General features: G+C 48.8%; 42 protein-coding genes, 1 rRNA gene and 1 pseudogene (1 of these 44 only partly in view). 32 read left to right on the forward strand and 12 right to left on the reverse strand.

From position 1 onward, the window contains the following. Positions 1–1,201, reverse strand: partial view of an ABC transporter ATP-binding protein gene (locus C7R56_RS08765; protein WP_107996361.1) — the 5' portion only. It extends 557 nt beyond the left edge of the window; 1,201 of the gene's 1,758 nt are visible here — the first part of the coding sequence; the start codon lies at positions 1,199–1,201; its stop codon lies off the left edge, out of view. Positions 1,202–1,324: 123 nt separating this feature from the next. Between C7R56_RS08765 and C7R56_RS08770 the strand changes: the two genes are divergently transcribed. After that, positions 1,325–2,167: an AraC family transcriptional regulator gene (locus C7R56_RS08770; RefSeq protein ID WP_107996363.1), complete on the forward strand. Its 843-nt coding sequence runs from the start codon at positions 1,325–1,327 to the stop codon at positions 2,165–2,167. A 96-nt stretch (positions 2,168–2,263) separates the two neighbouring features. Here the strand turns inward: C7R56_RS08770 and C7R56_RS08775 are convergent, their stop codons facing one another. Genes C7R56_RS08775 through C7R56_RS08785 form a run of 3 tightly spaced genes read right to left on the reverse strand, consistent with a single transcriptional unit; the run spans position 2,264 to position 6,259 of the window. Next, positions 2,264–3,838 carry a response regulator transcription factor gene (locus C7R56_RS08775; protein WP_107996365.1) on the reverse strand — a complete coding sequence of 525 codons (1,575 nt, stop codon included), beginning with the start codon at positions 3,836–3,838 and terminating at the stop codon, positions 2,264–2,266. Between the two features lie 15 nt (positions 3,839–3,853). Then, positions 3,854–5,278: a sensor histidine kinase gene (locus C7R56_RS08780; RefSeq protein ID WP_107996367.1), complete on the reverse strand. Its 1,425-nt coding sequence runs from the start codon at positions 5,276–5,278 to the stop codon at positions 3,854–3,856. A 12-nt stretch (positions 5,279–5,290) separates the two neighbouring features. Continuing rightward, complete coding sequence (locus C7R56_RS08785; RefSeq protein ID WP_107996369.1) at positions 5,291–6,259, reverse strand: ABC transporter substrate-binding protein; 969 nt, start codon at positions 6,257–6,259, stop codon at positions 5,291–5,293. A gap of 229 nt (positions 6,260–6,488) precedes the next feature. Between C7R56_RS08785 and chvE the strand changes: the two genes are divergently transcribed. The 5 genes from chvE to C7R56_RS08810 all read left to right on the forward strand — a co-directional run bounded on the left by chvE (position 6,489) and on the right by C7R56_RS08810 (position 11,786). Then, positions 6,489–7,577, forward strand: a complete 1,089-nt coding sequence (gene chvE, locus C7R56_RS08790; protein ID WP_107996371.1) for a multiple monosaccharide ABC transporter substrate-binding protein — start codon at positions 6,489–6,491, stop codon at positions 7,575–7,577. Positions 7,578–7,642: 65 nt separating this feature from the next. Further along, positions 7,643–9,175, forward strand: coding sequence for a multiple monosaccharide ABC transporter ATP-binding protein (gene mmsA, locus C7R56_RS08795; protein ID WP_107996373.1), 1,533 nt, complete (start codon positions 7,643–7,645; stop codon positions 9,173–9,175). Beyond that, positions 9,176–10,375, forward strand: a complete 1,200-nt coding sequence (gene mmsB, locus C7R56_RS08800; RefSeq protein WP_107996375.1) for a multiple monosaccharide ABC transporter permease — start codon at positions 9,176–9,178, stop codon at positions 10,373–10,375. 13 nt (positions 10,376–10,388) lie between these two features. Next, positions 10,389–10,712, forward strand: a complete 324-nt coding sequence (locus tag C7R56_RS08805) for a PTS sugar transporter subunit IIB (protein ID WP_107996377.1) — start codon at positions 10,389–10,391, stop codon at positions 10,710–10,712. A 351-nt stretch (positions 10,713–11,063) separates the two neighbouring features. Then, a complete protein-coding gene (locus C7R56_RS08810) occupies positions 11,064–11,786 on the forward strand; it encodes a RibD family protein (protein ID WP_107996380.1) in 723 nt (240 codons plus the stop codon). A gap of 104 nt (positions 11,787–11,890) precedes the next feature. Here the strand turns inward: C7R56_RS08810 and C7R56_RS08815 are convergent, their stop codons facing one another. Then, complete coding sequence (locus C7R56_RS08815) at positions 11,891–12,259, reverse strand: VOC family protein (RefSeq protein ID WP_159072213.1); 369 nt, start codon at positions 12,257–12,259, stop codon at positions 11,891–11,893. Between the two features lie 178 nt (positions 12,260–12,437). On the opposite strand from C7R56_RS08815, the gene C7R56_RS08820 reads away from it, so the two are divergent. Beyond that, on the forward strand, positions 12,438–13,124 hold the full coding sequence (locus tag C7R56_RS08820) for a CBS domain-containing protein (protein ID WP_159072214.1): 687 nt from the start codon (positions 12,438–12,440) through the stop codon (positions 13,122–13,124). Positions 13,125–13,385: 261 nt separating this feature from the next. Here C7R56_RS08820 and C7R56_RS08825 read toward each other — a convergent pair whose 3' ends face one another. Further along, entirely contained in the window at positions 13,386–14,825 is a 1,440-nt protein-coding gene (locus tag C7R56_RS08825) for a SulP family inorganic anion transporter (protein WP_107996385.1), read from the reverse strand. A gap of 230 nt (positions 14,826–15,055) precedes the next feature. Here C7R56_RS08825 and C7R56_RS08830 point away from each other — a divergent pair, with 230 nt between their 5' ends. Next, entirely contained in the window at positions 15,056–15,349 is a 294-nt protein-coding gene (locus C7R56_RS08830; RefSeq protein WP_107996387.1) for a helix-turn-helix domain-containing protein, read from the forward strand. Positions 15,350–15,413: 64 nt separating this feature from the next. Here C7R56_RS08830 and C7R56_RS08835 read toward each other — a convergent pair whose 3' ends face one another. Further along, the gene (locus tag C7R56_RS08835) at positions 15,414–16,217 is read right to left on the reverse strand and encodes a Cof-type HAD-IIB family hydrolase (protein WP_107996390.1); all 804 of its coding nucleotides are present in this window, start codon (positions 16,215–16,217) and stop codon (positions 15,414–15,416) included. A gap of 201 nt (positions 16,218–16,418) precedes the next feature. On the opposite strand from C7R56_RS08835, the gene C7R56_RS08840 reads away from it, so the two are divergent. Together C7R56_RS08840 and C7R56_RS08845 are read left to right on the forward strand one after the other, a co-directional pair. Continuing rightward, entirely contained in the window at positions 16,419–16,661 is a 243-nt protein-coding gene (locus C7R56_RS08840; protein ID WP_107996392.1) for a hypothetical protein, read from the forward strand. A gap of 78 nt (positions 16,662–16,739) precedes the next feature. After that, a complete protein-coding gene (locus C7R56_RS08845; protein ID WP_159072215.1) occupies positions 16,740–16,997 on the forward strand; it encodes a hypothetical protein in 258 nt (85 codons plus the stop codon). On the opposite strand, the gene corA is transcribed toward C7R56_RS08845, so the two are convergent. Further along, on the reverse strand, positions 16,998–17,951 hold the full coding sequence (gene corA / locus C7R56_RS08850) for a magnesium/cobalt transporter CorA (RefSeq protein WP_107996396.1): 954 nt from the start codon (positions 17,949–17,951) through the stop codon (positions 16,998–17,000). A gap of 145 nt (positions 17,952–18,096) precedes the next feature. On the opposite strand from corA, the gene C7R56_RS08855 reads away from it, so the two are divergent. Continuing rightward, positions 18,097–18,900 carry an HAD-IIB family hydrolase gene (locus C7R56_RS08855; RefSeq protein WP_107996398.1) on the forward strand — a complete coding sequence of 268 codons (804 nt, stop codon included), beginning with the start codon at positions 18,097–18,099 and terminating at the stop codon, positions 18,898–18,900. Between the two features lie 132 nt (positions 18,901–19,032). Beyond that, positions 19,033–19,416 (forward strand): MerR family transcriptional regulator, encoded by a 384-nt coding sequence (locus C7R56_RS08860; RefSeq protein ID WP_199903016.1) that lies wholly within the window; start codon positions 19,033–19,035, stop codon positions 19,414–19,416. Between the two features lie 58 nt (positions 19,417–19,474). Here the strand turns inward: C7R56_RS08860 and C7R56_RS08865 are convergent, their stop codons facing one another. Continuing rightward, on the reverse strand, positions 19,475–19,930 hold the full coding sequence (locus C7R56_RS08865; RefSeq protein ID WP_107996401.1) for an OsmC family protein: 456 nt from the start codon (positions 19,928–19,930) through the stop codon (positions 19,475–19,477). A 291-nt stretch (positions 19,931–20,221) separates the two neighbouring features. On the opposite strand from C7R56_RS08865, the gene C7R56_RS08870 reads away from it, so the two are divergent. After that, on the forward strand, positions 20,222–20,569 hold the full coding sequence (locus C7R56_RS08870; RefSeq protein ID WP_107996404.1) for a hypothetical protein: 348 nt from the start codon (positions 20,222–20,224) through the stop codon (positions 20,567–20,569). A 91-nt stretch (positions 20,570–20,660) separates the two neighbouring features. Here the strand turns inward: C7R56_RS08870 and C7R56_RS08875 are convergent, their stop codons facing one another. Continuing rightward, the gene (locus C7R56_RS08875) at positions 20,661–21,590 is read right to left on the reverse strand and encodes a LysR family transcriptional regulator (protein WP_107996406.1); all 930 of its coding nucleotides are present in this window, start codon (positions 21,588–21,590) and stop codon (positions 20,661–20,663) included. A gap of 357 nt (positions 21,591–21,947) precedes the next feature. On the opposite strand from C7R56_RS08875, the gene C7R56_RS08880 reads away from it, so the two are divergent. From C7R56_RS08880 to C7R56_RS08890, 3 genes are all read left to right on the forward strand, one after another. Then, entirely contained in the window at positions 21,948–22,946 is a 999-nt protein-coding gene (locus tag C7R56_RS08880; RefSeq protein ID WP_107996408.1) for a nitronate monooxygenase, read from the forward strand. An 83-nt stretch (positions 22,947–23,029) separates the two neighbouring features. Continuing rightward, the gene (locus C7R56_RS08885) at positions 23,030–24,598 is read left to right on the forward strand and encodes an acyl CoA:acetate/3-ketoacid CoA transferase (RefSeq protein ID WP_107996410.1); all 1,569 of its coding nucleotides are present in this window, start codon (positions 23,030–23,032) and stop codon (positions 24,596–24,598) included. Positions 24,599–24,611: 13 nt separating this feature from the next. Beyond that, positions 24,612–25,844, forward strand: coding sequence for an L-lactate MFS transporter (locus tag C7R56_RS08890; RefSeq protein WP_107996468.1), 1,233 nt, complete (start codon positions 24,612–24,614; stop codon positions 25,842–25,844). Between the two features lie 56 nt (positions 25,845–25,900). Here the strand turns inward: C7R56_RS08890 and C7R56_RS08895 are convergent, their stop codons facing one another. After that, positions 25,901–26,455, reverse strand: coding sequence for a plasmid pRiA4b ORF-3 family protein (locus C7R56_RS08895; protein ID WP_107996412.1), 555 nt, complete (start codon positions 26,453–26,455; stop codon positions 25,901–25,903). Positions 26,456–26,655: 200 nt separating this feature from the next. Here C7R56_RS08895 and C7R56_RS08900 point away from each other — a divergent pair, with 200 nt between their 5' ends. The 7 genes from C7R56_RS08900 (at position 26,656) to C7R56_RS08930 (ending at position 36,412) form a co-directional block, all read left to right on the forward strand. Further along, positions 26,656–28,617: a PTS fructose transporter subunit IIABC gene (locus C7R56_RS08900; RefSeq protein ID WP_107996414.1), complete on the forward strand. Its 1,962-nt coding sequence runs from the start codon at positions 26,656–26,658 to the stop codon at positions 28,615–28,617. A 111-nt stretch (positions 28,618–28,728) separates the two neighbouring features. Beyond that, on the forward strand, positions 28,729–30,690 hold the full coding sequence (locus C7R56_RS08905) for a BglG family transcription antiterminator (protein ID WP_159072216.1): 1,962 nt from the start codon (positions 28,729–28,731) through the stop codon (positions 30,688–30,690). 20 nt (positions 30,691–30,710) lie between these two features. Continuing rightward, a complete protein-coding gene (gene manA, locus C7R56_RS08910) occupies positions 30,711–31,670 on the forward strand; it encodes a mannose-6-phosphate isomerase, class I (RefSeq protein WP_107996418.1) in 960 nt (319 codons plus the stop codon). A gap of 135 nt (positions 31,671–31,805) precedes the next feature. After that, the gene (locus C7R56_RS08915) at positions 31,806–32,144 is read left to right on the forward strand and encodes a thioredoxin family protein (protein ID WP_234402618.1); all 339 of its coding nucleotides are present in this window, start codon (positions 31,806–31,808) and stop codon (positions 32,142–32,144) included. A 116-nt stretch (positions 32,145–32,260) separates the two neighbouring features. Next, entirely contained in the window at positions 32,261–34,009 is a 1,749-nt protein-coding gene (locus tag C7R56_RS08920) for a sensor histidine kinase (protein ID WP_107996420.1), read from the forward strand. 2 nt (positions 34,010–34,011) lie between these two features. Next, complete coding sequence (locus C7R56_RS08925) at positions 34,012–34,749, forward strand: LytTR family transcriptional regulator DNA-binding domain-containing protein (RefSeq protein WP_107996472.1); 738 nt, start codon at positions 34,012–34,014, stop codon at positions 34,747–34,749. Between the two features lie 157 nt (positions 34,750–34,906). Continuing rightward, positions 34,907–36,412 (forward strand): carbon starvation CstA family protein, encoded by a 1,506-nt coding sequence (locus C7R56_RS08930; protein WP_107996422.1) that lies wholly within the window; start codon positions 34,907–34,909, stop codon positions 36,410–36,412. A 67-nt stretch (positions 36,413–36,479) separates the two neighbouring features. Here C7R56_RS08930 and C7R56_RS08935 read toward each other — a convergent pair whose 3' ends face one another. Then, entirely contained in the window at positions 36,480–36,737 is a 258-nt protein-coding gene (locus C7R56_RS08935; RefSeq protein ID WP_107996424.1) for a hypothetical protein, read from the reverse strand. 209 nt (positions 36,738–36,946) lie between these two features. On the opposite strand from C7R56_RS08935, the gene C7R56_RS08940 reads away from it, so the two are divergent. The 9 genes and pseudogenes from C7R56_RS08940 to C7R56_RS08985 all read left to right on the forward strand — a co-directional run. Continuing rightward, on the forward strand, positions 36,947–37,318 hold the full coding sequence (locus C7R56_RS08940; RefSeq protein ID WP_107996426.1) for a CidA/LrgA family protein: 372 nt from the start codon (positions 36,947–36,949) through the stop codon (positions 37,316–37,318). Further along, on the forward strand, positions 37,311–38,009 hold the full coding sequence (locus C7R56_RS08945; RefSeq protein WP_107996428.1) for an LrgB family protein: 699 nt from the start codon (positions 37,311–37,313) through the stop codon (positions 38,007–38,009). Before C7R56_RS08940 ends, C7R56_RS08945 begins: the two co-directional genes overlap by 8 nt. A gap of 210 nt (positions 38,010–38,219) precedes the next feature. After that, positions 38,220–38,975 carry a nucleoside phosphorylase gene (locus C7R56_RS08950; protein WP_107996430.1) on the forward strand — a complete coding sequence of 252 codons (756 nt, stop codon included), beginning with the start codon at positions 38,220–38,222 and terminating at the stop codon, positions 38,973–38,975. Position 38,976: 1 nt separating this feature from the next. After that, positions 38,977–39,585 carry an ECF transporter S component gene (locus tag C7R56_RS08955; RefSeq protein ID WP_107996432.1) on the forward strand — a complete coding sequence of 203 codons (609 nt, stop codon included), beginning with the start codon at positions 38,977–38,979 and terminating at the stop codon, positions 39,583–39,585. A 12-nt stretch (positions 39,586–39,597) separates the two neighbouring features. Next, the gene (locus tag C7R56_RS08960) at positions 39,598–40,365 is read left to right on the forward strand and encodes an energy-coupling factor transporter transmembrane component T family protein (protein ID WP_107996434.1); all 768 of its coding nucleotides are present in this window, start codon (positions 39,598–39,600) and stop codon (positions 40,363–40,365) included. After that, a complete protein-coding gene (locus C7R56_RS08965) occupies positions 40,362–41,213 on the forward strand; it encodes an energy-coupling factor ABC transporter ATP-binding protein (RefSeq protein ID WP_107996436.1) in 852 nt (283 codons plus the stop codon). Before C7R56_RS08960 ends, C7R56_RS08965 begins: the two co-directional genes overlap by 4 nt. A 28-nt stretch (positions 41,214–41,241) precedes the next feature. Continuing rightward, positions 41,242–42,006, forward strand: a pseudogene (locus tag C7R56_RS08970) (energy-coupling factor ABC transporter ATP-binding protein); the annotation flags it as partial. A gap of 116 nt (positions 42,007–42,122) precedes the next feature. Continuing rightward, a complete protein-coding gene (locus tag C7R56_RS08975) occupies positions 42,123–43,283 on the forward strand; it encodes a glycerate kinase family protein (protein WP_107996440.1) in 1,161 nt (386 codons plus the stop codon). Between the two features lie 571 nt (positions 43,284–43,854). Then, a 16S ribosomal RNA gene (locus tag C7R56_RS08985) occupies positions 43,855–44,851 on the forward strand; the annotation flags it as partial.

A 44,851-nucleotide genomic window follows, 5' to 3' on the forward strand; every position in this document is an offset into this window, starting at 1 on the left:
TGGCGTTTTTGCCGTCGATAAGGACGGTTCCCGAAGTCGGATCGTAGAATCTTCCGACTAAATTGACGAGTGTCGTCTTGCCTGAGCCGGTTTCGCCCAAAATTCCCAACGTCTGTCCGGGACCGACTGTAAAGGAGACATGCGACAGGATATCCGTTTCAGGATCATCGGAGAAGGCAAAAGAGACATCGTCGAACATGACGTTTCCCTTGATGTGCTGTTGCTCCTCGGCATCCATAATCGGAATCCGGGCCTCTGTGTCCAGCATGTCGCGGATTTTGACGCAAGCAGCGGAGAAACGCTGCACATCATTGATGAGCCAACCGCTCATGCGCATTGGCATATTCAGCATCCAGAGGAAACCATTGAAGGCGACCAGATCTCCCATGGACATTTCCCCGCGGATGACATACAAGCCGCCGAGCACCAAGGCGATTGCATTTAATGTTCCCGCGAAGCCGTCGAGCCAAGGAAGATACGTGCGGGATACGGCTGCGGAATCCAGGTTGCGGCGCTTGAAATCCTCATTGTGCTTCGTGAATTTTTCGATTTCATGCTCTTCCCTTGCGAATGCTTTGACTATGCGGTTGCCGCCGATGTTTTCTTCCACCATCGAATTCAGCCGGGAGAAGCTTTCCCTGATTTGAAAAAACAGCGGGAACGCTTCCCGGGACATCTTTTGCGTCAGGATGAAGATGATCGGCGTGACCGCCACCAACGACAGCATCAGCGGAAAGTGGATCGTGCCCATGACTGCAATGGCCATCACGAACCAGAGGATGCTTTCCAAGATATTGTAGGTGACCCAGGAGACAAAGTGGCGGATGGCATCGGTATCCCCGGTCATCCGAGCCATGATGTCCCCGACACGGGTATGGTTGAAGAAGTCGAAATCCAGCTCCTGCAGTTTCCGGTACATGTCTTGGCGCAGTACGAAGAGCGTATTTTGGCCAATCCGCTCAAACAGCATCTGGTAGCTGTAGCGGATTGTCGTCCGGAAGAGCGTGATGCCGATCATGATCGCCAAAATAGGCACCAACAAGTCATCCTGTCCACCATCGATGACTTTGTCGACCAATTCCCCAGCTAAGAGCGGGTTGACGATGATCAGGAGGGCATTCAGGAAAATAAATAATAAAGCCAGTAAGCCTTTGGATTTGTATGCTTGGGCATAGCGCCAAATCCATTGATAATGATTCATATAACAGTCCTCCTCAAAAAAAGTGTATGTTAACAGGTTACTGCTTTTTGGAGGAATGAGAATGGATTTTCTTCGTCAGATTCCTGTACAATATAAGGGTAATTAACAGAAAGGACTTTTGCGATGGCCTATACACACGTACAAACATTCAATCCTGAAATTCTGTACGCTTTCGATCCCTTGAACGAAGCCGGAAACTATTCCAAAACGCACAGCCACAACTTCCTGGAAATCAGCATCATCCTGGAAGGGGAAGCCGATTACCTGGTGGACGGAGAACGGCAGGACTTGGGAACCGGCACCGTCATGCTCTTCAATCCGGGCGTCAAACATGCGGAAAGTCAAAAAGAGGGCACATTTTCTCATCAGCTGCATATCGGCCTTACGAACCTTTCGCTTAACGGTCTTCCGCGCAATCATTTCCCGAACAAGCGCGCTTTGCTGGATTTGGGCTGTTATGCGGATGCCTTCATGGCTAAAGCATGGCAAGTGACGAAAGAGTTCAACGAACAGCGGAGTGAATATCAGTTGATGGGGAAAGGGCTGATATTGGAGATGCTGGGGTTGTTGCTGCGGAGTTTGGAGGACGACGGGTCCGACAATACACTTCCCACGGCGCTTTCTCAAACGGCTATGCGCCAACAGCATCTGGTGAACCATGCCGTTTATTATTTGGAAAACCACCATTCCGAAGAAATCACGCTGGAACAACTGGCGCAGCAACTCTTCGTCAGTCCGGCTCATCTTTCAAAGATCTTCAAGGAAGCGACCGGATTGAGCCCAATCCATTACCTGATCCACGTGCGCCTGAAGCATGCGAGGGAACTGCTGAAGCAGGAAGAGTGGACCATCAAAGAAGTCGCACAGGCTGTCGGCTATCAGGATGCGTACCACTTCAGCAAACTGTTCAAAAAATACTACGGAACCGCGCCTTCGCAAGTCGCCAAGGAACAGCGACCGGTGTAGGAAGTTTCGCTGTAAAGAAAAGGAGCCGCCCCGAATTTAATGGGTGGCTCCTTTTCTCGCGCTCTTTTAAATGCGTTGTGATTCGCAGGGGATTCATCACGCTCTACTGTTTGCGCGGCGGAATTCTTTTGGTGTCTGTCCTTCCCGTTTTTTGAAGAGGTAGCTGAAATAATTGGGATCGTTGTAGCCGATGTCCATCGCGATGGTGGACAGCTTGTCATCCGTCCCGATCAACAACTCTTTCGCGTGCTGCAGGCGGCATTCGGTCAAGAAGTCGATGAAAGTCTGCCCCAAAGATTGCGAAAAGATGGTGCTGAAATGCGACGGACTCAAGTTTACGGCATCGGCCACGACATTCAGGGAGATATCCGGATCGGTGAAGTTCTCCTTGATGAATCCCAAGGCTTTTTGGATGACGCTCTGATACTTCACCATCGAAGGGTTAATGTGGGCCGCCATCAGAAACGCCAACAGCTTTTCAATGATTTGGGTGTATTCCGCTGCATCGGCCGCCACCGCCGCCAGTTGATCCAGGTCGTTCATCTTTTCAAGCAAAGGTTGCTCCGAACCGGGCTTCTTTTTTTGGACAAGATGGCCCAGCTCGGTCAGCACGAAAAAGCGGAAGAGGCGGTTGCGTTCTTCGGTATCACCGGGCGTTCCCTGAAGCTCCAGTACCAGTTCCTCCAGTTCATCGGCTTCGGTCTGGGCAATTTTTTGGGCCAAATCGAGTTTGAAAGGATTCGTCGGGGAAACTTCGCCGTCCTTGATGTCATCCTCGTAGCTGATGATCCGTTCAGTCCGGAGCACGCCGTAAGTCTGGAGCATGTTCTGCGTGTAGCGATAGGCTTGCGGAATTTCGCTCAGCCGTTCGATTATCGGTCCGATTGAAACAATCAAATCATCAGCTTCTTCGTCCTTCAGTTCATGGACTAATGTCTGGGCCAGCTGGTAACTCTTTTCCAACAACCTGTCCGTATCGCTGTCCATCAACAGAAACTTGATGAAGCGCGACGAGATGCTGGAGAAAATGATGCTCTCATCCGCTCCGAAAAGGAAATGCAGATAATTGCTGAAACGGAAATAATCGTCGAAATTTTTGTCGTAATGATTGGTGGCCAACACGACGCAGGTCTTTTTTCCGACTACCGAACGCTTCAAGGCGGCGGATTCCTGCAGCACTTCCGGAACCGATAAGTCACCGCGGAAGATGCCGTTCAGGAAATGATTTTTTTTCAGCTCGAAGATGAAATTATCCGCATGCGTATCCCGTTCCGTGACGGGTTCTTTTTGTTTGTCCAATACCGAGATGACAGCCTCCAGCGTTTGGACCAGTTCGGTGTCTTTGATCGGCTTCAGAAGATAGGCGTCCGCCTGCACTTGGATGGCGGTGCGCGCATATTCGAAATCATCGAAGCCGCTGATGAAGATGATGCGGATCCAGGGGAAGATCTTCCGTACTTCCTTTGCCAGACTGAGGCCATCCATGAAGGGCATCCGGATATCGGTCAGCAGGATATCCGGCTTGACATCCATGATCGAGGCCAATGCCATTTCCCCGTCTGAGGCTTCCCCCGAAAAAATCAGCGGGTGTGTTTCGGCGAGGGACAGCAGTTGGTTCCGCAGGCTGTCCCGGATCAGGTGTTCATCCTCGACTATAAAGACTTTATACATGCTTGATCGCTCCTTTTAGGTAATCTTCGGTACTGTCACTGTGACGGTCGTGCCTTTTCTGTAGGTGCTATCGATAGCGAGGGAAGCGGTGTTGCCGTAATACAACAGCAGTCGCTTCCGGACGTTGTAAAGGCCATACCCGCCTTCACCGGAGTCATCAACGGTGGCTTGAGCAAGGCGTTCCTGGATTTCATGGAGCCGCTCCGTCTCCATGCCGATGCCGTTGTCGGTCACGAAGAATTGGATCGTGTCATTCGTATAGGTCGCCGCAACGGTCACTTTTCCGGCGCGGCGGACATGCTTGGTTCCATGGTAGACCGCATTTTCCACCAACGGCTGCAGGATCATCTTCAGCACTTCCGTCTGGAGGATGGCATCCGGGATGTCGATGGCGAATGTCAACATGGCCCCGTAGCGGATTTGCAGAATCGTCAGGTAATCTTCGACGTGGCGGATTTCTTTCTCGATTGTGATCCAGTCCTGACCTTTGCTTAAGGAAATGCGCAGGAAATCGGAGAGGGCGTAGGTCATCGTCTTCACCTGCTCGCTGTTGCCTTGCTCGGCCAAGGACAGGATGGCATCCAGCGTATTGTAGATGAAGTGGGGCGTGATCTGCGCCTGCAGGACACGCAGCTCGCTTTGGGCCAGATCGAATTGCTTCACGGCGTTTTCTTCGATCAGCACATGCAGATTCCGCGCCATGTCATTCATGCTTTCTGTTACGACGCGCAGCTCCGCGACTTCCGGCTCTTCTGCACGGTAATCGAGATGGCCTTGCGACAGCTCCTCGGAAAGGACGATCAGGTCGTTCAACGGCTCTTGGATCTGCTGCGTCAAAAAGCGGTTGTTTTTCCGGGCATAGTAGACGATTATCAGGACGATGACGAGCTCAAAGAGGATCAGATAATAAAGCGACACAAGCATATCATCGCTGGTTTTACCCGCAAGTTCGATTTCGACGCGCACAAAGTCCTGCAGGATAGCATAAAGCAGCACTGTGACGGCATCGACTTGGACCATGATGGCTTCATTTTCAGCGAACGGCCGTTCATTGGCGATATTGCTTTCCATCTCGGAAATGTAATTATCCAACGTATCCAAGGTCCGCAAAGCGACATCCAGTGTGGCGGCTTCCTTTGCGGTGGTGGTGTTGGCCTGAATTTCTTCGATGGCCAGGCGCACCTTTCCCAGCTCGTTGCCGGACTCGTAATCGGTGACCTGGATGAGGCCGAAGACCAAGTCCCATAGTTCCTCCAAAACATTTTCCTGAACGGTGGTGGAAACGGTATTCGCCTCTTCGACGTTTGCGAGTGCATTGCGGTAAATCAAAATATTGCGTGTGTAAAAGATGCTGATCACTAGCAAAGGAATCAGGGTGATGCTGAAGAGCAGTCGATTGGTCTGCTGAAAAATATCTTTGATGCTGGCTATTTTTTCCATCATATGGCCTCCCTAATAGTCCCTTGGCGGAATACTGTCGAGATTCCCTTTATCGGAGAAGACCGTTTCGGGCATATAGATTTCATCGGGGATGGTATTGCCGTTCAAATAACGCTTGATGGTGTTGCGGACATACCAGCCTGCATTCGGATTGCATTCGACGACGCAATTGACCCTGCCGGCGCGCAGGTTTTCGATCATCTCGGCTTGGCCGTCAATCGTGACGATGAGGATGTCCTGACCGGGGACGATGCCGTTTTCTTCCATGATTTCCAGCATGCCGAGTGTCATCTCGTCGTTATGGCTGTAGAGGACATCGATGTCTTCCCAACCGTTCTCCTCGATGTATTGCCGGAAGACATCCTTCGCCTTGGAACGGATAAAGTCCCCTTCCAAGGAGGCTGCGATGGATATCCGCGAATCGCGGCTGATCACTTCCATGAACCCTTCACTGCGGAAATTGGTTGGCGAAGTATTCGCAAGCCCTTTCATTTCCAAAATCTTCACGGAGGACTGGGAGCTGTTTTGGAAATGATTGGTGATGTAGAGTCCCGCTCGGTTTCCTTCAGCCTTGAAGCTGGAACCGATGTGCGTCAGAAACAGATTCTCTTCCGCTGTGCGGATATGGCGGTCGACAACGATAACGGGTATGCCCGCATCTTTTGCTTCCAACAGAACAGCATCCCAACCATCTTCCACGATCGGCGTGAAGACAATCATATCCACTTTATAGGCAATGAAGGTCCGTATGTCCTGGATTTGGCGGTCTTGGTTCATGAAGCCGTTCCGGTACAGCACTTCGTAGCCTTCTTTATCCAATTCTTCTCTTATAGATTCTGTGTGGCGCTTGCGCCAATTGCTCTCCGTTCCGGATTGCGAGAATCCGATGACGATGTTCCCTGGATCTTCTTCCGCATCAGGGCTGTTCGCGCAGCCGCCGACAATAAAGAGCAGGAGGAGCAAATGCAATAGATACTTCATGGCGGGAACTTCCTTCCTATATATAACCAAAATGAAACGCTACCATCGAATAGTTTAGCACAGTTTATGGGGCCTTCGAAAAAAAACAAAGAAAATCGGAAAAAATCTATATGGAAACGGATACAAATCAGTAAAAATATCAAGAAAGTGGAAAAAATAGTGAATGTAAGCGGTATCTGATAACGGTACAATACGTATATCAAATAAAACAGCAGTGGAGGAATCAGGGATGAAATTAAATTGGAAGAAAAGTTTTCTTACAGCAGCAACGTTATTATCCGCAGTAGCGCTAGGTGCTTGCGGCGACGGGGAAGCATCTACAGGGGATGCCGGTTATGTAGGAATCGCGATGCCGACTAAGTCAGCCGAGAGGTGGATTGCGGACGGCAACAACATGGTTACCGAGTTGGAGAAGCTGGGCTATAAAACGGACCTTCAATACGGTGAGGACAAAGTAGAAAACCAAGTAGCCCAAATCGAAAACATGATCACAAAAGGCGTGGATGTTTTGGTAATCGCTTCCATTGACGGTTCCGCCTTGACGGATGTGCTTGGAAAAGCAGCGGACGAAGGTATCGAAGTCATCGCTTACGACCGTTTGTTGATGAATTCCGAACACGTGGATTATTATGCAACTTTCGATAATTTCGGAGTGGGTGTGCTTCAGGCTTCCTATGTTGAAGATGCATTGAACTTGAGCGAAGGCGAAGGCCCGTACAATGTCGAATTGTTCGGCGGCTCTCCGGATGACAACAACGCCTTGATCAATTACAACGGCGTGATGTCCGTGTTCCAACAATACGTCGACAGCGGCCAATTGGTCATCCCTTCCGAACAAACGAAATTCAACCAGATCGCAACCCTGCGTTGGGATGGATCGACTGCACAAGCGCGGATGGATAACTTATTGAGCGCCAACTACACCGACAAAACATTGGATGCGGTCTTGTCTCCTTACGATCCGATCAGCTTGGGAATCATTTCTTCCTTGAAAGGTGTAGGTTATGGTTCAGACGACAAACCACTGCCGGTCATCACAGGTCAAGATGCAACCCAAGCAGGCGTTAAATCGATCATTGCCGGCGAACAGACACAAACGGTCTTCAAAGATACGCGTATCTTGGCTCAAAACACAATCGAAATGATTGAAGCAATCTTCAACGAGGAAGAAGTGCCTGTAAACGATACAGAAACGTATGACAACGGCGTGAAAATCGTACCGACTTATCTGGCTAATCCGGTCTCAGTCGATAAAGAAAATTACCAAGCGGAATTGATCGATACAGACTACTATTCTGAAAAAGATTTAGGCTTATAAAAAGGTGAATAATCGAGACTTCCTTTGCGACGCCAAGGAGGTCTCTTCCATAGAGGAGGGGTATCATGGCGGATTATATATTGGAGATGCGGAATATCGTCAAAGAATTTTCTGGCATCCGGGCTTTGAGTGATGTAAATCTGAAAATTGAGCGTGGCGAAATCCATGCCCTATGCGGCGAAAATGGCGCAGGGAAATCAACGCTGATGAATGTGTTGAGCGGGTTGTATCCTTACGGGAGCTACGAAGGGGATATCGTCTACAACGGCGAGCCCTGCAAATTCAAAAATCTCAAGGACAGCGAAAATGAAGGCATCGTCATCATCCACCAGGAGTTGGCGCTCAGCCCGTATCTGTCCGTAAGTGAAAATATTTTCCTCGGTAATGAACAGGCGAAGTATGGCATCATCGACTGGGATTTGACGGAAAAGAAGACAACCAATCTGCTGAAGACAGTCGGATTGAGAGTGAATCCCAATACGCTCGTTTCCCAGATTGGGGTTGGGCAGCAGCAATTGGTCGAAATCGCGAAAGCCTTCTCGAAATCAGTACGCCTATTGATTTTGGATGAGCCGACAGCCGCACTGAATGAGGAAGAGAGTGCCAATTTATTGGAGCTGATCAAGGAATTCAGAAGGCAAGGGATCACATCCATCATCATTTCCCATAAGTTGAATGAGATCGTCAACGTGGCCGACCGTATCACCATCCTGCGTGACGGCAAAACGATCGAAACGCTGGAAAAAGAGGCCATCAACGAGGAACGCATCATCCGCGGTATGGTCGGAAGGGACTTGACGAACCGTTATCCCGAACGCCATCCGAACTTGGGCGACGTTTACTTTGAAGTGAAGGATTGGACGGTCCATCATCCGATTGATGCGCACCGCGTCATGAACGACAAAATTAATTTCAAGATCCGCAAGGGCGAAATCGTCGGGATTGCCGGATTGATGGGGGCAGGCCGGACCGAATTTGCGATGAGCGTCTTCGGGCGTTCCTATGGCAGCAACATTTCCGGCAAAGTTTTTAAAGAAGGACAGGAAATTTCGGTCAAGGATGTGCCGGCAGCCATCGAAAATGGGCTTGCTTATGTATCCGAGGACCGGAAAGCACTGGGATTGAATCTCTTGATGGACATCCGCGAGAACACGACAATCGCAAGCTTAGGGAAAATCAGCAAAAAAGGCGTCCTGGATAAAGAAAAAGAAGTCCAGATAGCCGAGGCATACCGCAAAAAAATGCGAACGAAGACGAGCTCCATTTACCAAAAAGTCAGCAGCCTCAGCGGGGGGAACCAGCAGAAGGTCGTCCTTGCCAAATGGCTGATGACGGAGCCTGATGTCCTGTTCCTGGATGAACCGACACGCGGAATCGACGTCGGTGCCAAATACGAAATCTACACCATCATCGAGGAGATGGCGGCTGCAGGCAAATGCGTCTGCATCATCTCGTCCGAATTGCCTGAAATCTTGGGAATGTGCGATCGCATCTACACGATGAATGACGGTAAATTCACAGGTGAGGTTTTACGCGAACATGCAAACCAAGAATCGCTGATGAATCTAATGACTAGGGAAGAAGAAGGTGTGCTATAGATGGAAACGACAAACGGTATTAAAAAAGAAAAGCAAACAATGAATCTAAAAACAAAGGCGCTTGATATTTTCAGTAAATACAGTATGGTCATTATTCTGATCGGCCTGCTGATTGCTTTTCAGCTCATGACGGACGGCATCTTCTGGCGGCCGTTGAACATCACGAACATCGTGCTTCAGAACAGTCATATTCTGGTGTTGGCAGCGGGCATGTTGTTAGTAGTTTTATTGGGACATGTCGATCTCTCTGTCGGTTCTGTGATGGCTTTCGTAGGCGCCATCTCCGGCATCTTGATGGTGAATTGGAACATTAGCCCTTGGTTGGCGGTGCCACTCTGCATCGCGATCGGAGCGATCATCGGCGCTTGGCAAGGTTACTGGGTAGCGTACTTTGGCATCCCGGCTTTCATCGTCACGTTGGCGGGACTGTTAATGTTCCGTGGCCTGACACAGGTCGTGCTGGGCGGGCAATCATTGGCGCCTTTCCCGGAAATATTCCAAAAAATCTCTACAGGCTACCTGCCTGATCTGACGGACAGCAGTATCCATCTATTGACGATGATCCTGGGCGTCCTCATCGCCGCAGCGCTCGTTTTCGGCCAATGGCGCACACGTGAAAAACGCAAAAATAATCTGTTCGAAGTGGAATCGATGAACGCTTTCACGCTGAAAGCAGTCATGACAGCAGTGGTAATGATCGGAGTGACTTACATCTTCGCATCTTACCAAGGCTATCCTGTCATTTTAGTCATCTTGGGAGTCATCGTAGCAGCCTATGCGTTCTTGACGAACAAAACCGTTGCGGGACGCCAAATCTACGCAACCGGCGGAAACCGTAAAGCGGCAGAATTGTCTGGTATCAAAACGAAAAAAATCACTTTCTGGGTATTCGTGAACATGGGTGCGATGGCTGCTTTGGCTGGCCTTATCTTGGCTGCGCGTCTGAATGCGGCCACACCGCAAGCGGGTAATTCCATGGAATTGGATGCGATGGCAGCCGTATACTTCGGCGGAGCCTCCACTTCAGGCGGGATCGGAACCATCGTGGGCACAATCGTCGGCGGTTTGGTTATGGGTGTCTTGAATAACGGGATGTCCATTCTCGGTGTCGGTGTCGACTGGCAGCAAGCGATCAAAGGTCTGATTTTGTTGCTGGCCGTCGTCCTGGATATCTACAACAAGAAAAAGAAAGCAGCATAAGGGGTTGAAGCAGATGACCGAACAAAAGACAGCCTTATTGATTTGTACGGCAGGCATCACGACCGGCTTGCTGGTGAAGAATGTGCAGAACGCGGCGGATGAAAGGGGACTGGACATCCATGTCTACTCCGCACCGGCGATCATCGCGGAACAAGCGATCCAAAGCCAATCGATCGATGCCCTGATGATCGGCCCGCAATCCAAATACGAAATCGCGCGACTGAAGGATTTTCTGACCTATAAAGCAGTACCTTACAAGCTGATTTCGAAGGAAAATTACGAGATCCTGGACGGGGAAGCTGTATTGGATGAAATCATCGCGTTGATCGGGGAATAAGCATAAATAAGTATGGCAGCCGTCTCATTTGAGGCGGCTTTTTCATTTGGAAACTTTTGTATGGCGGAAAAATATTTGTGAACGGCTTTTCGACTCTCAGCTCCGGCGAGCGGAGGCTTGGCCGGAGTTCGGCTTGCGTTTTTAGTTGTTCTCCGATGAGGATATCCTCGCCGGAGAAGGTGCCGAAAGTTACCGTTGTCCTCCGGCGAGGGGAGCCTCCCCGGAGCTGAGGATACATTTTGGAGGGGCTACCGATTCTAGCGGTATCTGATTGCTTTCTTCTTGACTTGACCTTACTTCAAGGGGGTATGATGGAATCAGCAATGAAGATTCGGAACGGAGGAAAATAAAATGAACAGACCTTACAGAGTGATTTGTCATATGGCGATGTCGATAGACGGGCGTGCGGCGGGGCATTATTTGGGTGCGCCAGAGTTCGGGCCGTACGGGAATGCCTATGAGGGGACGCTACAAACTTACGGTTCGGACAATTGGATCTGCGGGCGAATCACGTTCGAGCAGCACATCACATTCGGGAATAAAGTGGACCTGTCCGCATACCCGGATGAAGCTATCCCGAGGGAAGACTATATTCATCCGGATGCATTCAGCTCTTACGCAATCGCGGTCGATCCGGAAGGGAAACTCGGCTGGCAAACGAATGTAATCGGTGACGAGTACCCGGAAAGAAAAGGCGATCACATCGTCACAATCTTGAGCGAGGTGGTCTCTGATCGGTATCTGGCCCATCTCAGGAAAGTGGGGGTTTCCTACATTTTTGCGGGGGAGATTAAACCGTTGTCGATGACGGTTGCCTTGGATAAGCTTCATAAACATTTTGGCATTCAGACCTTCATGCTGGTCGGTGGCGGCTTCGTGAATGGGTCGTTCGCGAGTGAAGGATTAGTCGATGAAATCAGCCTTATCATCGCCCCGCTTGTCGAAGGCGTTTCCAATTCTGTTTCACTGTTCGAGTTCGGGAGCAGTCCGGATCAGCGAATCCGGAAGTTTAGATTGGATACATTCGAACGGATCGATCCGGATGGCATCCGGCTGATTTATCTTTCGGAGTGAAACGAGGGTCCTGAATAACGAAATAACCACCGGATTCAAGGCATTTTGCCCTCGGATCCGGTGGTTCTTTATGTTGATGATGCGGTACGGAGTGCGTGGTCCGTTTATTCAGCCGCTTCCCGAACGGCGTAGTAGTTGCCGTCCCTGTCGGGGAAGTTGAAGGTCCTGGCGCCGCCCATTTCGATGATTTCGCCGACTGTCTCGTCGTTTTCCTTGAAACGCGCGTACAGCCCTTCGAAATCAGAGATGTCGAATAACAAGGAAGGCTTGTTGGATGCCACTTCCGGTGAATTCTTTTTGATGAAATCAATGTCGAACAGCTGCAGATTGCACGTAGGATTCACGGCAAGCACAATACTGATGGAATCACCAAAGTCAAAGCGGTCGACTTCTTTGAAAGCGAGATATTGTTTCCAAAAATCGGCATTCGCCTCTACATCCTCTACATAAAGCATGATATTCGCTGTTGTCATATCATTTCCTCCGTTCTTTTCGGTCATATGCTCATTATACGCCGGGAATTATTCGGAGGCCAACGTGAGGAACTTTTGCAGCAGGCTTTTTTGGATGAAAGGCTTTGGATTCGTATTTCCCGCTGCGAATTGTTAGAATATAAGCATAACGAGAGCAGTTTGAGAGAGGTGAAGGCAATTGAAGAGCAATAACGAAGCGTTTATGGGTTATTTCAATGATATCGAGAGTTTCTTCAACAAGGAATACAAGCCCGACCGCGGGAAATCCTACTACAGCTTTTACGAGTTGGTGGATAACGCCGCGCGCTACGACAGCTATGTGAAAAGGGTACGGGATGACTTCCAGATATTAGGGGATCTGCGTAACTTCTTGAGCCATGGAAACCAGAGCGATCTGGTGCTCGTCAACGAGGCGGCGCTGAATATGATTAAAGCAATCCACAACCAACTGTTGAAACCGAAAACCACTTTTGATATCAAGTCGAATGATGTGAAATTTTTCAAGGAAACGACCCCGCTTCCTGCAGTCCTTGAAACTATCCGAAACACCGATCTGACCCAATTTCCAATCAAGGATGGAAACGGAAAAGTGATTGGGTTGTTGACGGAGAATGGTATCACGCACTGGCTTTCCCAACATGCGCATGAAGCCAGCATTTCGATCGGCGGAACGCTTGCGCGAGATATACTTGTGTTGGACGAGAACAAAAATAATTTTGCCTTCATCAAGAAGGATGCTACTATCTATGAAGCCGAAGCACAGTTCGATAACCAAAAGATTGATGCGCTGTTGGTGACGGACAGCGGCAAAAATACAGAGAATTTGCTCGGCATCATCACGCGTTTCGACTTGGTGGAAGTGTAGACAAGCTTTCGTTCAGCAACAATAAAGACAGGCTGCCTCATTGGGGCAGCCTGTCTTTATTGTATTGAATCCTGTTGCTGACTGTGGAGCAGGATGCCGAAATGCGTGCGCAGCTCCTGTGAAGGCTCCCTTCACAGGAGGACATCGGTAACAATCGCCCTCACTTCCGATCAAGCCTGGCTCATCGGAGAACGCAACCAGAATGATAACCGACCTCCGTCGAGGACTGCGTTCGCCGGAGGAGGCAGCCCTTGATTTTTCTTATTTTTTGTTGTGGATGGAAATCCGTTTGAAAAGGGCTGAGCTTTGCGGATTCGCACCGGTAAGCGTCGTTTTCACGCCCCGTTTTTTGTTGCGGGTAATAAGTTTGTCGATCGCTTCGACAGCAGTGGAATCCCACAGCGTCATGGCGCTGATGTCGATGACGACTTCTTCCTCGTGTTCGATTTCTTCAGCAAAAAAGTCCAGAAATTTTTCGGCGGAAGCGAAGTACAGGTGGCCATCCACTTTATAGTGGTGTTCATCCTCGGCAGTCCCGGCTTCAACATGGAGATGGGACATTTTGAAAGCGGCGAAGATGGCGCTGACCAAAGTGCCGGCTACGACACCGTAAGCCAAGTTATGCGTTCCGATAACGATGGCGACGGTGAGGACCATAGCAAAGGTTTCGTTTTTAGGATTCGTACGCAGTCTTTTGATCGAGTCCCAGTTGATGGTTTCGATAGAAACGACGACCATGACGGCTGCCAAAGCGATAACAGGAATCTGGACGACGGCGCCGTTCAAAAGAACAACGGACAACAACATAAAGAATCCGGATAGGAAAGTTGCAAGACGGCCAAGGCCGCCGTAATTCAAGTTGATGATTGTCTGACCGATCATGCCACAACCGGCAATTCCGCCGAAGAAGCCGGAAACGAGATTTCCCAGGCCTTGGCTCAAGGTCTCTTGATTTTTGTCGCTTTTTTCCTCTGTAATTTCATCGACCAACTGTGCGGTCAACAAGGATTCAACCAATCCGACGATGGCGACCGAAAGCGCAGTGGGAAAAATGATCCGCAAAGTTTCCAGTGTCATCGGAACAGCCGGGATGCCGAAGCGCGGCAAATCGGTTGAGATGGACCCCATATCGCCCAACGTTTTCACATCCAAGCCAAAGCCCAGCACAATCGCGGTGATTACGAAGATCGCAACGATAGGTGCAGGGATTTTCTTCGTGACCCGAGGGAACAGGAAAATGATCGCGATTCCCAACAGTCCCAGAAGCGGCAAAAGCAGGCTGCCTTGGAAATGGTCCAATTGCGAAGTGAACATCATGATTCCCAAGCCATTGACGAAACCGATCATGACAGGCTTCGGAATGTAACGCATCAAGGTACCGATTTTGAGGAATCCCAAGACGACTTGCAGGACACCTGCCAGAATCGTCGCGGCAAAAAGGTACTGGATTCCGTATTCGGAGACCAGATGAGCCAGCACCAAGGCCACAGACCCAGCGGCTGCGGAAATCATGCCCTTGCTGGAACCGAAAAAGGCTGCAATGGCCGTGATGAAGAAAGTGGCGTAGACTCCCACGACTGGGGGTACTCCTGCGACGATCATGAAGCCGATGACTTCAGGGAATAGAGCCAAACAGACAACGATACCTGCCAGGATATCCCCTTTGATATTACTGAACCATTCTTGTTTGTATTGTTGCATAAATACCTTCCTTCTTGAAAAAATAGCGTTTATTTGATTTTCAAAATCATTAGACATACTTACAAAAAACATATTAACACATAACTGAACATAAATGGAAAAAAAGTTATTCCCGAGTATATATTTTGGGTGGTAAGTTTAATAAAAGTGGAAAAAGCTTTAAATTTTAGACTGCGGTGTGTTAGTATGTAAAAAGAAAAGTTGAATTCAAGAAAAGAGGAGCGAATCAGATGGAAGTAGGCAGTCGCATTCAAGAATTACGCAAACTGAACAAAATGACGGCGAAAGAATTGGCTGAGCAGATCGACGTCTCGCCTTCCTTCATTTCAGCCATTGAACATAATTCGACTAAGTTGTCCCTGAAGACGCTCAACCATATCTGCGAGGTGCTTGGGGTTACCTTGGCGGAATTCTTCAATGCGGAAATGAGCCCAGTGGAAAAGAAACTTACCGCTCAAATCAAAAAAATGCCCGAAGAGAAAAAGTATGAATTATTGGCCTTTTTGACAGGCTTGATTTCCTAGTAAGAATAGAAAAGGAAGATGCAACCCGCTTCAATATGAGGCGTGGGCATCTTCCTTTTTTCGTCTATTCCATTTCGAGCAGCTGTTCGATTGCAGCCAACACGCCTTCTTCATTGTTCGAAAGGGCACGGTATTTGGCGGCTTTTTTGACGTCGTCGGATGCATTGGCCATCGCGAAACTGTAAGCCACATGCTGGAGCATTTCGATGTCATTCCCGCTGTCGCCGAATGCGGCGGTCTCCTCATCGGAGATGCCCCACAGTTTCTGCAGCAATTGGATGCCGGAAGCTTTATGCATGCCGGGAATGATGAGGTCAATGGAGCCATGGCCGGTCGGTACAGGGGAAACGACATCGCCTACTTCGCGTGTGAAGTGTTCCAAGAGTGCGGGTACTTCATCCTCACCAAATCCGGATGCAAATTTGAAGATGATGTCGTCTATTTCGGAAAAAGAATCAACACGCTTCAAGCGATGATAGAAGCGTTTCGTATTATGGTAAAAGTAATCGGAAACGGAGTTGTCGACATAGGCACTGTTTTTGCCGCAAACGACCAATTTCGAATAGGCATCCAATTCCTTGAAAATCCGGAGCACTTTATCGATCGTATCCTGCGTCATCTCACCGACGGACAGCTCTTTGTTACGGTCCACGACAAAGGCTCCGTTTTCCGCGACAAAAGCAATATCATCCTGTATTTCAGGAAAAAAAGAACGCAGTTGATAGTATTGGTTTCCGCTGGCCACGACAAAACGGATATCCTTTTCGAGCATGCGTTCGTACAGGGCCGCGAAGCGCTCCTTGTTGAATTCCTTCCGGCTGTCCAGGAAAGTCCCGTCCATATCGACGGCGATCAGTTTGATGGGCATGGCGAATCTTCCTTTCGTCGGATGCAAAAACAACCCGGTTGGGGCCGCCAGTTTTGAGCATCCGCTTATGTTTACAACATCTTAACACGTTTCCTTACTTTTCCCAAGATGAAAAGAATGCCGTCAGCGGTTTTTCCGAGAAGGAAACAGTTGACAAAAAGAACGTGCGTTCGTATTATAAGGTTAAAGGATGTGACTGATATGGAAAATGGGATTTGCTTGAAAGGTTCAGTTGAAAAAATCAAAATCCTCAAACTGGAGGAAACACCGCTGATCCGCTTCACGCTGACGGTGGACAAGGAAGAGAAGCAGAATTGCTTGATCCGTGCGCATTCATTGGATTTTCTGTATCAGGTCACCGAAGGAAACGCGATCGTGATCTACGGTAGGAAGAACAAGCGCAATCAAGTCGTGGTGCAGAAATATCATGTAAGTCAAAAATGATAGCTGATGGATAGGGTGAGGAAAATGAGGCTGATGCAAAAAGGAACCTAGAGAAAAAAACTGGATGTCGCCGATCTGTTGGAACGAAAGGGCTGTTATGAGTTTACTCTGTTAGAGGATAATCTTTCCGTCAGAAGAGAGTTGTTCGAAATCTGGTGGTACGTTTATGAGGGCAACAATCATATTTTGGCCAAAAGCAAACGTTATCCTACCCGCCTCTATTTCTTTTTGCTTGAGCCAGGTGATCTGTTTGCGGTGAATGATTTCAGCATCTATCTGGAGACAGGGAAATTGAAATATCCTGTCGCCACATATTACAAAAAAAACGGCCGGTAATCAGAACCAGCCGCTTTTTTTGAACCAGCGATACATTGCCAAACCGATTCCAAACATCAGGCCGATAGCCAAAAAGTAGCCGTATTTCCAAGTCAATTCGGGCATATGTTCGAAGTTCATCCCATAGATGCCTGCAATCAATGTCAAAGGCGAGAAAATTGAAGTAATGATTGTAAGGACCTTCATCACATTATTGGTCTGATGGGAATTCAGCGATAGGTAACTATCGCGCATATCTGTCGTCACTTCACGGTTTGAGGTAATCATCTCGGATACCTTCAGCAGGTCATCATGGATGTCCGAAAAATAACTCCGTCTTTTGCTGACGCCTTCCAAGTGTTGGGAATTCAGCATGCGGTAAAGCAGATCCCGCATCGGAGTGACGGTCTGCAGCAGACCCAGCAGAAGATGCCGAGACTCCATCAATTCAGGTATGAATGCGGCAGTCGTTTTGTTCAGGTTGTCCTCTTCAAGTTGAGCAAGCCGATCTTCGATGTCGTGGATTAAAGGGAAATAATTATCCACAATCTGATCAAGGATTCTGTAAAAAATAAAATACGGGTCCCAGTTTTCGGCATTATATTGAGCCAACAATTGTTTCTGGATATAGGCCACTTCTTTTGAGTGGGCGAGCTGAAAAGTGACGATTAGTTTTTCGCTGACAAAGAAATCTAATTCTTCTTTGAAGAGGTCTCTGCCTTCTTTGCGAACGTGATGCGTCACATAAAACGTGTAATCTTCATAATAATCTAGCTTCGGACGCTGCAGTATTTGCAGACAGTCTTCTATAGCAAGTGGATGGAAATGGAAGGTCTTCTCGAGATATTTTACTTCGGATGGGCTAGGCTCATTGAAGTCGGCCCAGATCCATTTGTAGGCTGACAAGTCGGTTGTATCCAAATCGATGTCTGTGTGGACGAGATTGTCGGCTGTGATGCCGGTAACTGTTATCATATATTTGCACCTTCTTTACGAATGATTTCAATATCCATTATACGGGAAATGCACTGCCGATGCCATTTTTGGGTCATTTAACGGTCAGAAGCGGAGAAATATGCGATAATGGGAGCGAGAAGACAATCGGAACGGAGGATATCGGATGATCAAATTGATTTTGACGGATATGGACGGGACGTTCTTGAACAACAAAGGGGATTTCAATAGAGAACTTTTCAAGCAGGTCAAGCAGTTGATGACGGAAAAAGGAGTCGTTTTCGCGCCATGCACCGGCAAGCAGAGCGAGCGCGTCGAAGAAATATTCGGCGAGGATGCGGCTGATTTTTGGATCCTGGGGGACAGTGCGTCGCGGATCAAACGCAACGGCGCAGTCGTTTACGAATCGTTGTTAGAGAATGGGACAGGCCTTGCCATCCTGCGCGAACTGGAAGAGATGCAGCTTGGGCATACGTTGATTGCCTGCACGAAAGAAGCCGCCATGATTAAAAGTGATTTGTCGCCCGAGGAATCCGCAGCTGTCAGGAAATCGTACAAGAAAGTGATTACGGTGGCTGATTTTGGGGCCATCGCGGACGATTTTATCAAAATCACAGTCCGCGATATGCAAGAGCGCTGCATCCAAACAGCTGAAAAATTAATCGATTACAGCGACCGGGCGCATATCGTCGCTTCGGAGAAGGCCTGGCTGGACATCACCGACTTCAACGTGCATAAAGGGAGTACGGTCGCCCGACTGCAGGAGCTGCTGCAGGTCACCCCGGAAGAAACGATGGTGTTCGGGGATGGGATGAACGACATCGAAATGATGGAGAGCGGCAGATACAGTTTCGCTGTGCGGAATGCTTATCCGATCATCAAGGACACGGCGGCTTTCATCACGGGCAGGACAAATGATGAGGATGCGGTGTCGCACACAATTCTCCAGTTGCTTGCGTTGCAAGAATAGCACTTTATTTAAAGCAAGGGCATCTCCGATCCTCGAAAATTTCCAATTGACTTGGAGTCCACTCCAAGGTATAGAATGTAACTGAGGCTTACTGTCAGGATAGATTTTGATGCCGAAAGGATGGACGAGATGATAAACATAAAGAAGGCCAGCGAACAAACGGGTGTATCGGCTGATACGATCCGCTACTATGAGAGGATCGGTCTGATTCCTCCAATAAAAAGGAATGAAAATGGGGTCCGTGAGTTCGATGAAGAAGATCTGAAGTGGATCGTCTTCAGCCGCCAGATGCGCAATGCAGGTTTATCGATCGAATCCTTGATCGAATATCTTGCACTCTTCCGCAGTGGCGAAGAGACCGTTCCGGCAAGAATGGATCTGTTGGTTGAACAACAGCGCGAACTCCAGGAACGGATCGATGTCATGCAGCAAGCGATGGATCGGCTGACGTTCAAAATCGAAAATTATACGAGCCACATGGTTCCAAGCGAAAACAAGCTGAGGGAATTCAAATGATACAACGCAAAAAAATCCCATCGGGCCGCCTAATTTAAGTCGGCTGATGGGATTTTTATTAATTGGTCCGAATCCATTGGGTCGACATGTCGACGCCCGCATCCAACATGAGGTTATAGACGGGGCATCTTCTTTCGACTTCAGCCGCCAGCTTCTCAATGGCTTCGTCGGTCTCATCAGTTTCGATATGATTGATGAGCGTGACTTCCTGGAAGTAGGTCCGGATATCATCCTCCCCGGCAAAACCGCGTGGATCAAAGGTGCCTTCGACGGTGAACGACAGTCCTCTGTAGGTGAGCCCCTGTTGTTCGGCTACATAATAGGCTATGATCGATGTGCAGCCTGCCAAGGAACTCAAAAGATATTCCAGCGGATTCGGCCCTTTGTTGTCGCCGCCCATCCGTTCCGATTCATCCACAAAAAATTCAGGCAGATTGCGGACTTTTACTGTAGTGGTGATGCCTTGGTGTGATTGGCCAGTGATTCTCAGTTTCGCTAATTTTGTTTCTGTCATCTGGATAACCCCGTTTCTATGATTTGTTCAGTCAGCGCTTACAAGTTTATTTTATCACAGCGGTGAAGGATAAACTTACCAGAAGCACTCCTTCCACACGAGGAAGGTGGCTCGGGGAAATACCAGAAATATTGCTCTCATCTGTTGCACAGTGGATGTCCAAAACCGTCCGAGAGTGGTATACTATCTTTGAAGGAAAAGTGCGGGTAAGTGTTGAAGTACAAGCCTATATTCACGTTTTTTAGGCAAATAATCATCTTGGTTGATTCATGAAGAAAAGGGGTTTTCTCAATGGAAAAGAAGGATTTGGAACTGATATTGGCTAATTTCGGACCGGAAAAGGAATTCATCGGCGATGGCTATTTCCGCATCCGCGACAAAGGCAATGAGCATTATGAAATCGCCTATCTTGTCTCAGCATGCTGCGGGACAACGAACTACTTCCCACAGATTGCTGTCCATGTCGAAGGCGACAAGGTGGTTCCCGATTCCGTTCTGGATTTGGTATCCAATCCGGCAAAAATGCTCAGTTATTCACCTGAGACGAGCGCTGTGATGGAGCAGGAATTGGATAAACTCTGCCAAAAGTTTTTGGAAATCAAGAACTTGAAAGCAGCGAATGTTGGGACACCAGACTGAGCTCTGGTGTTTTTTTATATATGTGATTCAAAAAAAAGAGTAAGGGAATGCGTAAATGACGCACTCTCTTGCTCCTTTTTTTTCTATTTTTTCAGATGGAATCGCTGTAGGCTTTCATCAGCTCTTTCGCCATATCGATCAGGGCCAAGTCGACGGACGAAAGGGTCTTTTTTTTGCTGTAGGCGATGAAATAACGGGTGCGGACGATGCTGGTTTCGATATAAAAAATATTGTAGCTGTCCATCAATTCACTGTTGTTGAGCGCACTCTTCGGCAGAAAAGTCAGTCCCATTCCTTTTCGCGCAAGCGCTGCTGCGGTAGAAATGTTCTGTGATTCCATGACGATATCGGCTTTGATGTCCAGATGCTTGAGGAATTCGTTTGCCTGTTTACGGATCCCGGATTGGGAAGTGGTCAGCACATACTTTTCATTCTTCAACAAGTTCAATGGGTACGGAAATTTTTCAATTTCCTTTAGCCCGGGTTGGTACAGCGGGCTCGTGTCCGGTACAATGACGCACCATTTGTCATCCGCAAGCATCGTGTAGGATAGCTGTTCGTTATGGATCGGCAGCATACCCAAGTAGAGATCGACTTTGTTTTCTAACAGGTCCATCTCTGTCGTCTTGGCGTCCTGTTCCATGATTTTCAGAACGATGCCGGGATATTTTTCATGGAACTTGGGCAAAATCAGCGGAAGCAGGAAGGAACCCATGATCGGATGGACACCGATGCGGATTCGGCCGTATTTCAGTTTTGTGATCAGGGTCAATTCGTTGACCATATCCTCGTACTGGTTCTGCATCTTTTTCATGTGCGTCAGGAACCTTTCGCCGGCATAGGTCAATTCCATCGGAGTCCGATTGCGCTCGACCAATTGGGTTTGGAGTTCCTCTTCCAGTTTCGTGATGGTTTTGCTGAGGTAAGGTTGGGAAATATATAGAGACTTTGCCGCCTGGGTGAAGGTTCCTTCACTGACGATGGCATCCAGGTAGGCAATGATAGTGGTCTGTTGCAGCATTTTAAGTCATCCTTTCGATGGGTGGCTTTATTTCTGTTTGAAATAGAGAACGATAGGGTATCACAGAAGTTATTTTAACGCATTTTCGATTGTGAAAGATAAAATAATCACAATTATAACAGAAGAGTTATGGAGATGATATCTATTCAGAACAAAAAAGATATGGACAAAATACATTATCTCAAAAAAGAGGTGTATTATATTTGTTCATAAACTCACTAACGACGAGCTTTCCATTCCGAATCAAATTATTTCGTATAACCAAACAGTTATGATAAACCGGTGAAGATTACTATTTCACAATTAATCTGATCAATTCTATAATGCGACTATCAAGAGAAAAGGTGAGCAAGCGCAATGGCAATTTCAGCCGACCTTGTAGACTCATCACTCACAATTCAAGGAAGAAGGAAAAACGAAATGACAACATTATGTGAAATGCTAGGAATAGAATATCCTATTTTTCAAGGAGCGATGGCACGGATCGCAACAGCTGATATCGCTTCTGCCGTTTCAAATGCAGGCGGACTCGGCATCATCGCTTCAGGCGGGATGACAGCAGATCAATTGCGTGCAGAAATCCAAAAATGCAAAACAATGACGGACAAGCCTTTCGCCGTTAACTTGATGTTGATGATGAAGAATTGCCCGGAATTGGTTGATGTCGTGATCGAAGAGGGCGTCAAAGTCGTAACAACTGGAGCAGGAACACCGAAACCGTTCATGCCGAAATTCAAAGAAGCTGGCATCAAAGTCATTCCAGTAGTAGCTTCCGTGAAACATGCACAAAAAATGGAAGCCTTGGGCGCTGATGCAATCGTAGCTGAAGGAACAGAAGCGGGCGGACACGTCGGCGAAACAACAACCATGTGCTTAGTGCCGCAAGTAGTCAGCGCAGTCAACATCCCTGTATTGGGAGCCGGCGGAGTCGGTGATGGCCGCGGAGTCGTTGCGATGTACGCGATGGGTGCTCAAGGGATCCAAGTAGGAACACTTTTCTTGTCTGCTGAAGAATGCCCGGTTCCAGCTACATTCAAGCAAGCCGTACTGGATGCTGATGATACAGCTACAATCGTTACAGGACGCCGCAACGGAGCACCTGTCCGTTCCATCAAAAACAAGATGCTTGCGAAGTTCCAGGAACTGGAAAACAACAATGCATCCCGTGATGAATTGGAAGAATTATCATTGGGTTCATTGAGCAAAGCCGTCTTCGAAGGCGATGTCGAGAATGGATCGGTCATGGCTGGCCAAATCACCGGTATGGTCCGTGATATCCGTCCTGCCAAAGAAATCATCGAAACATTGTTCAAGGACGCTGAAGCAATCGCAGCATCATTGAAGATTGCTTATTAATCAAAACTGAAAAGCTCAGAGTAAGACTGAGCTTTTTTCTTACTTACTTATGTGAATGAACGAGCAAATAGGAGGGTACACTTATGACAAAAGTAATCACAGCTGCAGAAGCGGCAAAATTGATCAAAGACAACAGCACAGTGGCATTGACCGGATTCGGTATGGCCTGTGTGAACGAAGAGATGGCCATTTCTATCGAAGATCGCTTTAAAGCGGAAGGCCATCCGAACAACCTGACAGTCATCCATGCGAGCGCTGTAGGGGATCGCCGCACAAAAGGGATGAGCCATCTTGCCCATGAAGGCTTGATCAAACGTTGGATCGGCGGCATCGTCAGTGCTTCTCCGCAACTCAGTGACCTGATTGTCGAAAACAAATGCGAAGCCTACAACCTTCCGCAAGGGGTCATTACCCAACTGTACCGTGAAATCGCAGCAAAACGTCCGGGCTTGTTCACAAAAGTCGGCATGCGTACCTTCGTCGATCCGCGTCTGGAAGGCGGCAAGCTTTCCCCGCGCACGACCGAAGATATCGTCAAAGTGGTTGAAATCGAAAATGAAGAATGGTTATTCTACCCGACTTTCCCGATCAATGTCGGCCTGATCCGCGGAACGGTAGCCGATGAAAAAGGTAACTTGACGCTTGAAAAAGAAGGTTTGCACATGGAAGTGCTGCCGGTCGCACAGGCTGTCAAAAACTCAGGCGGCATCGTGATCGCACAAGTGGAAACATTAGCAGCAGCAGGCACGCTGCATCCTAAAGACGTCAAAGTACCGGGTATCATGGTCGATTACATTGTCGTGGCACAACCAGGCAATCAGTTCCAGACAGAAAACACTGAGTACAATCCGGCTTTCTCCGGCGATACAAAAGTACCAATGGATGCTGTAACGGCACTTCCATTGGACGCACGTAAAGTTATCGCCCGCCGTGCAGCGATGGAGTTGGTTCCGTCCGCTATCCTGAACCTTGGCGTAGGGATTCCTGTCAATGTCGCGACAGTCGGTGCTGAGGAAGGAATCAGCGATCAATTGGTGTTGACGACCGAAGCTGGATCGATCGGCGGCGTTCCGGCAGGATTGCGGGATTTCGGGCATGCCTTCAATAGCGAAGCGATCATGGATCATCATGCGCAATTCGATTTCTATGATGGTGGCGGCTTGGACTTATCCGTGTTGGGGTTGGCTCAGACCGATGCATACGGAAACGTGAATGTATCCAAGTTCGGCAATCGTGTCGCTGGTTGCGGCGGATTCATCAATATTTCTCAAGCTGCCAAAAAATTGGTGTTTGCAGGAACCTTTACTGCCGGTGGCTTGCAGCAGGAAGTCAAAGATGGCCGTTTGACGATCATCCAGGAAGGGAAAGCGAAGAAATTCGTAGCTGAAGTCGAACAAGTCACTTTCAGCGGGGAATACGCGTCCGAAGTGGAACAGGAAGTATTGTACGTAACAGAACGTGCGGTATTCGACCTCGAGAAAGGCAAATTGCGCCTGATCGAAATCGCCCCGGGCGTCGATCTTGAAAAAGATATTTTGGGACAAATGGGCTTCAAACCGGTCATTGCTGAAAATCTGAAAGTAATGAACGAAGGCATGTTCCGCGAAAATTGGGGAGAACTAAAAAACATCGTTATGGCGAATGGAAAATAAGGGAGTGTTGTTGATGAAAAAGGAAATTAATCGTTGGGCTGTCTTAGTCAGCTCTATGGGTATCTTGATGTGTACGGGTGCAGTTTATGCTTTCAGCGTGTTGGCGGGACCGTTGTCTGCCGCAAGAGGTTGGACAATGGCTGAGGTCATGGTAGCCTTCGCGATCAACGCGGCTTTAGGGCCGATTCCGATGATCTTGGGCGGCTTCTTGACCGACAAAGGTTGGTCGAAATGGAGCACGATGGCCGGAGCGGTATTGTTCGGTGTGGGTTTTGCTTTGGCGGGTACGGCAACTACTTTGACTGAATTGTACATTTATTACGGTTTGATGGCTGGTTTCGGACAAGGCTTCGCTTACTCAGGTTGCCTAAGCAACACAATCCGTTTCTTCCCGGATAAAAAAGGTTTGGCTTCCGGATTGATCACAGCAGGTATGGGCGGAGCGGCCATCATCGCAGCTCCGATCGCAAACCAACTGATCCAAAGTATTGGCGTTGCCGACACTTTCGTGCGGATGGGTATCGCCTATGCCATCATCAGCTTCACTTGCAGCCTCTTCATCAAGGTTGCTCCGAAAGATTATATGCCAAAAAATATGAACGCAGCGGCTACTGCAGCAGCGAATAAACCGGTCGTAAACAAGAACTGGAAAGAAATGCTGCAGGATCCGAAATTCTATATGATTATCCTAATGTTCGCCATGGGTGCTTTCTCAGGCTTGATGATCGCTTCAAACGCTTCTCCGATCGGACAATCCATGTTCGGCCTATCCGCAGCAGCGGCAGCCGTATATGTCAGCGTGTATTCTCTTAGCAATACTATGGGTCGCGTTATCTGGGGCGCTGTTTCCGATAAATTGGGCCAACCCACGACTATCAGCATCATGTATAGTGTCATCATTCTTACTTTCTTGATCCTTATTTTTGTCAAATCCATGTTCGGTTTTACACTCGGGATCATTGGTTTAGGCCTATGCTTCGGCGGTGTGATGGGCGTGTTCCCATCGTTAGTCATGGATAACTTCGGACCGAAATTCCAAGGCGTCAACTACGGTATCGTGTTCATCGGTTACTCGACATCCGCTTTCGTTGCACCTAAAGTAACAGCAGGAATCGCTGCTGCAAACAACGGTGACTTCACCAAAGCTTTCTATGTTGCTATCGTGGTTGCGGCTGCAGGTCTGATCCTGGATCTTGTTTACAAGAAAAAAACAGCAACTAAATCGATCACAGAAACTGCTCAATAAACATAAAAAGCATCCCCTACGCTCGAATACGAGCGCAGGGGATGCTTTTTTGATTTTTATAGATGGCCGCCGTCATCTTCCCATTCATCTTCGTCATCATCCAGTGCTATCCACTCGTCCTCATCAAGGCCCGGCAGGCCTTCGCCTAGGCCGCTGACGTTCAGATAGGCCAATTCCTCATTGATTGCTTTCACAATTTCCCCGGAATCTTTATACGCGAGGTCTAGTGTGCCGTCCGTGATATCGAGGCGGGTATGGTCTTCCTCCGGCGTCAGATTCTCGGCGCGCACGCAACGGGGATAGAGAACGTCCGCCTTCGCCTCAAAGGCTTTTTGCAGGATGATTTCATGTTCCCAGTTATCTTCCATATTGTAAGTGTAGATGATTTTGTCGTCTTTTCCTTGGACATGGTCCCGCAGACGATCGGTTTCTGCCAATGTGTCTTTATGCGGCGAGGCAAACCTGAAAGTATGCGGGTGGAGATCGGACCAGTTGAATGCACTTTGGAGAATGAAATGCAGATCGGAGAAGGTTGTGTCGTCATCCAATTGTATATCCCGCCAAACCGGTATGCCGACATCCAAAAGCGTAACCCTGAGTTCGAACATCATTTGAAAAACCACCTTTTTTATTTTCAGTATAACGGTTTCATAGGGCGAGTTCAAATAAGAAGGGGTGCTACGGGTTGGGCGAGGACGGTATGCGGCAAATAATCTGATTTTTGCCACATCCCAGAAAAAAATCGGGATTTATTTCCTCAGGAAAGGGGATACAATAAGGACAACAAATAACTACAGAGGTGGATAAAAAAATGAATACTGGGAAAAAGAAAATCATCGCTTTAACAGCGTGCCCTGTCGGCATAGCCCATACCTACATGGCAGCAGAGAATATCCAAAAAGCCGGGGAAAAAATGGGAGTGGAAATCAAAGTCGAAACACATGGATCGATCGGTATTGAAAATGCATTGACCGATGCGGAAATCCGTGAAGCGGATGGCGTCATCATAGCTGCAGATACCGTATTGGACAAATCACGTTTCCAAGGCAAACCGATGGTGACTGTAGGCGTGCAGGAAGGTATCCGTAATCCCGAAAAATTGATCCAACAGATCATTGATGGGCATGCACCTGTTTATGGCAGCGCCTCAGCCGTTCGGACGGGCTCAGAGAGCAACTCCGAGAAAAGGAAAAATCCAATCTATCAAAGTTTGATGAACGGCGTTTCCTATATGGTTCCGTTCGTTGTCGTCGGAGGATTACTGATTGCGATCGCCTTGACGTTGGGCGGTGAGCCAACCGCTACAGGAATCGTCATTCCGGAAGATTCCATTTGGTCGACCGTAATCGCTCTGGGTGGTGCGGCGATGGGCTTAATCATCCCGATCCTATCCGGATACATCGCCTACAGCATCGCCGACAGACCGGGTCTTGTTCCGGGTATGATTGGTGGACTTGTTGCAGCCAACGGAAGTTTCTACGGAAGCGAAGCGAATGCTGGATTCATCGGTGGTATCATCACCGGTTTCCTGGCAGGGTATGTGGCGCTTGCGCTGAAAAAAGTGAAGGTTCCGAAGGCGATGCAGGCAGTCATGCCGATCATCTTCATCCCGATCATAGCCACACTCGTAGTGGGATTATTGTTCATCTTCGTTATCGGACAGCCGGTTGCATCATTTTTTGAGATGTTGACAAACTGGCTGGCAGGAATGCAAGGGTCCAGTGAAATCGTCCTGGCATTGATCATGGGTGCGATGATAGCTGTCGATATGGGCGGCCCATTCAATAAGGTAGCCTTCCTCTTCGGTTCGGGTATGATTGCGCAAGGCAATTATGAAATCATGGGGCCAATCGCTGTCGCTATCTGTATCCCTCCCATCGGTTTGGGAGTCGCATCGTTCCTTTTGAAAGATAAGTTTACGCAGACGGAAAAAGAAACAGGGAAGGCCAGCTTCACGATGGGATTGTTCGGAATCACTGAAGGAGCTATCCCATTTGCAACGCAAGATCCGTTGCGTGTCATTCCGAGCATCGTCGTTGGTTCGATGGCCGGTTCAGTTGTTGCGGCACTAGGGAATGTAGGCGATCGAGTGGCACATGGAGGACCGATTGTTGCCCTCCTTGGTGCAGTCGATAATGTACTTATGTTCTTCGTTGCGGTTGCGGTGGGTGTTGCTGTAACGGTCATGATGCTGAAAATCCTGAAAAAAGATGTGATAATTGGGGAACTGATCGCAGTTGCTGTTGCGCCAGCCACGACAAAAATGCCTGAGGCTGCTCCAGTTGTGGTTAAGAAAGCAACGGGCAGTAAGCCAGTTTCGCAACTGACGGATATTTTGACAAGAGACTTGATCATTTTGGACTTGGAAAGCGACTCAAAAGACAGTGCGATGGACGAATTGGTTGATGCACTGGCAACACACGGCAATGTAACGTCACGCAGCGAGTTCAAGAAAGCCATCCTGGAACGGGAAGCAGAAAGCACGACCGGCATCGGCATGAACATTGCAATCCCTCACGGAAAGTCAGCGGCGGTCTCAGAGCCTTGCGTCGTATTCGGCAGAAAAAAAGCAGGCGTGGACTGGAACAGCCTGGACGGCAGCCCCGCAAAACTGATCTTCATGATTGCGGTACCTGCCGAAAATCAAAACGATGCGCATCTGAAGATTCTGCAAATGTTATCCAGAAGATTGATGGATGATGCATTCAGAAACGACCTTATGTCAGTCGAGACAACAGAACAGGCATATGAGATGCTTAGAACGGTCTCCTAGTTTGAATGGATCATGGCAATAGCGGCATAAATTGAACCTAAGAATCATTCCCCGTATAATGGATGCAAAGGCTTTCGGATGCGAGGAATGGTTTTTTTAGGAGGTGAAAAAATGAATGAGCGGCAATTGAACTTATTGCGAAGCCTGCTGGCCCACTTGAATGAGTTTCGGACAATCGGAGAATTAGCGGTGGAACAGGATTGTTCGGTAAGGACTATCCGGAATGATTTGGATAAAATAGAGCAACTGCTGGAAGGGCGACTCCATGAGGGGAAATTGGAAAGAAGACCGGGGATCGGTGTCAGCCTGAGAGCAGAAAAACGGAATGTCAAAAAACTGATGGAGATTGTCCATGCTTCTGATTCGGACAGCTCTTATAAGGAGGACATGGGGCGCCGGCTACTGATTCTCTATCACTTGTTGATGGCTGATGCACCACTTACACTTACTTCGTTGGCAGAGAAATACTATGTCAATAAAGCGGTCATCAAGGAGGATCTGGAATGGCTGGACAAAGAGATCGCGCCTTACGGTCTGACACTCATGACGAGGCAGAATTACGGAACGGTCGTTGAAGGTAGGGAAAAAGATAAAAGAGGCGTTCTGGCGAAGACAGCGAAAAGATTGAAAGATCTATCGACAAAAGAAAAAGCGTTACTCCAATTTTTTGATCCCAGTGAAATCAAGATTGTCCAAGATGCTTTGAAAGCTCTGCAGGCTACATACGAAATCAGTATCAATCCCGAAACACTGGAAAGTCTGGTCATCCATATCCTTTTTACGATCAAACGGATCTATTTGAATCAACCTATCGAACTATCGGATAAGGAGCTTCGCGCAATCGACGGAACCGAATCTTTCGATTGGAGCGAAACGGTTTCGCGTTGGGTCGAAAAACGTCTGAATCTTGTTTTTCCGGTCAATGAAAAGGCCTATCTGGCGCTTCATTTCCATGGATCCAGAATAGAACATCAACTGAAATCAGCGGAGACGGATCTCAAAGCAGGGCCTGATTGGGTGGATGAATTGGTGCGGGAGCTGCTGGAGGAAGTCAGTGATTTTGAAAATCTTCCGCTTGTGGAGGATAAAGCATTGCTGACCAATCTGCAGATCCATCTTCGGACGACCGCCAACCGGATCGAAGGGGGACTTGCCGTTTCCAACCCGCTTCTGAGCGAGATAAAGAAGGAATACCCCCATCTATTTTATTTCATCCTGACAGTAGTCGAGGAATATAATGAAAGGATTGGGATTTCCATCCCGGAAGACGAAGTGGGTTATCTGACGGTCCATTTCCAAGCAGCTTTGGAGCGGGTGCATATGCAGCTGCCCAAGAAGCTCATTGTCGGAATCGTCTGCCATTTCGGCATAGGCGTTTCTGCATTTTTACAAGCAAAAATCGAACGGCATTTCCCCGAAATTGAGGAAACCGTTATCCTTTCTGCGGCTGAATTGAAAACGTATCTGCAAAGTCATCAGCTTGATCTAGTGGTGACGACAGAACCGCTTCCGGATATTGGTGTAACAACATTGCTCATTTCCCCGTTGCTGAACGATGAAGAAGTACGGCAAATTGCCCGTTTCATCAGAAAACAACCGGCAAAGCAGGCAGAAAAAAACGAGCAATGGGACATCCTGCGTTATACCCAGCCGTTTCTGGTGCATTTGGGGCAATCCTTTACGACTCCAGAAGCTGCTTTGATTTTCATTGTGCAGCAAATATTCAGTAAGGGATATGTCGAGAAAGAATACCTGGAGACAGTTTTGGGGCGGGAAAGCCACTCTTCAACCGGGATCGGAATGGGGATCGCATTGCCGCACGGGGATCCGCGCTACATCCGTCAGTCCAGCATCAGTTGTCTCACATTCAGACAGCCAATCAAATGGGGAAACGAAAATGTTTCGTTGGTCTTTTTATTGGCAGTGAAAAAAGAGGAACTGAAAAATGCGAACATGAAGCAGTTTTTCGTGTTTATGAATCGGTTGATGGAGAACCCGCTATTGTATGAAAAAATGCTGAAGGAACAGGATCGATTAAAATTTTTAAGCTATTTCAAAATGGAAGAACAGTGAATGAATTTAGGAGGAAGAAGATGCAGGAACCATTATTCATGAACCCAAAATTGCAGGGGAAAATTTGGGGAGGTACGAAACTGAGGGATATCTATGGTTACGAGCTACCTTCCGAACACACTGGGGAAAGTTGGGCGATCAGCGCGCATCCGGACGGAACCGGAACCGTTGCGGACGGCTCATACGCAGGGATGCCGTTGGATACCCTTTACGCAAAGCACCCAGAACTGTTCGGAAATCCATCAGCGGAAGTATTTCCGCTGATGGCCAAAATCATCGATGCCAAACAAGAGTTATCTGTCCAAGTGCATCCGGACGATGACTATGGCTTGAAGCATGCAGGGGAGCAGGGCAAAACGGAATGCTGGTATATCATTGATGCGGATGAAGGCGCCGAAATTATCTACGGCCACAATGCCACGACGAAAGAACAGTTCAAAACAATGATCTACGAGGGCGATTGGCAAGACTTGCTGCGCAATGTGAAGGTGAAAGCGGGCGATTTCTATTATGTGCCGAGCGGAACCATCCACGCAATCGGTGCGGGTATCCTGACACTGGAAACACAGCAAAGCAGCAACACGACCTACCGTGTCTATGACTACGACCGACTGGATGACACCGGCTGCAAACGAGAGCTGCATATCCAGCAAGCCCTTGAAGTGTCCATGATTCCTCATCGGGATCCTGTCAATCATTTTGAAGTCAAGTCGACAGACGGCAACACGCTGACAACTTTTATCAAGAGCGATTATTTCACCGTGCATAAGTGGGATATCCAAACGCACATGGAATTCAAGAAGGAAGCCCCTTATACACTTGTCAGCGTCATCGAAGGGTCGGGGGAACTCACCGTTGCCGATAAGGTGTATTCTTTGAAGAAAGGGGATCATTTCATTCTTCCTGCTCCGGTCGAGGCGTGGGTATTGTCTGGCGAAATGGAATTGATTGCGTCGACACCAGGACCGAAAAATACGTGAGGCAAATGCTGTTAAGAAACCTGATCATCTTTGAATGGTCAGGTTTTTGACGTTCCTTGTCCAATCCGCAAAACGGACTTATTCCGATTCACGTGCTATAATGACGAAAAAATGAAAGAGGAAGAAGGTCAAATTGTGTTTTATCCAAATAATTTTCAACAAGCAACTTCAACAGAAGAAATCCGTCATTTCATCGCTGATAACAAATTGGCGTTTGTTTATATTTCCAGGACGAACTGCGGTGTCTGCCACGCGGTCCAACCGCAAGTGCAAGAGATGCTGGAAGAATTCCCGGCAATCAAAGCGATCCAAGCGAACGCCGATGACATCCCGGAAGTCGCGGGCGAATTCACCGTCTTCACCGTTCCGGCATTGCTGTTGTTCGTTGAAGGCAAAGAGATGATCCGCGAAGCCCGCTTCGTCGTGATGGACGAGCTGCATCACCAATTCCAGAGGATTGCGGATAATTTCTGATAGCTTGATAAAGGAACGATAGCCTGAAGCGCGAAGCTTGGGCTATCGTTTTTTGTGCACAAATTTGTTATTTCTGGTGTAAACTAAAGATAATCATTATCTTGAAAGGAGCGGTCATGTTTAATTTATTCATTTTGATATTGGAGCGGGTCGGGCTGATCATCATTTTGGCTTATCTGCTGATGAATATCCACTATTTCAGGGACAGATTAAGGGAACGCCAACGTTTGAGCACTAAAGTGGCGCTGATTGTCGTATTCGGCCTCTTCGCGGTCATCTCGAACTATACGGGCGTTGAGATCAGCCAGGACCGCATCGTATCCGACCAAGTGCTGATGAAGCTTTCTGAGGGAGCATCCTTGGCGAACACACGAGTGCTGACAATCGGCGTCGCCGGGCTGATTGGCGGGCCGTTGGTTGGCACATCCGTCGGCATCATCTCGGGCGTCATCCGTTTCTTCCAAGGTGGAGAAGAGGCTTATATTTATGTGATTTCTTCCATCTTGATCGGGCTCATTTCCGGTCTGTACGGCACCAAAACGATGCGGAAAAATACTTATCCGACGATAAAGGAAGGCTTTATGATCGGAGCCGCGACGGAAGCGGTCCAAATGCTCAGCATCCTGGTGTTGAGCCGCAATCTTCAGGCAGCTTGGGATCTGGTGACATTCATTGCGTTTCCAATGATCCTCGTCAACAGCATGGGGACCGGCATTTTCCTTTCCATCATCGGCTCCACGCTGCGCCAAGTCGAACAGACGAAAGCGGTGCAGACGCATGATGTGCTCGAATTGGCGAACCGAACGATGCCTTATTTCCGTTCCGGCATGAACGAAGCTTCGTGCACGGAAGCGGCCAAAATCATCCAACAATTGATGAAGGTATCCGCCGTCAGCATCACGAACACCGAAAGGATTTTAGCCTATGTCGGCGCAGCAAGCGACCACCACATCGCCTCGAACGAAATATTGACCGAATTATCAAAAGAAGTGCTGCGGACAGGGGGAATCAGGGAAGTCCATTCCCATGACGAAATCGGCTGCAACCATCCGGACTGTCCTTTGCAAGCGGCGCTCGTCATCCCGCTGAAAGCGCAAGGGAAAACCATCGGCACATTGAAGCTGTATTTCACGGATGCGGCGAAATTGACTTTTGTGGAAAGGCAGTTGGCGGAAGGCCTCGGCAATATCTTTTCCAGCCAGATCGAATTGGGCGAAATCGAATTGCAGAGCAAACTGCTCCAGGATGCGGAAATCAAATCCTTGCAGGCGCAAGTGAATCCGCATTTCTTCTTCAACGCCATCAACACCGTCTCGGCACTGATCCGGGTCGACAGCGAACAGGCACGCAGGCTGCTGCTCCAACTCAGCAATTTTTTCCGGTCCAATCTGCAGGGCGCCCGCACTAACCTGATTCCGTTGATGAAGGAACTCACGCAGGTGGAAGCTTACCGTTCATTGGAGCAAGCCCGTTTCCCGGACCGCTACCAAGTCGACATTTCCATCGAGGAAGGCATGGAAGAGGTGCTATTGCCGCCTTTCCTGATCCAGATTCTATTGGAGAACGCGTTCAAGCATGCTTTTGGCAGCCGGAAAACAGATAATCGGGTATGGATCGATGTGAAGAACAGTCCTGACGGGGTATTCATTTCCGTCCGGGACAACGGCGAAGGCATCGACTCCAGTCGCTTGGAGAAATTGGGCAAAGAAGCTGTGCCTTCGGTTGAAGGGACCGGCTCGGCATTGGAAAATCTGAATAAACGGCTGATCAGCCTGTTCGGCGAATCGGCCAAATTGCATTTCGTATCTTCACCAACAGGAACAACCGTCTATTGCACGGTACCTTATCAAGAAAGGCAGGGATGAGAATGCGGGTATTGATTGTGGATGATGAACCATTGGCAAGGGATGAACTGGCCTACCTGCTGGGGAAATGCGAAGGCGTGAGCGCCATTGCCCAAGCGGATTCGATCGAAGAAGCGCTGGGAGCGATGCTCGCGGACCCGGTGGATCTGATTTTTTTGGACATCCACCTGACGAATGAAAGTGGCCTCTCGCTGGCCGGCAAAATCAATAAACTGAAGAACCCGCCGCTGATCATTTTTGCGACGGCCTATGATGACTATGCCATCAAAGCGTTTGAGCTGAATGCGACCGATTACGTCCTGAAGCCTTTTGAACTGGAACGGATCCAGCAAGCGGTCAAAAAAGCCTACGGACAGCATCAAAAGCAAGAGCGTATTGGAGAGCCGGAACCACCGAAGCGACAGGATGCGGGATTGCAGGTGCTGCCCATCCAGATGGACGAGCGGATTTATATGCTGCAGGTCCCGGAAATCATCGCCATCGGAGTCGAGAACGGCGAAACGACCATCTATACGAAAAATATGGAGTACATCATCCACGAGCCGCTCAGTGCGCTCGAGAAAAAAATCGGCGGCCATCCTTTCCTGCGGGTCCACCGCGCCTTCCTCATCAATCTGAAGGAAATAAAGGAAATCCAGCCATGGTTCAACAATACATTTCAACTGACGATGAGCAACGGCTTGAAGATACCCGTCAGCCGTTCTTATATGAAGGACTTCAAAGAAAAAGTAGGCATCTGATCAAAAAGTGAATGAATTTCAGGACTGCAGGCGTGCAACTCGGCCTGCAGTTTTGTCGTTTCGGGCGTAAATGACCCAAAAGTCTTCCTTTCTCCAGTAAAGTAAAGCCATAGAAAGAACGTGTTGGCCGCACAGTTATTTTGAAGGAGGAAACTAGATGCTTACTTTACTTGGAGGAATCGCCTTACTGATTCTAGGTTACTTTACTTATGGGCGCTACATCGAAAAGAACTTTTCCATCGATCCGGAAAGAACGACTCCCGCTGAAGCACTGAAGGACGGATATGACTTTGTCCCGATGTCAAAATCAAAAAATGCCATCATTGAACTATTGAATATTGCCGGAACGGGTCCTATTTTCGGACCGATTATGGGAGCGCTTTACGGTCCGGTCGCCTACATCTGGATCATCGTCGGCTGCATCTTCGGAGGAGCTGTCCACGATTACATGGTCGGGATGATTTCCTTGCGGAACGATGGCGCGCACTTGCCGGAATTGGCCAGCAAATACCTAGGCAAACCGGTCAAGCACGTCGTCAACATCTTCGCCATGCTGCTGTTGATGTTGGTAGCCACTGTCTTCGTCACGTCACCCGCCAATCTGATTGCCAGCATCACACCCGATTGGATGACGATCGGCATCATCACCATGCTGATTTTCGCTTACTATCTCATCTCCACCATCCTGCCGATCGACAAGGCGATGGGGAAAGTCTATCCTTGGTTCGGCGCGATTTTGATCATCAGCACGATCGCTATCGGAATCAGCTTGCTGACGGGCGGACATAACCTGCCTGAATTGACGATGGGCACTTTGCAGAATTTCCATCCGAAAGGCACGCCGATTTTCCCGGCAATCTTCTTTACGATTTCCTGTGGCGCCATTTCCGGTTTCCATGCGACCCAAGCGCCGATGGTTTCTAGGACGTCGACGAACGAGCGGGAAGGCCGCTTCCTTTTCTACGGCATGATGATTGCCGAAGGCGTCATCGCCATGATCTGGGCTGGCGCTTCCATGGCCTTGTTCGACGGCCAAACGTTGAGCCAAATGATCGATGCCGGTACGCCGTCAGTCGTCGTCAACCAAGTTTCTACTATGTTATTAGGGAATGTCTTCGGTACGGTCGCCATCATCGGCGTCATCGTCTTGCCAATCTCATCAGGACTATCCGCTTTCAGAAGCCTGCGCACAATCTTGGCAGACTACCTGAACATAAAACAGGATTCAATGAAAAAGATCCTGATGATGACGATTCCGTTGTTTGTCATCTCGTTCTTCTTGACGAAAGTGGATTTCAACCTGATCTGGAGATACTTCAACTGGGCGAACCAAGTCACAGCCGTTATCGCTTTGCTGATGTCGACGCGTTACTTGTATCTGAAAAACAAAAATTACTTGGTTACCTTATTGCCTGCAACATTCATGCTGTATGCCTGTGTCGTCTATATCCTGAGCGAGCCGATCGGATTCCGGATGGGATTGCAGACGGCCACGTACCTGGTCGGACTGATTGCAACCGTTGCGATCATGGCACTTTACTGGACAACCGGCGTGAAACAGAAAGCTGCATTGGATCCGCAATCGGAACTGTTGAACGATCATCTGCCGATCGGAACGTTTGCTTCCGCTGAAGCAGTACCGGCAGCAGTAGCAGCCGAATAACTAATTGAAGATAAAGAAACTCCCTGAAGGCCCTGCAAAATGCAGGGCTCCTTCAGGGAGTTTCTTTTTATAGATATTGTTTTAAGGACTCAGCGATATCTTCAAGCATAGCCAATTCATCATTTGACGGGTTTTCCAATGTAATCAATGCTTCCTCAGCGCGGGCTGTTGCGTTGCCTTCTGCATCTGTTTCGACATCCAGTATCAGCAATTCGGCATAAAGATCATCCAAATCCCGTTGCGGTTGCACGAAGAATTCAAACGTACCTTCGGGATGGCTTGCTTTGAACGCTGCAATCTTTTCAATCAATTTTTCTAAGTTCATTTATTTTCGCCTTCTTTCTGTTCTTGTTCATTTGCTGCACGGCTTATTATACATCATTAAGCCGCCGTCTGTATCGTGTAACAGGATTAAACCGAATCGAAAAGCGGGATTTTGGGTTGTGGGATATATCGTTTCGGATCGGAAGCCGGTATACTGGATAGTGAGAAAGTCCGGATTACTTTGGACAAGGAAGGAGTCATCCTATCGTCATGCACTATTTAAAACAATTTACCGTCATCATCGCTATTTCAGCCGTAAGCGAATTGCTGGCCCTTTTCATTCCGCTGCCCATTCCAGCCAGCATCTACGGCATGTCGCTGCTGTTCCTGTTGTTGATGACGGGCGCGCTGAAACTCCAACAAGTGGAAAATGCTGCCAATCTGTTGTTGGGCATCATGCCTGCGCTGTTCGTCGTGAGCGGAGCAGGGCTCATCACTTCCTATGGGCAGATCGCCGAAAACTTTACAAGTTGGGTAGCCGTCAACGTCGGATCCACCATCGTGATTTTGGTGACGACCGGGCTTTTGGCGCAAGGAATGATAAGAAGGAAGAAAGCGAAGGAGGCTGACAGGAATGATTGATCATCTGCTGGAAACGACGAAATATCTCGGACTGTTCATCAGTTTGGGCGCCTTCATAATCGGCTTGAAGCTGAACAAAAAATATCCCTACGCCTTCATGAACCCCTTGCTGATCGGGACGATCCTGGTGATGGTCTTGATCATTGGGCTGGACATCGAAGTCGCGGTTTTTCAAAAAAGCGCGCAAGTATTGTCCGATCTCCTTACGCCGGCCACGATTTGCCTGGCCGTTCCGGTCTACCGGCAGTTCAAGATTTTGCGCGAGAACAGCTGGGTCGTCCTGATCAGTTGTCTGGCGGGGATGATCAGCGGTCTGGTCACGATCATCGGCTTGGCTCTGTTTCTTCAGATGAGCGAAATCACGACCCTTTCCACTTTGGCTCGTTCGATCACGATGGCCATCGCTCTGGACACGACCGAACTGATCGGCGGAGTCTCAGGGATCATATTGGCTGGGGTCATCTTCGCCGGTATTTTCGGGACGGTGGTTTCCGGGCTTATCTTCAGAATCTTCAGGATCGAAGAACCGATTGCCAAAGGCTTGGCTTTGGGTGCGGCTTCCCACGCCATGGGGACGGCGGAATCGTTGAAAGCAAGCGAGCTGCAGGGTGCCATGAGCAGCCTGGCGATGGTCGTATCGGGCGTCATGATGGTGGGGTTGATCCCGCTTGCGGCGCTGTTCGTCCAGTAAATCAAATAACTAAGAGAAAACCTAAGAAGCAGCTCTAATTAAAAAAGAGACGGCTTCTTTTTGTGTACCGGGAAAGCCGTATTTCCATCAAGGGTTATCCAATGCCAGACGTTGGGCTCTATGCTATACTGAACTCATAATGGGTATCAGTATCTTGAAGTTTTGTCGGGCCATTCCGGAGTTGATCATTGCGAAAAGGACGGTGGAGAAATGGAACAAACACTACAGGCGCACATTCAATTGCCAGCCGATTTGGATGTGAAATATGCGCTGTTGCCGGGTGATCCAGCCCGCGTGGAAAAAGTGAAACTGCTGTTGGAGGACGCTGTGGATTTAGCGTTCAATCGCGAGTACAAGAGTGTTCTGGGGACCTATCAAGGGCTAAAAGTCCTAGTCATTTCCTCTGGGATCGGCGGGCCATCAACAGCGATAGCCATCGAAGAGTTGGCGAGGATCGGAATAGAAGGCATCATCCGGATCGGCAGTTGCGGCTCCTTGCATCCGGAAGTGCATTTGGGCGATGTGATCATCGCGACAGCAGCGGTCCGGGATGATGGCGCCAGCAAGGCCTATGTCGATTCCGGATATCCCGCCGTTGCCGATCTGGATTTGTTGCTCCATCTGAAGGCAATCGCGGAGACAGAGAGGATCCCTCACCGTTTTGGGATTGTCCGCAGCCACGACAGTTTCTACACCGCCCGTGAAGCGCAACTTACTGCTTATTGGAGCGGAAACGGCATCATCGGGTCGGATATGGAAACAGCCACTTTGTTCGTTGTTGGGGCACTGAGGGGATTGAAGACCGCTTCGTTGCTGAATGTCGTCGTGGGTCCGAATGAAGGGATGGAAGAAGGCGTCCGTCAATTCGTTTCCGGAGAAGCGGCAACCAAGCAAGGGGAGCAGAATCAAATCAAACTGGCATTATCCGCTTTCCATGCATGGCATCAGGTAAAAGGAGGAGAATAAAATGAATGCAGAAACAAAAAACAAACTGAGCTACAAATTATCTACGGCTTCCATCGTTTTGATTCCGATCGCAATCGGGATCAATTATCTCGGCAAATACATCGCGGGCATATTGCGTCTGCCGCTTTGGTTGGACTCAATCGGTACGGTATTGTCCGGTATGTTGGCGGGTCCGGTGATCGGTGCCGCTTCCGGGATCATCAATAACATCATCTATGGTGTGACGGCCGATCCGATTTCTACAGTGTATGCGATCACCAGCGCAGTTATCGGTTTGATGGCGGGTCTGTTTGCCGCTAAAGGCTGGTTCAAGGACATCAAGACCGTGCTGTTGGCAGGTTTGATCATCGGTGTGGTTGCGGCCACCGTCTCGACGCCTTTGAACATCCTTTTTTGGGGCGGACAGACCGGGAATGTCTGGGGGGATGCCCTCTATGCTGTGCTGATTTCGAATGGGCAACCGCAATGGCTGGCTTCTTTCCTGGACAGCATCGTTGTGGACGTGCCGGATAAACTAGTGACGGTGCTGATCAGTTATTTTATCTTCAGGGGCTTGCCGAAGAAACTTACGAACACCTTCCTGAAGGATGGCGCGATAGAAGAACTATAGGGGCTGATTTGAATGGATGCTATGACTTTGTATGTACCGCGCAACTCGCCGATCCATCGTTTGGATCCGTTGACGAAGATGCTTTATATCGTCGTGAGTATTGCCGCTGCCTATTTACTGGATGATCTGTGGGAAGTTGCGGCAGTCATGCTGACCAGTTTGGGCATCTTGTTGGTGGGGAAAGTTTTCCGCAATATTTTGCCGGTAATCGCGCTCAGTTTTTTATTGATTTTGTCAATCGTTGTGGTGCAGGGTTTTTTCAATCCTGCTAATGAAACGTTGCTTTATGAATTGGGCCCGATAAAATTCTACAAAGAGGGACTGGTTATCGCCTTTCGTCTGACCATGCGCGTCATCAATATGGTCAGCGCTTTTGGGGTGTTGGTGCTGACGACTTCGCCGACTGAACTGGTTGAACGACTGCAGCAGAAAGGCATGTCGCCGAAAATCGGTTACGTCATCCTTTCGGTCCTGCAGATTATCCCTCAGCTTCGGGCTACGTACGGCAAAATCCAGGATGCACAACGGTCGCGCGGGATGGAGACTGAGGGCAGCCTGTTTGTCCGGATAAAGGCATTCTTCCCGTTACTGGGACCCGTCATACTGAACGCCCTGAACGATACCCGGGAGAGAGCGATTGCGCTCGATGTGCGCGGCTTCGATCGGGATACGCCGAAAACCTATCTGAATGAAGCGAAGTCCTATCGTTACAGTACTTTGTTGAATATTTTACTCTTGTTGATTCTGGCCGGTTTGATCGTTTGGAGGGTGATGGGATGAGCATCATAGAAGTGAAGGATCTGAAATATCGCTATCCCGACACGACCAAATTGGCGTTGGACGGCATCAGCTTTTCGGTCGAAGAGGGCGAATTCATCGGCCTGATCGGAAGGAACACCGCCGGCAAATCGACTTTATGCTATGCGCTGAGCGGTTTGGTGCCTCACTTCTTCAAAGGGGCCTACGGCGGATCGGTAATGATAGCCGGTTTGGATGTGCGCACGACGGATGTGAGCGAAGTCACTGCAGCAGCCGGGTTGGTGTTCGAAAACCCGTTTTCCCAGATCACCGGCTCGCGTTTTACCGTATATGAAGAAATCGCTTTTGGTCTGGAGAACATGGGCTTGCCGCGCGACGAAATCATCAAGCGGATCGAAGAAAGCTTGGACTTGCTGGACATCCGCAAAGTGAAGGACAAGAATCCGTTCGATCTTTCCGGCGGACAAATGCAGCGCGTTGCGATCGCCGGCGTGGTCGCGATGAAGCCGAAAGTGCTGATTTTGGATGAACCCACTTCCCAATTGGATCCGCAAGGGTCGGAAGAGGTGTTTAAAGTGGTGGAAAACCTCACGAAAGAAGGCATCACGATCATCATGGCCGAGCAGAAGATGGAAAAGATCGCGCAGTATGCCGATCGGGTCTTGCTTTTGGATGACGCAAAATTGATCGCGTATGACACACCTGAAGCCGTTTTTTCACGCGAGGATTTGGCGTCTCTCGGAGTACAACCACCAGCCGTTACCGCAATCGCACGCCACTTGAACAAGCGGAAAGCCAATGGGCACTACCCTGTGGATTTGGATGAGTTGAGAGGGTTGCTTGCGAAAGTGGGTGATCCTCATGAATAAACTGGAAATAGAGAACCTGCATTTTGCCTACGACAAAGCGACACCCGTCATAAAGGGCATCGATCTGGTGTTGGATGACCGGAAAACGGCGATCATCGGGCAGAACGGCTCGGGAAAAACGACCTTCGTGAAACTGCTGAAGGGACTTTTGCGCCCCGATTCCGGCAGAATTCTGCTGGACGGGGCCGATTTGGCTACTCTGACGGTTGCCCAAATCGCCAAGAAAATCGGCTTGGTTTTTCAGAATCCCGATGACCAGATTTTCAAGAATACGGTTCTGGATGAAGTGATGGTCGGTCCACTGAACATCGGACAATCACTGGATGAGGCGAGGGCCAGTTCCCGCGCGGCTTTGGCGCAAGTAGAGCTGGCTGATGTCGAGAAGGTGAACCCTTACGATCTCAATTTAGCGCAAAGAAAGATGGTGGCGTTGGCTTCGATTTTGGCGATGGATACGCCCGTCGTCATCTTCGATGAGCCTACGATGGGGCAGGATGTTGCCGGGAAAGCAATCATCAGAAAAGTGATCGAAGACCTGCAGACGGAAGGGAAAGCCGTACTGTGCATTCTGCATGACATGGACTTTGCGGCGGCCGTTTTTGAACGCGTCGTCGTCTTCAGCCAAGGACAACTGCTGCTGGAAGGCGATGCAAGGGAAGTCTTCAGCAAAAAAGAGCTTCTGCAGCAAGCCTATCTGGATCAACCCCAAGCCATGAAGATCGCGCAGGCTTTGGGCATCCCGGGCGATTTGCTGAGTGTGGAAGAAGTTGAAATCGCTTTGGAGAAACATTGATAAATTTTTTGTCACTATATAGCCACCGTTAATGCAGCGCAGCCTATGGGTAAACAAGAGCTGATATAGTATATATTAAGTCAGCAGCGGAGGCTGAATGAAAGGGGGCAAAATAAATGGAGAAGGAATTTAAAATAGTCATTGCTGCCGATTCTTTTAAGGGCAGCGCGTCAACCATCCAGGTGGAGGACTATATCGAACAAGGAATCCTGCGCCTGAACCGCAACGTGGAAATCGTCAAGGTTCCTGTCGCTGACGGCGGCGAAGGGACCGTGGATGCTTTGGTGATCGGATGCAAGGGGGAACACCGTTATACTGAAGTAACGGGACCGATGGGCGACAAAGTCCAGGCGAAATTCGGCATCATCAAAGACAACATCGCTGTCGTCGAAATGGCTGAAGCGTCGGGATTGACCTTGGTTGACCTCGCGGATAACGACGTTTATCGCGCGACGACTTATGGAACCGGCGAATTGATCCGTGCTGCTTTGGATTGCGGCGTCAAAGAAATCTTCATCGGCGTCGGGGGCAGCGCCACAAATGACGGGGGAGTCGGAATGGCGCAGGCGCTGGGGGTCTCTTTCAAGGACAGCGAAGGGAAAGAAATTCCGTTCGGTGCAGGCAAGTTGGGAGACATTGCTTCTATAGATGACAGTGGTTTGGATACACGCATCCATGACGTCACCTTCACGATCCTGTCCGATGTTACGAACCATTTATGCGGGGAGAACGGAGCCTCCTATATTTATGGTCCTCAGAAGGGGGCGACCCCGGAAGATGTCCGTAAATTGGACCAGTTATTGCATCACTATGGAGAAAAAATCGAAGAATGTTTAGGGATAGCTGTTCTTGAAGCGCCTGGAGCAGGTGCGGCAGGAGGATTAGGAGCCGGTTTGATGGCTTTTTGTAGAGCGAAAAGCTACAGCGGAATCTCGAAAGTCCTGTCCATTCTCGAAATCGAATCCCATTTCAAAGATGCAGATTTGGTCATCACCGGCGAAGGCAGAATGGATTCGCAATCATTGAACGGAAAAGCGCCGGTGGGCATCGCCCAACTGGCGAAGAAATATCACTTGCCGGTCATCGCGGTTGTCGGCAGCAGCGATGATGACCTCAGACCAATCTATGCGACAGGCATCGACCTGGTTTTGGACATCATCAACAAACCGATGGATTTGGATACAGCCATTTCGCAAACGGAAAAATTGATCACAAATGCCGGCGAGTCGGCCTTCCGGGCTTTTCTGTTGGCAAGGAAAGTGCCTCTATCAGTGTGAATATTCCTTTAACATCTGTATCAGCAAGTCTTCCTGACTTCTTGGAAGGCCTTGCTGATGCAGTTTTTTTGTCGAATGGGCTGAATCTGATCACCTTTTTCGCTGGAGTGTACACGGGGCATCCGCTGATACTGAAAGAGACAATCTCGGTTTGGTAAATTTTGTGTTCAAAAAGCATTGACAAAGGCTAGGGTCAAGTGTTAGTATTAATAAGTTATCTGAAGCGCCGAACAATTAAACGCAAAAAATGTGTTGACAGTGCGGCTTCGTAATGATAATATATACAAGTTGCTGCTCGAACGATTTTACTTCAAGAATAATAAGAATAAATAATTCAAAAAAGTTCTTGACGAAATCGGAAAGTTGCGATATTATAAATAAGCTATCACGTACCAAGTGATAAACGATTGACCTTTGAAAACTGAATAAAGAATGAACGAACCAAATGTGCAAGGAGCTTAGACTTCGGTCGAAGCAAACGAAGACGATACTTAGTATCGCAAACATAAAGTCAGCAAAACAACAAGAGCAATCAGCTTAACGTGTAGGATTTCTGTACAAGAGTCCACATTTACATGAGAGTTTGATCCTGGCTCAGGACGAACGCTGGCGGCGTGCCTAATACATGCAAGTCGAACGGTCTTTTCTATGGAAGCTTGCTTCCACTGAGAAGATAGTGGCGGACGGGTGAGTAACACGTGGGTAACCTGCCCATAAGAGGGGGATAACATCCGGAAACGGGTGCTAATACCGCATAGTTTTCTTGATCGCATGATCGAGAAAGGAAAGACGGCCTTTGTGCTGTCGCTTATGGATGGACCCGCGGCGTATTAGTTAGTTGGTGAGGTAATGGCTCACCAAGACGATGATACGTAGCCGACCTGAGAGGGTGATCGGCCACATTGGGACTGAGACACGGCCCAAACTCCTACGGGAGGCAGCAGTAGGGAATCTTCCGCAATGGACGAAAGTCTGACGGAGCAACGCCGCGTGAGTGAAGAAGGTTTTCGGATCGTAAAACTCTGTTGTCAGAGAAGAACAAGTTGGAGAGTAACTGCTCCAGCCTTGACGGTATCTGACCAGAAAGCCACGGCTAACTACGTGCCAGCAGCCGCGGTAATACGTAGGTGGCAAGCGTTGTCCGGATTTATTGGGCGTAAAGCGAGCGCAGGCGGTTCCTTAAGTCTGATGTGAAAGCCCACGGCTCAACCGTGGAAGGTCATTGGAAACTGGGGAACTTGAGTGCAGAAGAGGAGAGTGGAATTCCATGTGTAGCGGTGAAATGCGTAGATATATGGAGGAACACCAGTGGCGAAGGCGACTCTCTGGTCTGTAACTGACGCTGAGGCTCGAAAGCGTGGGGAGCAAACAGGATTAGATACCCTGGTAGTCCACGCCGTAAACGATGAGTGCTAAGTGTTGGAGGGTTTCCACCCTTCAGTGCTGCAGCTAACGCATTAAGCACTCCGCCTGGGGAGTACGGCCGCAAGGCTGAAACTCAAAGGAATTGACGGGGACCCGCACAAGCGGTGGAGCATGTGGTTTAATTCGAAGCAACGCGAAGAACC

The organism is Trichococcus paludicola (assembly GCF_003052295.1).
In the GTDB taxonomy this organism is placed as follows: Bacteria; Bacillota; Bacilli; order Lactobacillales; family Aerococcaceae; genus Trichococcus; species Trichococcus paludicola.

What these genes read in the sequence shown, in the direction of transcription:
- C7R56_RS08805 (WP_107996377.1), top strand. Translation starts at nt 10,389, where the DNA reads ATGACCGAACAAAAGACAGCCTTATTGATTTGTACGGCAGGCATCACG.
- C7R56_RS08930 (WP_107996422.1), top strand. Translation starts at nt 34,907, where the DNA reads ATGCTTACTTTACTTGGAGGAATCGCCTTACTGATTCTAGGTTACTTT.
- C7R56_RS08840 (WP_107996392.1), top strand. Translation starts at nt 16,419, where the DNA reads ATGGAAAATGGGATTTGCTTGAAAGGTTCAGTTGAAAAAATCAAAATC.
- C7R56_RS08785 (WP_107996369.1), bottom strand. Translation starts at nt 6,259, where the DNA reads ATGAAGTATCTATTGCATTTGCTCCTCCTGCTCTTTATTGTCGGCGGC.
- C7R56_RS08780 (WP_107996367.1), bottom strand. Translation starts at nt 5,278, where the DNA reads ATGGAAAAAATAGCCAGCATCAAAGATATTTTTCAGCAGACCAATCGA.
- C7R56_RS08775 (WP_107996365.1), bottom strand. Translation starts at nt 3,838, where the DNA reads ATGTATAAAGTCTTTATAGTCGAGGATGAACACCTGATCCGGGACAGC.
- C7R56_RS08955 (WP_107996432.1), top strand. Translation starts at nt 38,977, where the DNA reads ATGAATGCAGAAACAAAAAACAAACTGAGCTACAAATTATCTACGGCT.
- C7R56_RS08900 (WP_107996414.1), top strand. Translation starts at nt 26,656, where the DNA reads ATGAATACTGGGAAAAAGAAAATCATCGCTTTAACAGCGTGCCCTGTC.
- C7R56_RS08870 (WP_107996404.1), top strand. Translation starts at nt 20,222, where the DNA reads ATGGAAAAGAAGGATTTGGAACTGATATTGGCTAATTTCGGACCGGAA.
- C7R56_RS08935 (WP_107996424.1), bottom strand. Translation starts at nt 36,737, where the DNA reads ATGAACTTAGAAAAATTGATTGAAAAGATTGCAGCGTTCAAAGCAAGC.
- C7R56_RS08890 (WP_107996468.1), top strand. Translation starts at nt 24,612, where the DNA reads ATGAAAAAGGAAATTAATCGTTGGGCTGTCTTAGTCAGCTCTATGGGT.
- C7R56_RS08885 (WP_107996410.1), top strand. Translation starts at nt 23,030, where the DNA reads ATGACAAAAGTAATCACAGCTGCAGAAGCGGCAAAATTGATCAAAGAC.
- C7R56_RS08815 (WP_159072213.1), bottom strand. Translation starts at nt 12,259, where the DNA reads ATGACAACAGCGAATATCATGCTTTATGTAGAGGATGTAGAGGCGAAT.
- C7R56_RS08960 (WP_107996434.1), top strand. Translation starts at nt 39,598, where the DNA reads ATGGATGCTATGACTTTGTATGTACCGCGCAACTCGCCGATCCATCGT.
- C7R56_RS08945 (WP_107996428.1), top strand. Translation starts at nt 37,311, where the DNA reads ATGATTGATCATCTGCTGGAAACGACGAAATATCTCGGACTGTTCATC.
- C7R56_RS08770 (WP_107996363.1), top strand. Translation starts at nt 1,325, where the DNA reads ATGGCCTATACACACGTACAAACATTCAATCCTGAAATTCTGTACGCT.
- C7R56_RS08920 (WP_107996420.1), top strand. Translation starts at nt 32,261, where the DNA reads ATGTTTAATTTATTCATTTTGATATTGGAGCGGGTCGGGCTGATCATC.
- C7R56_RS08940 (WP_107996426.1), top strand. Translation starts at nt 36,947, where the DNA reads ATGCACTATTTAAAACAATTTACCGTCATCATCGCTATTTCAGCCGTA.
- C7R56_RS08865 (WP_107996401.1), bottom strand. Translation starts at nt 19,930, where the DNA reads ATGACAGAAACAAAATTAGCGAAACTGAGAATCACTGGCCAATCACAC.
- mmsB (WP_107996375.1), top strand. Translation starts at nt 9,176, where the DNA reads ATGGAAACGACAAACGGTATTAAAAAAGAAAAGCAAACAATGAATCTA.
- C7R56_RS08835 (WP_107996390.1), bottom strand. Translation starts at nt 16,217, where the DNA reads ATGCCCATCAAACTGATCGCCGTCGATATGGACGGGACTTTCCTGGAC.
- C7R56_RS08895 (WP_107996412.1), bottom strand. Translation starts at nt 26,455, where the DNA reads ATGATGTTCGAACTCAGGGTTACGCTTTTGGATGTCGGCATACCGGTT.
- manA (WP_107996418.1), top strand. Translation starts at nt 30,711, where the DNA reads ATGCAGGAACCATTATTCATGAACCCAAAATTGCAGGGGAAAATTTGG.
- C7R56_RS08825 (WP_107996385.1), bottom strand. Translation starts at nt 14,825, where the DNA reads ATGCAACAATACAAACAAGAATGGTTCAGTAATATCAAAGGGGATATC.
- C7R56_RS08880 (WP_107996408.1), top strand. Translation starts at nt 21,948, where the DNA reads ATGGCAATTTCAGCCGACCTTGTAGACTCATCACTCACAATTCAAGGA.
- mmsA (WP_107996373.1), top strand. Translation starts at nt 7,643, where the DNA reads ATGGCGGATTATATATTGGAGATGCGGAATATCGTCAAAGAATTTTCT.
- C7R56_RS08810 (WP_107996380.1), top strand. Translation starts at nt 11,064, where the DNA reads ATGAACAGACCTTACAGAGTGATTTGTCATATGGCGATGTCGATAGAC.
- C7R56_RS08905 (WP_159072216.1), top strand. Translation starts at nt 28,729, where the DNA reads ATGAATGAGCGGCAATTGAACTTATTGCGAAGCCTGCTGGCCCACTTG.
- C7R56_RS08830 (WP_107996387.1), top strand. Translation starts at nt 15,056, where the DNA reads ATGGAAGTAGGCAGTCGCATTCAAGAATTACGCAAACTGAACAAAATG.
- C7R56_RS08965 (WP_107996436.1), top strand. Translation starts at nt 40,362, where the DNA reads ATGAGCATCATAGAAGTGAAGGATCTGAAATATCGCTATCCCGACACG.
- C7R56_RS08975 (WP_107996440.1), top strand. Translation starts at nt 42,123, where the DNA reads ATGGAGAAGGAATTTAAAATAGTCATTGCTGCCGATTCTTTTAAGGGC.
- C7R56_RS08875 (WP_107996406.1), bottom strand. Translation starts at nt 21,590, where the DNA reads ATGCTGCAACAGACCACTATCATTGCCTACCTGGATGCCATCGTCAGT.
- C7R56_RS08925 (WP_107996472.1), top strand. Translation starts at nt 34,012, where the DNA reads ATGCGGGTATTGATTGTGGATGATGAACCATTGGCAAGGGATGAACTG.
- chvE (WP_107996371.1), top strand. Translation starts at nt 6,489, where the DNA reads ATGAAATTAAATTGGAAGAAAAGTTTTCTTACAGCAGCAACGTTATTA.
- C7R56_RS08855 (WP_107996398.1), top strand. Translation starts at nt 18,097, where the DNA reads ATGATCAAATTGATTTTGACGGATATGGACGGGACGTTCTTGAACAAC.
- C7R56_RS08950 (WP_107996430.1), top strand. Translation starts at nt 38,220, where the DNA reads ATGGAACAAACACTACAGGCGCACATTCAATTGCCAGCCGATTTGGAT.
- corA (WP_107996396.1), bottom strand. Translation starts at nt 17,951, where the DNA reads ATGATAACAGTTACCGGCATCACAGCCGACAATCTCGTCCACACAGAC.